The following is a 54533-nucleotide window of genomic DNA, read 5'->3' as shown; positions in this document are numbered from 1 at the left end:
GCCTCGAGTGTCTCGCCGTCGAGTCGCTCCTGAAACGTCGTCGTCCGATCGTGGAGCGTCAGGGTCGGCGTCGTGACGTTCGCCGAGATCGTCCTGTACCGGGTGTCGACGACCGTCCCATCACGGGTAACTTCGATCGGTACGTCGGTCACCTCGACGGCGACGATCCCCCGACTGGTCGCCTCGACGGACACCGTCTCCATCGCCGCCTCGGCGCTGTCCGCGTCGTTGATAGCGGCCAGATCGACGCTCGCACGGGCGTCGCCCACCCGCTGGCCGTCGCCCCGTAGCGCCTCGCGGAACTGGAGTGCGACGAGCAACTCGAGGTAGGATCGGTAGGGGCGGTCCTCGTCGAGTAGCTCCCCGAACTCCGTATCTGCGGGCGCCACGACAGGGTTCGCAGCAGCCGTGGCGCCGGCCTCTCGCATCGCATCGCGAAGCGCGGTCTCGGCGACCGACTCTGCACGATCGCCGGCGAGCGCCGCGTCGCGGTCGATTCGCCCGCCATCGAAGGAAACCGTCGCGATCGCGACCGATCCGAGCAACAGGAGGACGCCGATCAGCGCGAACGGAACGCGACCGCGCTCGTCGTCTGCCAGCCTCACGAGGACCACGTCCTGATGGACACCGTGACGGTGGTCGGTGACGCTGCGCTCGCAGCCTGCGCTGTTTTATCATACCCCTCACAGGCGACCGGCTCCAGCCGATCGGTCAGCGTCTGTGCGAGCAGCGAGTTTCTCGTTCGCGCGCCGGCGTCGTCTGGGACGACGTCGCTGTTCAGGTCGACGGCCGAGGAAGCCGTGGCGTACCGCTGCTTCGTCGCGGTGGTCACGGCACCGCCGGCGATGAGCGCGGTGTGCGTCCGTTCCGGTGGGAACACCGCCCCAACGGTGCGGACGGCGATCGAGCGGGCGAGATCGTCACAGCCGCCCTCCGCAGCGATGGTTGCCAGCGTTCCGCGTGGTTCGCCGGTGATCGACGCCGCATCCGCGTCTGCACCATCTCCAGCGTCGTCATCGTCTGCCTCGTCGTTCGTCGCGTCCGCGACGGGGAGCGTCCAGTTCGGCGTCGCTGGTGCGGTTCCTGTGGCGGCGTCGACCGGCACGGCGACGGTCGCAGCGTGAACGTCGACGTCGTCGGGCGGCGATGGGCCGACGACGAGCCCGGCCTGCAGCCCGGAGCCCTGAAGCGGTCGCCAGCGCGTCCGCACCTGGATCTCCACGTCGCCGTCGAAACGCGCGATCGCTCGACGGGTCGCGTTCCGTACGGCAGTCTCGTGAGTGGGTGCCCGCGAAAACGGCTCGTCGTCGAAGCGAGCGTTCGCGACTGTCGTCTCCGCGAGGAGTTCCGCGATCGTGCCGCGGTCCGTACGGATCGCACCGGCGTCGGCCGCGTCGCCGTCGGGAGCTGGCGTGTACTCGATCGTCGCCGTCGATGTCGCGAGCGTCGTCGTCGCTTCGGCGGCGACGTCCGGATCGTTCTCGGGGCCGTCGCCGGACTGGGGAACGGTGTAGAGTAGTCCGATCGCGGCGCTGACCAGCAGGAGGAAGACAGCCGCGTCGAGGACGGTGCTGACCGCGCGATCCGGAGCGCCAGCGGGAAGTGGAGAGCGAGTCACGACTCCCACACCCACACGGTGAGATTGCCAGCGACCTGCACACTCGGTGCGATCTGGACGGTCACGGGCCTGCTGGTGACGGCAGCGTCCGGCGGCGGCGTGGAGCCGTGAGAGTCGGTCGTATTCCGATAAGAGAGTTCGAGTCGGACGGCTTCGCCCGGCCGCGTGAACTGCTCGGGATCCAGCGAGGCGGACGCGTCGAGGACACCGTCGGCGGCGATCTCTGCGGTGATCTGCGCCATCGTTGCCTCCGCGTCGGTGGACTCGGCGGTCGGCGAGCGATCCGCCGCGACGCCAGCATAGAGCGTGATTCCCACGCCGATCGCGAGCACGGCGACCACTGCCGCGATCGGCTCGGTCTGTCCGCGCCGATCCCGCCACCACGCGGCCACCTCAGGCGGTAACGAGCGTGACATCCGTTCCTCCGTAGCTGAGTTTCCGGACGATCAGCCGATCGCCAGCCGGTTCGATGCGTCGCCGTTCGTCTCGAGCCGTCTCGATGGCCTCGGCGAACGTCGCCGTGGACTCGAAGAGTTCGTTCGGCGACGCGCCGAGAGCCACGCGGCGCAGATCCGTGCCGCGCTCGGCGGGCGTCATGCGACCGTGATCGATCGTGACCGCCTCCCTATCCTCGCCCTCGATCACGAGCCGGTACTCGCTCACGAGAACGCGGTCGGCGTCGATCGGATAGGTCGCACTCGCGGGAGCGCGACTCGCCGCGACTTCCTCGATCGTCTCGGCTGCGGGCGTCGCTCGCGATGGTGGCTCCGGCGTCACGGCGACGGCCACGCCCAGCACCGCAAGCGAGACCATCGAGACGCCGATCCAGACGTACCACGCGTCGATCGGGGGACCAAGCATGCCAGCAGGTCGCCGCCCCATCCCACCTTAAACTGTGGAGCACTCTGCGTGTCGCGAACCGACGACCACCTGCTACTGGTGAATGGACTGGTCGAGCGGACAGCGTAACCGAACGAAGCGGCGAGTCACGACAGCTGCAGTGGCTGTCGACGCCTCAGAACAGCAGTCCTGCACCGAGGAACCCGCCGAGGAAGACGGCGGTCGCACTCGCAGTTGCGATCCCGACGCGGTAGCCCGTCAACGGCCGGTCGAGCCCGTGGTCGATGCCTGTCGCGAGCGTGGTCAGGACGACCGCGAGACCGAGCACGTACGCGCCGACTGCCATCCCGAGTCCGGCGGTGGGCATCGTCCCGATCGCCTCCGTCTCGCCACCGAAGTCCGCCATGCCGTCGGCGAGCGCGACGGTGGCCCCAGCGACGAGCGGGCCGAAGATGGCTGCCGTGTTTCGCAGGGTACCGGTCAGCCGTGCCAGCGAGTGGCGAGCCTCGCGCTCGACGGACTGCAGGTCTTCGAGATGGCCCGCCATCGCGACGATGGCCTGTCCGGCTGGCTGGCCCTCCTGGGTCGCGAGCGTCAAAAGCTGCGCCGTCGAGTGGACGCGACGACTCGGGACCGTCGCGAGCGCGCCGTGCTGCCCGCGGAGCGCGTCGTCCGGGCCAACGCCGAGTACGCGACTCCGCCGCGCAGCGTCGGCCAGCACCTCGCCGGTCGCGTCCGGAAGCTCCTCGGCGGCAAGCTCCATCGCACGCTCGACGGCGTACCCGTCGTCGACCCGTCGGCCGAGCAGGTAGAGCGCGTCCGGAAGCCCGTCCTCGATCTCCTTGATCCGGTCGCGAACGACGACGGTCGGCCGGTAGTGAACCACGAGCCCCACGCCGCCACCGAGCCCGATCAGTGCGATCGGGACTGCCCACCGACCGATCAGAACGTCTGCGGCGAGCGCACTCGAAGCGCCGCTACCAACTCCGGCCAGCGGTGCGGCCCACCATCGATTCGACACGTCGGGGTGTGATCGGTCGAGATCGGGCGCCGGAAACGCGACCGGCCGACGAACGAGCAGCCAGCCCGCCGCGCCGAGCAAGATTGCCGGCAACGCCAGGTCGTAGATGACGATCACGACCGGGAGCGTAATGGGAACGCCGGCGGCACGTGCGCCGGGAAGCACCGCGACGAGCGCGAGCGGCAGCAGGACGCCGAACGCGTAAAGCCCGGTAATCGGACCACCCATGTTCGTGACGAAGGATTGGAGCCGTGTGTGGGTCCCCTCGAGGACGGCCTCGAGCGACCGCTCGAGTGCGCGCTCGCGACGCGCCGCACTCGCAGAGCCGGCGGCGGCGAGCAGGTGGCTCGCGCGAGCGAGCGCGGGGAACCACTCGCGCCACTCCGCTGCAAACCCGTCGAGCCCCGTTCCGGCAGCCCCCGCACTGGCCCGGACGTGGCGCCGGAGGCTGGCCGCGAGCGGACCGTCTCCCGAGTCCGCTGCGAAGGCGACCGCGGCCTCCGTCGCCGGATCGACGCGCATCCGGAGGATCGCGCGGCCGACCAGATCCGGTGCCGCGCCGAGCGCCCGGGAGCGGCCGAGCGCCGCGACCGCGATCGGCCCGCGGTGGACGGCGTGGACCACACCGAGTGCGAGTCCGATCGAGAGGGCGAGGGCGAGCGGACGGTAGGTCGCGGGGGCGAACAGGGCGAGTGGCAGGCAGGCGAGCCCCACGACGCCGCCCGCACCGTAGCCAGCGCGAACGAGTGTCGCCGGCGAAACGTCGGTCTGGAGGAAGGCGAGCGCACGCGAAAGTTCGTCGCTCGCCTCGACCTCGGCCGGATAGAGCCGTGCGAGGCCGGTGATCGTCCGCGTCAGCACGGTCGATCACCGCGCCGAGCGTAGGCGGTCGTGACGGCCTCGGGCGCCGTCGTTCCCCGATTCGCGAGCGATCCGAGAAACGCGCCGCGATCGTCGATCCGATCGCGGAGCGTGGCGTAGGACTCACCGGGGCGAGTGAGTTCCTGGAGCAATCGGCTGTTGCCGCGCTCGATCCGACCAGTCGGTGCGAGACGAGCCTCGGTAGCCGAGGCCTCTTGGTCCGCTCTGCGTGAGGGCTCTGCTTCACCTCCAACCTCCTGGGCACGTCCGCCATCGAGCGCGAACAGCGACTCGAACCGGACGCCGTCGTCGGACGCGATCACCTCCTCGATTCCCGCGACGCGACGGGCCTGCTCGCCGTCGGCCGTGCGATACTGCTCGCACGTGACCACGAAATCCGTCGCGCCGAAGGAGGCCTCTGGGACGCCGATGTCGCCGACGACGCGTTCACGGACGTCCTCGCCGCCGTCGCCGTGGATGGTCCCGAGGACGGTTTCTCCGCTGGCTCCGACGCGCATCGCCTCGTAAAGCACTGCGGCCTCCTCGCCGCGGACCTCCCCGAGGACGATCGCGCTCTCGCCGAGCCGGAGCGCGGTTCGTAGCGCTTCGGTCGGCGTCACGCCGGGACCCTCCTCGAGGGTCGTGTGCAAGGGCTGGACGTCTCGGCCCCGATTCTGATAGGTTGCGACCGGGAGCTCCGGCGTGTCCTCGATGACGATCGATCTGGTCGTCGCGGGCAGCTCCCAGAGCGCGGCGCCGAGTGCAGTCGTCTTACCCGCGCCACGCGTTCCAGCGAAGAGGCCGGCGGCGCTCCGGCGGACGGCAACGGAGAGCAACCCGGCTGCAGCGGGCGGAAGCGTCCCGTTATCGACGAGTGCAGGTAGCGTGAACGCGGATTCACCGCCGGATCGGAAGGCGAAGGCGTGTCCCTCCGTCGCGGGGTCGAGCACGCCCGCGACCCGGACCGTCTGGTCGGCGATCGTCGCCGTCGCGTCGAGCGTCGGGCTCGCACGCGAGAAGGATCGGCCACTCCGTCGACGGAGCGTCGACGCGATCGCACCGACCCCGTCCTCGCCGAGCCGGACGTTCGTCCGGCACTGCTCGCCGTCGACGACGACCCACAGCGGCGTCCCCGCTGCCGGACCGCTGGCGTACACGTCCGAGACGGCAGGATCGGCGAAACAGTCCTCGAGAACCCCGAATCCCCGAGTGTGCTTCCGGAGGACTGCTGCGAGCGTGCGAACGTCGGCGTCGTCGATGGCGTGGGGCTGATCAGCACCCAACTCGGCCGAACGACCCACCGTACCAGCAGTCGTAGCGGCGTGATCATCGTCGGTCGCACTGGGGTCCGTAGCCTCGACCGCACCGCCTGACGAATCGGTAGACTCGCGGTCGTCGAGGACGGCTCGAACGGCGGTCACTGGTGCGGGCTCGTCGCGTCGCTCTGCGAGTTCGTCGTAGGCGTCGGCGAGGACGGCGTGCGCGGCGGGACCGAGCTCGGTCTCGACGGGATCGAGGTGATAGCGTGCGGCGCCCGCGCCCGGCGCGTCGTAAATTCGCGCAGTGGCACCCGTCGGAAGCTCTCTGGCGGTCCGGAGGCGAGCGTCGGATGGGAGTGCAGTCTCGAGCCGTGCGTCGGCGACGGTCGGGGCGATTGCAGGCTGGAACGGCTCCGCACCATCCGTCGACGCTGCATCGAGCAACCCGACGTCGGCTGCGATCGTCGAGATCGGCGCCGCGCGGGCACCGGCGTCGGCCGCCGCGGCGAGTGGCTCCGTTCGCGCACGATCAGCGAGCGTGGGATCGGCATCGCGGGCGAGCGCGGCGAACCGCCCGGCTGCGTCGAGCAACGCGACGGCCTCGCGATCGTAGTAGCGATCGACGCCGGCGGACCGGACGCGGATCCGCTCGACGTCGCGGGTACAGAGCTCGTCAGCGACGGTAGCGCGACACGCCGGCGCACTGCCGAGGCGGCCGTCACAGTCCGTCGCGTCGACGGCGAGCGTGCTCCCGGCCGTCTCGATGAGGCACCCACACGCGGGGTCGTCAGTGCCGAGGACGCGTTCGAGTAGTGCGTGCATGACGGGCGGTCGCCGCGTTATTGGACTTGAACCTGCGCACCCGGGCCGCCGAAGGCGCCGTCGTGAACCCGCTCCAGCCTGGTAATGACGACGCGTCGATCACCACCGACCTCGACCAGGGCGAGCACGAGCTCGTGGGTGCCGGGATCGCGGAGGACGAGCGGTTCACCGTCGATCGTGTGGACCGGAACCGTCCCGTGAATCTCTGTCTCGTCCCTGCCCTCGACGCGGAATTCGTAGCCGCGATCCGACCCCGAGATGGCGAGTCGCTCGACGCCTGCCGCCCCGACGTCCGCCGCAGGGATTCGCACCTCGACGGTTCTGCGCGCGCCGACGGTACCGGGGACGGCCTCCTCGGACTCCACGAGGTCGACCGCGGCCGCGTCGATCGACTCGACTCCGGACCGGAGCTGTGCCTCGCTACGGTCGGCAGCCGCGTGCTCGACGGCCGGCATCGCTGCCGCGAGGATGGCGATGGCGAGCAGGACGGTGACGACGACGCGAATCACAGCATCGAACGCAGCCGATCGAGCAGCGTCTCGCTGTTCGCGTCCGTCTGCGGATTGCTCTTCGCCGCCGGGCTGCGATCCGGCCGCGCCGAATCATCGGTCGGCGGCTCCGTCCCCGGACGCGCCTCACGCTCGGCTGGCGCTGCGCCACCGGAACCGCTCCACCCCGAAACGGCAGGGCGATCGCCGCCACCTGCGCGAGATCGGTCACCGCCCCCGGAGGTGAGTCCGACCCCGGCTGCGTCGGAACGGCCCTGTTCGGGATCCGACCCACCGAGGGGAACCGACCCGTTCGCCGCCCGCTCGACACCGCCGTCAGGTGCGGACCGGCCACGAGAGGTCGGTTCGTGGGAATGATCGGCATGATTCGAGGTCGCTGCTGGCCCGTCGCCGAACCGATCCGGCTCCGTTCCGTGTGCTCCCGTGGACCCGCTCTGCGTCGGGTCGGACTCCTCGCACGTACACCAGTCGTCGTCCCGATGCGGTTCCTCGAACTCGCCCGGTTCCTCGCCAACTGACCCGGGACCGTCGTCGAACTCGAAACGGGTGGGATTCCCCTCACGCGTGGTGGCCCCGGAAGGATCGGTGATCCCCGAACGACCGAGTCCCTCCGAAGGGTCGGTGCCATCCGAATGAGCGCCGTCCCGGGGAGAACCATCCGCGTGGGTGTGACGTCCGCCTGGGCCGCCGACTCGCCCCGGTTCGGAACTACCCGCTTCTGCGATGCGTTCGTCGAGGCGATCGAGATCAGTGTGGAGCGCCTCCAACGCTGCGGACTGGTCGTCGAGGCGATCCTCGAGGTCCGCCGAGTGCTGACGGTCCGCAGCCAGCCGCTCGTCGATCGCGTCGACGCGGGTCTCGACGGCGTCGATGGACTCCTCGAGCCCGTCGGCGGTCGCGAGCGCCGCGTCGGCGCGGCGTTCCAGCTCCTCGTCGACGCGCTCGATCTCGCCGACGTACCCCTCTACTGCCTCGACGGCGGCCTCGAGATCCGCCAGTCGGTCGGCGAACGACTCCACCCGATCGGTGATCTGCTCGTCCGCCGCCGCAGCCGCGTTCCCTTCGGGATAGGCGGCGTCGAGCCGACGTTCCACGGCGTCGAGTCGCTCCGCGAGGTCGTCCTGGGACATGGACAGGCGTCGCCTCGGTATCCGGCATAAACGTGTGGCGCACTGGCGTCTGGCGCGAGGGATGCACTCTGGCCGTCGATCCGCGACCACCCCCGAACTTTTCCCGATTCGAATCGCCAGTGGACGTATGGAGCCCGGAGACGTCGCACGCGTCGAGATCGGGGAGTGTGAGTCGATTCACTACGTCGACACGGGGATGTACGGCGTTGCAGGCTACGGCTCGGTCTACGTCATCGACGGCCCGACGCCCGCCGTCGTTGACACCGGCCTCGGCGCGGACTACGACGCGGTTCGCGGCGCGCTCGACGCCGTCGGCATCGGCCTGGACGACCTCGAGGTGATTGCGCTCACGCACGTCCACCTCGATCACGCCGGCGGTGCCGGCAGGCTCGTTCGCGATTATCCGAACGCGACGGTGTTCGTCCACGAGATCGGCGCGCCACATCTCGCCGATCCCGGCCGGCTCGTCGAGGGGACGAAACGTGCGGTCGGCGACCAGTGGCGCCACTACGCCGAGCCGCTGGCGATTCCGGAGGAGCGAATCACCGAACTGACGGACGGCGATCGAATCGATCTCGGCGACAGAGCGCTCGTTGCCCACCACGCTCCGGGCCACGCGCCACACCAGGTCGTCTTCCACTCCGCTGCCGACGACGCGGTGTTCACCGCTGACGCCGCGGGGATCTACGTCCCCGAGCGGGACGCCGTGGAGCCGACCTCGCCCCCGCCGAACTTCGATCCCGAACAGGCGCTCGCGGACGTCGAGACGATCCGGGCGCTGGAGCCGTCGGTGCTGTGTTACGCTCACTTCGGCCCGGCGCGAACGGGCGATCGGCTCGAGGAGTACGAGCGGGTGCTCGGCGAGTGGGTCGACGCCGTCACAGAGACGCGGGAGGCCGTCGGCGGCCCGGACGGCGACGACGAGGCCGTGATCGAACAGTTCGTCGACGCGGTCGACACCGAGGACGTCTGGAACGAGGAGAAGGCCGCTGCGGAGACGCGGATGAACGTTCGGGGCGTGTTGCGCGCGTTGGACCGATCGTCGTAAGCGATCGCAGTGTGGCGCTTGGTGGAGCCGGTCACTCGATCGTCGGCGGCTCGTCTTTGCCGATCCAGAGCTCGTGGCTCTCGATGTCCTCCAGCGTCGCGACCTGGCCACCGATGGTGACCGTTCCGGAGTCGGTCTCGATGGTCAGCCCCGCGACCTCCTCGGTGTGCTCGAAGGTGATCTCGATGACCCGGCCCTTGACGACCCGAGGTTCGCCGGTCAGCACGTCACGGCCGCGGACGGTCGCGTACAGCGGCCCTTCGACGGTCTGGAGGTCCTTCACGCACCGGCGGATCGACGCGTAGATTCGGGGGAACGATCGGTCCGTTCCGGCGCTGACGAGGTCGTCGCTTGTGGTCCAGAGAACGGTGCCGTAGAACCCCGAGAGCAGGAATCCCAGCGCCGAGCGGTTGAAGATCACGCCGTAGCGCTCGCTGTCGTCCCGGATCGCGTCCTGGGTGGCGTAGACGGAGTACTCGCCGTCGGAGACGGCGATCACCGGCGTCGTGATTCCGCGGCGCGTCCTGGCGTTCGTACAGACCGTTTCGTACTCGTAGTCGTCGGGGTCCGGCGCCTCGCTGCCGGGCGTGACGATGAGATCGACGCTGACACCGTGATCGACGGCGCGGCCCAGCTGCGTCTCGAACCGCTCTAAGAGCGCCGGGGTCAGGGAGAGTGCGAGCTCGTAGTCGGCAGACTCGATGACGTCCTCGACGTAGCGGAGGATCGTCGCCCGCGAGCGGACGAGCGAGACCGCCTCCGTCTCGCGAGTCGGCGCCGTGTAGCGGGCTTCGAGCTCGTCGATCATGCGGTCGAGCGAGCTCTCGAGCTCCTCGAACGCCTCTGCGGGATCGATCGCCACGACCTTCATCGGCCGTGACTCACGTAGCTCGACGAGCCCGCGATCGCTGAGACTCCGGACTGTGTCGTAGACGCGTGGCTGTGGAATGTCCGTGCGCTCGGAGATCTCACTCGCAGTCAGCTCGCCGTGTTCGAGGACGGCGAGATACGCGTCCGTGCCGTACTCTCCGAGGTTGAACCGCTCACCCACCTGTTCGAGGGTTGCGCGGAGGTCGTCTGAGGCCATTGCGGATATGCGGCGTTCTCACTACCGGTACGTATTTATTGCGGATCGAGTACAACACAGTTCCGTAAGACCGTTAGTTTCTACTCCGGTGGAGATGGCGGCCGCCCCTCTGCCGCACCGAACAGACAGGAACCAGGCCTACATGTACATCCTGTCGTCGGGGAGGTCGCTCTCGGCGGCGTCCTCGAGTCTGGCCGCAAGTTCGCCGTAGTAGTTGCTGACCTCTCCCGCGAACGTCTCGAGTGGCCCGGTGTCGACGTCGAGGTCGTACACGTCGACGAGCCCCTCGAGGAGCCGGAGCGCCGCTTCGGCGTCGGGCGCTTGCGGGTGAACCGGCGTCACGAGTACGCCCACTGCGAGGTCGGTGTCGATGCCGCGCTCCAGCAGCGTTGCGTTGACGCCGTCGAGGAACCCGTTGCCCATCGGCGAAAGGTCGGTGTCTGCGAGTCGGCGCTCCCGGAAGTCCTCCGTGGCGATCCAGAAGGTGCGGTGATCTTCCGGGCCGTGTGGGACGGGAACGCCGGAGACCATGCAGAGTTCGTCGACCGCCGACGTGTCGATCCAGGAGAGGAGCGACTCACCGAAGGACTCTGCCGCCCACGCCGGAACGAACTGCTCGGAGACGAGCGCCGTCAGCGGAACGTCGGCGTCGGCGTGCAGCCGCGTCGGATGGCGCGGCCGTCCCTCCGTGAACGGCGTGATCGACGGCAGACCGCCGGTGCTGACGTGTCCGACCGACTCCATTTCGAACTGATCGACCAGGTAATCGACCGCCGTGAGGCCGGCGAGACCGAACGCCGAGAACCCCGCGACGACCGGCTCTGTGATCGGTTGGTCCTCGTGGACGGAGACGCTCGGATCGCGACCGGTGGGTCTGGCCATGTATGAGAGTCTGGCGGCGAGGCCTTGAACGTCGGGCCCAGTTCACTCCAGTGTCGACGATCGGTCTGCCGACTCACTCAAGCGACGAACGCCGATCGTCGTCCTCCGTCGCCGAAACCATGAGGTGACGGGCGAAAGAAGGCGAGGTATGTCTTCGCCTGCCGACGTGCTCGTTCTCAGCACGGGGACACACGGGGAACCGGTCGCGGAGTACGGGGCAGCGATTCGCGAGCGGCTCCCGAACCACGACGTCGCCGTAGCGAGCACGCCGACGGAAGAGCGGGAGCTGATCGAGGGGGTGCGCTACGTCACCGGCCGGTCGATCGACGGTGACCTGCTGGAGCGCGCGGACGCGATGGAGCTGTTCGCCTGCGGCTACGCTGGCACGGACCACCTGCCGATGGACGAGCTGCGCGCTGCGGACGTCACGGTGACGAACGCCGCCGGCGTGCACGGGCCGAACATGGCCGAGCAGGTCATCGGCGCGATCCTCGCCGCAGTACGGCGGTTCGAGACCGGCCAGCGCCGGCAAGAGCGCCACGAGTGGCGCCACTACCAGACCCACGAGCTGCAGGGGGATACCGTGACGATCGTCGGTCTGGGCGCGATCGGCACGGCGATCGCCGACCGGCTCGGCGGGTTCGGCGTCGACACGATCAGCGTGCGCTACTCACCGGAGAAGGGTGGTCCGACCGACGAGGTGCTCGGATTCGACGACGAGGCAGCGTTCGAGGACGCGCTCGCTCGAACCGACCAGCTCGTTCTCGCCTGCCCGCTGACCGACGTGACTAGGGGGCTGATCGGCAAAGACGAGCTTGGCACGATGCCGCCGTCGGCGTTCGTCGTGAACGTCGCGCGTGGACCGGTGCTCGACACCGACGCGCTGGTCTGGGCACTTCGCTCGAACCGGCTTCGCGGCGCCCATCTGGACGTCACCGACCCCGAACCACTGCCGAACGACAACCCGCTCTGGGACTTCGAGAACGTCCGCATCACACCCCACAACGCGGGCTACACGCCGAACTACTACGACCGACTAGCTGACATCGTGGCGGGTAACGTCCGGCGTACCGAGGCCGGCGAGGACCTCGAGAACGTCGTCGAGTGAGCGGCGCGCTCCATCGATTACTGCGACTCAATCGCCGAATGCGGTGGCCCAGGCAAACCACTGGGCAGAGCCGCGAGCGCTGCAGCGATCGGTCAACCGAAGTAGGTCAACAACAGCCCGACCGCGAACAGCCCGACGAGGATCGCAAAAAAGGCCGCGCCCAGCCCGAGCATCGCCGGGTTCGAGAGGTTTTCCGTCGCCGCACGGTCGTAGACCGTCTTGCCGACGAACGCCGGGACCCCGACGGCTGCGGCCACCGCCACGACCGCCACCAGGAGGTAGAACAGGACGAACAGCGCGCTCCAGAGCAGATCGACGAGGGAGACCGCCATGGCTGTCCGCTCGACCGCACCTGTAAAAAACGGTTCGTCACCGGACCGCGCTCGAGACGGTGGAGTTCGCAGCTCGCGCTAGAACTGCGAGGCGATCGCCACGACGATCCCCAGCGATCCGCCGTACACCAGATGGCCGATTCCGCTCTTGGTGCCCCAGTTCGGGAGGTCAGCGGCGGGCAGCGCCATCGCGTCGAGCCAGACCGGCATGATCAGACCCGCTGCCGCCATCCAGAGCGCGACGCCCCACGCCAGCCCGAGCAGTGCGATGGCGAGCGGCCCGAACCCGTACTTCGCGAACGGTCGCCAGTGCAACGCGGCGACGAACACGAGGCCGAACAACACGGCGTGAATCAGGTGGAAGGTCCACCCGGCGGTCACGGAATCCAGCGCGTAGAGGCCGCCGACGACCTCCATGATCCCCATCCGATAGTGCATCAACAGTCCCATCAGTACGCCCGCGATCAGTCCGCCGACGCCACCCCCGACGAACAGCCGCTCGTCGAGCCCAGTCCGGCGCTGTACGTGTCGATCCTCGGTCTCCGTTGCTCCCATAACGAGCGAACGCTACGCCGGCGGTCCCTTAGCCGTATCTCGGCGATGTTTCGACCGCGCACAGCCACGGTAGACTCTTGAAGGCAAAAATGAGGAGCGCCCGCGACGCGGCGGCAGTTGAGTCGATCGCTGGTTGAGCGCTCAAAGACGACGGCGAGCGGAGAGCGGACGAAAAGCGAGCAACAAGCGGACGAAAAACGAATCGGCAGCGCGGACGGTGGAGTGCCGAGGATCGACGTTAGAGGTAGCCGCGTTCGAGGAGGAGCTCGCCGTTCAGCACGCTGGCGCCGGCTGCACCGCGAATAGTGTTGTGCGCGAGCGTGTCGAACTGGAGCCCGCGGGGCGTCTCCTGAACCGGACCGACGGAGATCGCCTGGCCGCCGTCGGCGTTGCGATCGAGACGGGGCTGTGGCCGGTTCGGATCGTCGTGGACGTGGATGAGCTGCTCGGGAGCGCTCGGGAGGTCGACGGTCGGCATCTCCGCGAAGGCCCGTTCGGCCGCCGCGGGATCGGCCGTCTCCTCGGTCTCCGCCCAGACGTTCTCGAGGTGACCGTCGAGCGTCGGAACGCGGTTGCACGACGCCGAGACCTCGAAATCGTTCCAGGAGAGCTCCGCGCCGTCGAAGCTACCCAGCAGTTTGCGGCTCTCCGTCTCCATCTTCTCCTCCTCGCCGCCGATGTGGGGCAGGACGTTGTCGATGATCTCCATCGAGGTGACGCCGTCGTAGCCCGCGCCGGAGACCGCCTGGAGCGTCGAGACTGTGACAGCCTCGAGCCCGAACGCGTCGTCCAGCGCCGCCAGCGGCGGGACCATCGTGATCGTCGAGCAGTTCGGGTTCTTGAGCAGCGCGCCGTCCCAGCCGCGCTCCTCGCGCTGGACCTCGAGCAGATCGACGTGGTCGGCGTTGACCTCCGGAATCACGAGGGGCACGTCGTCGTCGAGTCGCCCGTTCGAGGAGTTCGAAGAGACGACGTAGCCGGCCTCGGCGAACTCGGGCTCGAGCTGCTCGCCGACGCTCGATGGCAGCGACGAGAAGAGAAGGTCGACGTCGTCGGGGACCGCTGCAGGGTCGGTCGCCGAGACCGTGATATCTGCGACGTCAGCCGGGATCGGGCCTGATGCCCGCCACTTCGCCGCGTCGCTGTAGGCCTTGCCCGCGCTCGAGTCGCTCGCGGTGAGCGCGCCGATTTCGAATTCCTCGTGCGGTGCGAGTAGCTGGATGAGGCGCTGTCCGACGGCGCCGGTGGCACCGATAACGCCAACGCGTACTGACATTGGCCGCAGTGGGTGGTGCGCAGTCAAAACGGTTTGGAAGTGATTTGCATGGTCGTCGATGATCGACGGCCGATTTCACCGATTCGCTGCAAGATCCGACTCACGGGATGCTGTTTTAGACTGATTGCACAGCACAGCAGACTGCCACGGAAGCCCCCTCCCCGCTCGACGGTCTACGCTCACTGCGCTCCTCGCCTCCCTTCGGTCGGCTGCGGTGGCCGGAGGTTTCCTCCGGCACTTGACGAGCTCCGCTCGTCATCGCTTGCGTCGCCTATACCGACGAGCGGTCGGCCCCTTCCGGAGTCCCGTCCGATGATACGCTCGATTTGAGCGAAGCAACGGTGGTGAGCGGTGGCGCGCGTTTCGGTGAGGCGCAGCCGAACCGTAGCGTGCGAGGGACGACCGAGCGTACGCGAGGGAGGAGGTTGGGGAGGACGAGGTTGCGGTAGCTGTGGGTGGGACTGAGCGAAATCTTCGATTTCGCGAGGTACGGAAGATCTCCGATCTTCCGGCACATCGAAAGGGGCCGGTCACTCGGCTGTCCCCGGGCGACGGTGAGCCGAGTGAAACGAGGCGAACGCCGAAAGGTGAGCGAAGCGAGCCTTTCGGAATAAGCACTGGACTGAGCGAACGGACGTGAGCGAAGGAAGCGCACAGCGAGCCCCGGGAGTCACGCGAGCGAAGCGAGTGTGACCTCGTCGGAGCTTGCTCCGACGGTGCATCGAGAGGCCGGGCTTTCGGAGGTCACAGAACGTAGAATGTCCCAACCGCCACCGTGCACCCCTCAGTAGTCCACTATTGCACGCGCCCGAAAACGCATGCAAAGCTAGCAGCTACGAACGCGAGAACGACGGACCGAAAAACGTCAGATCAGGCGGGCTGGGCGGCCTGCTTCCGCGCGATGTAGCCGGCGATCCGGTTACGAACGCCCTTGGATTCGATGTTGGTCAGCTCGGTCACTGCGTCCTTGTTGTGCTCGAAATCCGTCGAGAGCGCCTCGGGATAGCGCTCCATGAGGATCTCGCCCGTCTTTTTGACGTAGGCGGGTTTGATGGCCATACCGGCGGATACCGGCGTGGGCGTCTAAAAGGGTTCGATTCGTGCGTTCGCTGGGCGCTCGTGGGCATCGAAAGCACGAGGACAGCAGACACCGGTGAATCGACGGCCGCAATCTATCGGTAGAGCGAGACCCAGAGCATCCCGAACCCGATGATGAAGGGGATGGTCTCTGCGATCGAGAACAGCAGCTCCAGCTGATCGATCTGGCCGCCGAGCGACGTCATCGCGACGCCCATGCTGATGAACGCGAAGCCGATGAACGCGGACTCGAGGCGTTTCCCGCCGTTCTCCTGATAGGCCTGGAAGCTGATGATCGTCAGCCCCATCGCCAGCGCGAACAACGCGAGGCGCAACAACAGGAGGAGGGCCTCGCCGACTTCAGTGTAAACGGACATGTCCGCTCCGACGAAGGGGAGGGCCAAAAACGCTCGCCTGCGCGTCGGCGACGAGAGCAGTGGTGCGGCTGCTGGCCACGGCGGCGTCGGGGCCGAGCAGCTCGCGATCGAGGCGGGTGCGGTCGACCAGCGACGAATGTCGCCCGTCGAAAGTGGTCGATCGCCGCCGGCCGACGGTTACCGCGAGAGCTCGTCCCAGAGACTCGAGAAGCGATCGGGGATATTCTCCTTGCGGTAGATTCGGACGTCGTACTCGTCGTCGCGCAGTCGGATCACCGTGCCGTCGAAGTTCGACTTGAACACGTCGTAGTGGTTGCCGTCGTCGGCGACGGCAGTTTCCGCGACGACGAGGTCGTGCTCTTTGAGCATCTCGATGCGCCGGTAGACGGTCGGCAGGGAGAGGTCGGCGGCCTCCGCGACCTCGCTGGCAGCGCGCGGTTCCTCGCTGATCGCTGCCAGCACGTCCCGTGCGTGGTCGTCTCCGATCGTATCGAGTATATCCTCGATCGGCCGTTCGTCTGCCACGTCATGGGGTTGGTTTCGCCTGGAGCATAACGTTTTCCACGAATCGGCGAAGGGGGCGGAGCCGGCAAATCCGTTTGTCGGCGGGAACAGGTCGGAAGTTGGCTTCAGTTCCTCCGACAAATTTCGACCATGGGGAAGGCAATGCATAACGAGCTGCGAGCACAGTTTCGATTGTTCGATTTGAGCACCCGATCGACGCCAGCCAATCACGCTGCAGTCGGGGTGTTTTCCCGCAATGAAAACGCTCGTGTCGTGTTATAGTGGTAGCCTACTAAGGAGGTAGTATGGCGACGACTGATGACTCGGTAAACGGCATGACCGAATCCTGTGATAGCTGCGGAATCGAAACGCTCCACGAAGTCTCGGTGCAGATCATGACCGAGGCAGAGGATTCCGACAACGCGCACTACTCGCGCGAACCCTACCGGGTTCGGGAGTGCCAGCGCTGTGGGGAGCGCTCCAGTCAGCGGATGAACAACGCGTAAGCGGATCGAACTACGCGTTTTTCGTCGCCTGTGGTGCGGGGCCACCTCCGGGAGAGGGGTGGGCGACGCTGGCGACGATCGCTCCGAGAGTCCCGTCTTCGGGGCGATCTTCCTTTTGTCGACGCGACGATCGAGGAGCGGCGCGCACCACCCGCCGATACAGCGATTCCTGTAGAGATCTGCTCCGCTGGTCGCGTAGATAGCGTCGTATTCCAAATAGAGAATTGGACGAAAACCCCGACTCTATGCCGAGGAACTCCGCCGGACGATCGCTACTCCTCCTCGTCGACCTGCTCTTTGATCGCCTGGACGACCTCGGGATTCCGGAGCGTCGAGGTGTCACCGAGCTCCTCGCCGTCGGCGATCTCCTCGAGGAGCCGGCGCATGATCTTGCCCGACCGGGTCTTCGGGAGTTCGGGAGTGAACACGACGCGCTCGGGGCGGGCGATCGGCCCGATGGCGTCCTCGACGCCCTCCACGATCCGCTCGCGCAGCGCGTCGTCCTCGTCCTGGTCGTCCTCCGTGATGACGAACGCGTAGACGGCCTCGCCCTTCACGTCGTGGCTGCCGCCCACGACAGCGGCTTCCGCGACGCCGGAGACGTCGACGATCGCCGACTCGATCTCCATCGTACCGAGCCGGTGGCCGGAAACGTTGAGCACGTCGTCGACGCGCCCCAGCACGGTGATGTAGCCGTCCTCGTCGATCGAGGCGCCGTCCTCCGGGAAGTAGACCCAGCGATCCTCGCCCTGGTCGGAGTACTCCGTCCAGTACTCCTCGATGAACCGCTCGTCGTTGTTGTACAACGTCCGGAGCATTCCCGGCCACGGGTTGTTCACCGTCAGATAGCCGGCGTCGCCGGGCGAGACCTCCTCGCCGTCGACGTCGACGACGCGGCCGTCGATTCCGGGCAGTGGTGGCCCAGCGGAGCCGGGTTTCATCTCGCCGACGCCAGGTAACGTCGTCACCATCATGCCGCCGGTCTCGGTCTGCCACCAGGTGTCGACGACGGCGCAGTCCTCGTTGCCGATGTGTTTGTAGTACCACTTCCAGGCGCGGGGGTTGATCGGCTCGCCGACGGTTCCCAGCAGGCGCAGCGTCGAGAGGTCGTAGGAATCGGGATAATCCTGACCCCACTTCATGAACGCGCGGATCGCCGTCGGCGCGGTGTAGAAGATGTCCACGCCGTACTTCTCGACGAGCTCCCACATGCGATCCTTCTCGGGATAGTCCGGGGTTCCCTCGTACATCACCGTCGTCGTCCCGAGCGCGAGCGGCCCGTAGACGATGTAGGAGTGACCGGTGATCCAGCCGATGTCGGCGGCACACCAGTAGGTGTCCTCGGGCTTCACGTCGAGCACCGAGTGCGTCGTCCAGGCTGCGTAGGAGAGGTAGCCGCCGGTGGTGTGTTTGACGCCCTTCGGGGTCCCGGTCGTGCCAGAAGTGTACATGAGGAAGAGCATATCCTCGGCGTCGCGGGTGACCGGCTCGACCGTCGCGCCCTCGTGCTCGTCGACGATTTCCTGATAGTCGTGGGCGTTGTTGCCGAGGAAATGCGTGAGTTCGTCGCCGAGCCGATCGACGACGATGACGCTCTCTACGGTATGGTCGACCTTGTTGAGCCCCTCGTCGGCCTTCTGTTTGTGGTTGAGCGCCTCGCCGCGCCGGTAGTAGCCGTCGCAGGTGACGAGGTGCTCCGAGTCGGCGCTGTTCATGCGCTCGGCGAGCGCCTCCGCGGAGAAGCCTGCGAAGACGACGGAGTGGGGCGCGCCGATGCGGGCACAGGCCAGCATCGCGATCGGAAGCTGTGGCAACATCGGGAGGTAGAGCGTGACGACGTCGTCCTCCTCGACGCCCTGCTCGCGGAGCCCGGCCGCAAACGCCTCGACCTCGCGCTGGAGCTCCTGATAGGTGATCGTCCGCTCCTCGCCGAGTTCGCCCTCCCACTGAATCGCCGCACGGTTCTTCGCGCCGGACTCGACGTGGCGATCGATGCAGTTGTAGGAGGCGTTCAGCTCGCCACCCGTGAACCACTCGTAGAACGGCTCGTCGGAGTCGTCGAGCACCTGATCGTACTCAGATTCCCAGCTCAGATGGTCGGCGGCGCTCTCCCAGCACTCCGGCCAGTTCTCCTCGAACTCGTCGTAGATCCCGGGGTCGGAGACGTTGGCCTGCTCGACGAACCACTCGGGTGGTTCGAAGGACTCCTGCTCCTCGAGCCGTGCCTCGAGCTCGCCCTCGTCAGCGTCTGACATACAGCGAAATTAATCGTACATCACCGGGTTAAGTGTTCTCATGCCGGATACCGTCTCCCCCACGTCGCCGTGTGAATTCGGGCGCGAGTGAATCTTCGTGGGGCAGTGGGCGAGTGGAGAGGATGCCCGTAGCACGGAGCCACTAAAGTGAGGTCGGTAGGACCGCCAACAGCCCAGGTCACTCTGCAAGATTCGTCACGGGAATCGCGTCCTCGAGTACGTCCGTCTGAAAATCCGCGTCGTTGACGACGAGATGATCTCCCGTCGATCGTGCGGTCGCAGCGATCATCAGGTCACGCGGTGCCATCGGCTCGCCGTCAGCCAGCAACGACTCCTGCAACCGAGCCGCCTCGACCGCGATGTCTTCGTTGAACTCCAGAGTACGGACGCCACCGAACTGCTGTCGTGCCGCCATCACATCGGTCGTTCCGCTACCGAGGACGCCTTCGAGCACTTCGAACACGCAGATCGAGGACGTGAGATACGGCGTTCCGTGGGCCTCGATGCACTCGACGGTCCGGTCGACGCCGGCGAGCATGTCGATGATAGCGGAGGAGTCGAGAAACGTCATCGCCCGAAGCTCTCACGTGAACGGTCGACGGCATCCCGTGCCCTCTCCGCTGTTTCGTCGTCCCAGGCACCGATCTCGATCGGCTCCGTTTCGCCCGCGAGCCGACGGAGCAGTTCGTCGAACGTCTCGTCGTCGCGTTTGAGATGGTCGAGCTTCTCCTTCGTCTCCTCGGACACCCGGATGCTCGTGCTCATATGTATGCAGAGCGCATACAGGATGAAAGTCGTTTCGTCGGGGCGGCAGGGTAGCGTTCGAACGGAAGGACGGATCTTCATCTCACGCTGGCCCGACCTCGCCCTGGTACTCGCCGTAGACGTCCTCGAAGATCTGCATGATCTCGCCCATCGTGGCGTACGCCTTCACCGCCTCGACGATCGCCGGAATGGTGTTCTCGTCGGCTTCGGCGGCCGCCCGGACCGACGCGAGCGCGTCCTCCACGGCAGCCTCATCGCGCTCGCCCCGGACGGACTCGATGCGGTCGAGCTGTGTCTCGCGGGCCTGCTCCTCGTCGACGTGGAGCGTGTCGGCGGCGGACTCCTCCTCGATCGCGTACTTGTTCACGCCCACGACGATCTCCTCTTCGTCCTCGACGCGCTCCTGATACTCGAAGGCAGAATCCTGAATCTCGCGCTGGAAGTAGCCGTCCTGGATGCCCGAGAGGACGCCCTCGCGCATCGAGCCGTCGCCACGGTCGCGGATTTCGTCGATGTACCCCATCGCCTCCTGTTCGACCCGATCGGTGAGCGCTTCCACGGCGTAGCTGCCGCCGAGGGGATCGACGGTGTCCGCGACGCCCGACTCCTCCGCGATGATCTGCTGGGTCCGCAGCGCCACCCGCACCGCCTTCTCGCTCGGCAGCGCGAGCGCCTCGTCGAAGCTGTTGGTGTGGAGACTCTGGGTGCCGCCCATCACGCCCGCGAGCGCCTGGATCGTTACCCGGACGACGTTGTTGAGCGGCTGTTGTGCGGTCAGGGACTGGCCGGCGGTCTGCGTGTGGAACTTGAGCCGTCGAGAGTCCGGATCCTCGGCGTCGTACCACTCGGCCATTTTCTCCCCCCAGATTCGCCGGGCTGCGCGGAACTTCGCGACCTCCTCGAGCAGGCTGTTGTGGCAGTTGAAGAAAAAGGAGAGTCTGGGAGCGAACGCGTCCACGTCCAGCCCGCGGTCCAGTGCGTCTTCGACGTAGGCGAACCCGTCCGCGAGCGTGAAGGCCAGCTCCTCGACCGCCGTCGAGCCGGCCTCTCGGATGTGGTAGCCGGAGATCGAGACCGGGTGGAATCGCGGCGTCTCCTCCGTCGCGAACTCCACGACGTCGGTGACGAGTTTCAGAGAGGGCTCCGGGGGAACGACCCACTCCTTCTGCGCGATGAACTCTTTGAACATGTCGTTTTGCAGGGTGCCCCGGATCTCCTCTCGCGGCACGCCCTGCTGGTCGGCGAGTGCGACGTACATCGCGTAGATCACCGGTGCGGAGGGGTTGATCGTGAACGACGTGGAGACCTCCCCGAGGTCGATACCGTCGAACAGCACCTCGACGTCGCGCAGCGAGTCCACGGCGACGCCCTCCTTGCCGACCTCGCCAAGCGCCATCGGATCGTCCGAGTCGATTCCCATCAGCGAGGGCATGTCGAACGCCGTCGAGAGCCCGGTCTGACCCTCGTCGATCAGGTAGTGAAACCGCTCGTTGGTCTCTTCGGCGGTGCCAAAGCCAGCGAACTGACGCATCGTCCACGTGCGCCCGCGGTGCATCGTCGGGTAGGGCCCGCGAGTGTAGGGTTCCTCGCCGGGGAACCCGAGATCCGCCTCGTAGTCGAGGTCGGCGACGTCGGTCGGGTCGTACAGGCGATCGACGCCGAGATTCGACACCGTGGCGAACCGATCTTTGCGCTCGCCGTGTCGCTCGAGTGCGGGGTCGAGCGTGGACGACTCCCACTCCTCCCGGGACTCACGAAGAGACTGCAGTTCCTCATCATCGAACATGGCCGATACGTTCGTCGGCGTCGTCCTAAGCGTTCGGGTGGGCCCGCGAATACTGGACGAATGCGGTGCCGTCGTGAGGATCGAACAGTCCGCAGATCGTACAATGAACGACGGCGCGGTCGCTCGAACGCCGGAGAATCGCCGTCGATCCGTCAGTTGTTTCGCGGCGAGCGCGCCTCGCGAACGTCGCTACCGTCCCGGATCTTGTCCTCACAGTCCGGGCAGACGCGAGGTTCCTCGACGCCGCGTGGCGTGAACACACGCGCGTAGGCCTCGGTGACGAACGATCCGCAATTCTGACATTCCGGCATTCGTATCTCCCAATCTTTGCAATGAAATAACGTACTATAATCGTTCCGGAACAGTAATGTTTTCTGATATTTATTGGCCCGCGAACTGGCCGCTGTCCCGGTAATCGTCGTCGGCAGTGTCCCGGCATCACCTTCTGTCAGGGGCGAATCGGGGCCGGAAACCGCGGGGTAGCGAGTGGGCCGCGTCTCGCAACTGGGCGCTCCGTTCAGTGGCCCGGTTGCCACCCACACACCGAGCAGTCTGTCGCCTCGACGTCGTGAATTCCGCCACACTCCGGACAGCGCTTCTTGTTGTATTCGGACTCCCAGGCGGAGTGATCGTGGCCACGAGCAGTGAGAAACTCGTCGAACATGTCGTCGCCCGCGCTGTCGGGTGCTGACGCCATACATGGTATGGTAAGTCGTGGCAGGACATAAATGCTCGCGTTGAGGCGGCAGTCGTCCGGAGTTGTGTTCGCGACAGCGCTGGCGAGGTACCGAATAGCGAGCGCATCGAACAACCGACCGCACGACGGTGCCGACACACCGAGTACCCGGCTGACTATCCGCAGCTACGCTACGCGAAGCGGTACAGGCGGTTGCCGAAGTGCTGGAAGTTGTGCAGACGCAGCGTATACGGCAGGTGTAGAAAGCGATGAGGCAGCGACGAAGAGTACCGCAGAACAGCGTCGGATCGTCCGGACGTCCCCGCTTCACTCGCCAGCAGCGAGATACCCCTTCCGGCACTCCGGGCAGATGTCGCCTTCGCGGAGGGACCCGTCGTGGCTGGGGTCCCGGTAGCCACACGCGGGGCAGTAGAGTTCTGTGCCGCCCGTTGCCGGAGCGCTGGGGGAACTCGACTCGCGTGCGCGCTCGAACTCCGCGCCGTCGTCGGCCGGCTGGGAGTCCGTTCCCGCGGCCTGCCGGTGGGTCGGCTCGTCGGACTCGCCGAGCAGTTCGGCGTCGTCCGTCGGCTCCTCTGCCGTGGATTCGGCGCCGGCAGCGTCCGAATCGTCGGCCGGCTCCGCGTCGCCCGTCGGTTCGGCGTCGGCAGCGCCGGGATACTCGACGTCCGCCGCCGGCTCGCCGTCGGGCACCGTTGCGTCGTACCCTTCGTCGGCATCGTCGTCGCTGTCGGGCCAGGGATCTGGCTCCTCGGCATCGGCAGCTGCGGGGTCGGCCTCGGCGCTGGCGTGGTCCTCGTCGGCGTCCGGCCACTCGCCGTACTCCCGTTCCTCGGGTTCGTCGTCATCGGCGTCGTCATCGAGAATGACGCCGTCGTCCGTCTCGGGATCGTGCTCGGGGCCCTCGGGCGAGTCCGCAGCAGATGCGTCGGAAGAGTCGTCCGCAGAGCCGTCGGCCGCGTCGCTTCCCTCCGGTCCAGCGTCGAGATCCGCTTCGTCGACGATTTCGGCGGCGCTCTCCTCGGCGACGGGGTCACCGCTGTCGGTCTCCGTCGGCCGCGGCTCGCTCGTCGGCGCAGCGTCGGCATCGTCGGGGGTCGCGACGGTGGCGGCGCTCCCAGCCGTCGTCACTTCCTTGTTCTCGCTGACGATCGATCGGTCCCCGCATCGCGAGCAGGTCTCGACCTCCCGAATCGTCACGACCGCTTCCTCGCCGCGCTCCTCGCGCTCGCGCTCGATCTCCGCCTCGCCGTACCTGTGCCCGAGCAACGTGCACCTGACGCCCATAGCCGCGGGGTACCCGAGGCTCGTGCATAAGGATACTGCTTGTGGCGGTCGGATCGACCGGTGGCGCGGACCCATCGACGATCGGCACCCCACCACGGCACCCCGCGCCCACCAGTCCGCTCCACACGTTTATGACCGATTCCGCGGCGACCATCGGCGTGTTCAGACGAGACGTACTCGCGACGCTCCTGTCGATGTTCTCCGTATCCAGCGTCCAGGCCCTGATCGACGAGATCGAGGCCGCGATGGGCGGGCACCATGCCGACGGCGGCGACGCCCCGGATCCGAACGCGGACGACAGTGAGCCCAACGACAACGACGCGGAGGACGACGGAACGGACGCCGAGGAAACAGAGAGCAACGATCCCGGCACGCGCACTGCCGTGGTCGACCGTATCGAGAACGAGACGGCCGTGGTCATCTTCGACGACGGCTCCGGCACCGAAACGGTCCCCGCCGCGGTCCTTCCCGAGGCCGCACGCAAGGAAGGGATGGTACTCGACGTCCCCGAAGGCACCTCGCTCGCGCTAGCGACCGTCGATCGCGCCGAGACGGCGAAACGGCGGCAAGAGGCACAGGACAGGTTCGACGAGCTGTCCGAGCAGCCGCCCGAATCCGACGCAGGCGGCAACGAGACGGCGTCGCCGTAGGGACGGTGGATGGGTGAACGGGTGGAAGGATGGATGGGTGAGGGGAGGGTGGTGGCTGGCTGGCCGCCGTCCCGCGCGGCGACCGACGCTCACTCGCCGAAGGCCGACAGCGCCACGTCGCGATCGCGCTGGAGGTGGGACCGGATCCGACCCTCCTCCCACCCCAGCGGCGCGATCAGGCTCTCGCAGGCCCGAACGAGCCGATCGGCGTAGAACGTGGCGTCGTAGCGCCGGCCAGCAGGCCACGCGTCGTCGGACTCGAAGGCCAGACGCACCCGTTCGGGCCCCGAGCAATCGTCGTCGACCACGACGTACTCGACGGACTGTCCGGGCGAGCGCGGGACACCGACGGCTGCAGCGCGCTCGAGAGCGGCCTTCGCCCGCGTGGACTGCTCGTACGCCTCGGCAGTCTTCGTCACGCGCTGGGTGATCGCCAGGTCGGCGGGATCGACCGCGCCCGCGCGGAGCTCCCGGAGGTGGCGTTCGAGCCGATCGCAGACCGCCTCGGAGGCGCGCTCGCGGTGGACGGTCGCCAGGAGGTCGCGCTGGGCGTCGGCGACGAACTCGCACGTCGACCGCTGGCGCGCCTCGATCCCGCGGAGTTTGTAGCGGTCGTCGAAGTCGACGGCGGCTGCCGGGTCTGCCGCCGTCGAGTCCGGCACATCCACCGTCTCGTCGGCCCAGCGCCCGAAGTAACGCATGAGCGCCGCCCCGCTGGCGCGCTTGCGCGGACAGAAGGCGACCCAGTCGAAGCAGCCCTCGTACTCGAGACGGATCTCGACCTCGTCGGTGATCTCGTCGGCGACCTCGCGAACCGGTCGCTGTTCGCGATCCGATGCGGCCGTCACCCAGACGCTGTCGACGATGCCGTGGACGATGCGCCAGCCAGCGTCCTCGAGGCGCCGTTTCGCGGTGAGCATGATCTCGCGAGCGACGGCGTTGATCGCCTCGTGAGTCTCGATGCGGCCGAACTTCGCGTGGCGGTAGCCCTGGTAGCCGAAACAGGAGACGAGCACCCACTTGATCGCCTCGACGACGGCCTCGTCGTCGGTAGTGTCCTCGCCCGAACCGGCCTCGCGGAGCCGGGCCTTCGCGTCGCTTCGGTCGTCGAGGAGGGGCCCGAGCACCCGCGCGAGGAAGGCGTCACGGTTCTCACAGAGGCTGTACTCCAGCTCCGGAACCGCCGCGCTGTCACAGCAATCACAGCAGACGGTGTCCGGCGAGACGCCGTAGTTGCGGATGATGTTGGGGTAGAGCGACGCGAAGTCCAGCTCGTGGACGTCCTCGTGAACGGCTGCCTCGGGCTGGAAGGTGAACCCCCCGCGGTCGGCGGTGTGCAGCGTTTCGAGGGACTTCCAGTCCTCAGTCTGGCGTTTCTGCCAGGGAGCGGGCACGCCGTCCTCGCGTTCCTCGTCGGCGACGTGGTGGCCGTCCCACCGGCGCGCCGCGCGAATCTCGATCGCGGTGAGCACCCCGCCGATCGAGTCCGTCGCGAGCTCCTGGAGTGGCTTCCCAGCCCGCTCCACGAAGTAGAGGAGGCCGGCGAGGTTCGAGTGGCCGTACAGGAAGCTGTTCGATCGATCGATCAGCGCGCGGCCCGGAACGTCGTAGCGCGCCGGCGAGTGGCCGACCTGGCCGTAGCTGACGTAGGTGCTTTCGCCAGCGAGCCGGCTGAACCCCGGCCGGCGGCCGAGATCGACGCCGGCCGCGGCGAGCAGCGGGACGATCTCGCCGGAGGAGAGCAGGAGGACGTCGGGATCGCGAGAATCGAGTTCGGTCTCGACGGCGTCGGCGACGGCCGCAGCCGGTGAGGCCGCGTCCGCGCCCGCGGACCCGTCCCCCACCGCCGGATCGCCGTCGATCCGCAGCGGCCCGACGTCGCCGTCGGCGACCGCCGGCTCCGGCAGCGCCAGGTCGAGCACCGCCAGCTCGCGCTCGGGCGTCGGATCGAACCCGCGATCGGCGACGTACCGGAACCCCGGATCGAGATCGACGTCGTAGAGCGAGAACGTACCGGGCAGGAACGCCTCCTGCTCGCGCTGGCGAATCTCGCGGGCGACCTGTCGCACCTCGTCGAGACGGTCGAGGCGGATCGCGAGCATCGGCGAGGGGCCCTCTGCCCGCAGCGAGCGGTGTTTCCGGACGCGTTCGACGGCGACGACTTTCGGATCGTCGGCGAGCGCGTCGGCGAGCCACGCGAGCGGCCGGTCGCGGTCGTCCCGCGCCGCCGCGTAGATCGTCGGCTGGTAGTCGGGATCGGCAGTCGGCGTGGCGCCGCCGTCGGCGTCGAGCGCCCACCGAACCGGCGTGCCGTCCTCCCGGACGTCGATGGTGAAGGCCATTCACTCCGGGCGGTCGCCGGGCGATTCAGCCTCGAGGGCGTCCACGCGCTCCCCGAGCGCATCGAGTGCCTGGCGTTGCTGAGCGATGGTCTCCTCCCGCTCCGCGATCGCGCGCTCCTGAGCGAGCAGGACGCAGAAGACGAAGGCCCGCCAGCGATCGGGGGCGTTCTGCTGGCCGGCGGCGTCGGCGTGGCTCCGCGCGCGGTCGAACAGCCGGTCGAAGGCGGGCTGGTGGTGCCGGCGAAGCGACCGGCGGAACGGCGTCCACTCCCGCTCGATGGCGTCGAACTGGTCGCGGAGGGTGCGGCGCGTCCGACCCATCTCAGACACCCAGCGGCGTCGGTTCCGGCGCGCCCAGCGGCGCCGAACGTGCCGTGGTCGCCTCGCCGAGCAGATCGACCCAGTAGGGGATCGTCGTCTGGTAGCCCCAGTCGTCCAGATAGAGATCGGTCTGGAAGTCGGCCCCCTCGACGCGGAGCCCGGCCCGGGTGCGCTCGGCGGTGAGCGTGTGATCCGCGACGGCCCGGATCTGCTCGCGGTAGGTCGGCGCCGGCGCGGTGATCAGTACCGGCACGTCGAAGCCGTTCGCGACCGCCGCCAGCAGCGAGCAGGTCACGTCGACCATCGCGTCGGCCTCGGATTCGGGGACGTCGTCCTCGGCGTAGAGCGCGCCGACGTTCGGCACGACGATCAGCGACGCGCCCGGAGCGACTCGCCCCGGCAGCGCGCGGACGAACTCGTAGTGCTGGTAGCCGGTGAACGCCCGGGCAACGCGGATCGACCGCGTCGCGCTCCCCGGTGCGTGCTCGCGAATCGTCGCTGGCGAGGCGGTGTTGCGCGCGTCGAGCCAGTAGGCAGGACCATCCGTATCGGTAGTGGCGTCAGCGAGATGGCGGCCGACGAGACGGTAGAGCGCCGTCGGCGCGTCGTCCGTTTCGAGAAGCGTCACGCCCGGGTCGAGCGTGGGCAGCTGTCTGTCCATACCCACGGAGAGGGCAGCCGCGAGGGTAATGGAATTCCTGAAGCCCGGTGAAAGTGAAGGTGGGCGACGGAGGATCGGTGGGACTAGGTGCGACGACGGACCGCACAGTTCGTTGCCAACTCGGAAGCCCCCTCCAGTCCCCCTGGGTGGAGTTGAGCGAGCGAAGAACGAGAGGGGATGTCAACCGAGCGTCGCTCCGACGGTCAGCGGCCCGCGGAGTTCCGTGGGTCATCCACGATTCGTCGCTCCTGGGACACCCCATCCGGGCGGTTTGCAGTCGCAAGACAGCCAGTTGCGGAGAGCGCACCTCCGCTCAAAACACGACGTACAGGAACAGATACACGACGACGCCCAGCCCGAAGGAGACGAGCCAGAGCGTGGCCGCGACGCGACCCACTTTCGCGTGCGGGCTCGCCCGGATCTCCGGGATCGACCGCGTCGCGGCGAGCAGCCCGACGTAGTACAACAACGGCACGCAGACCATCGCGAGCAGGATGTGGATCGCCAGCAGCGGGAGGTAGAGGTACAGGTAGATCGCGTCGGGGCCGGGGAACCCGTGAGGGCCGAGCAGCGCGACGCGGTAACAGTAGAGCGCGAGGAAGGCCCCGAACAGTCCAGCAGCGCTCACCATCAGCTTCCGGTGACGGTCGACGTCACCGCGCCGGATCGCCCGCCAGCCCAGCGCGATCGCGGCGATCGCGAGGAGGCTGATCCCGGCGTTGAGGTGGGGAATCAGGTCCAGAAATGCGTCCGGCGCGCTGGGGAGGAGCGCGGTCGGGATCCGCTGGCCGGCGGCGGCGAAGACGAGCGCGAGCGAGACCGTACCGAGGACGGCCGTCGCCGCGCGGACGCGATCGCGGAGAAATGCTCGCAGCATGCGAACGGATTTAGCGGCGAGATAGTTGGGCGTGCCGGTCGCGGACACCCGACCCGGCGAACGGTCAACCGATCGCCGAGTTCCGTCGGGCCTTCTCAGAGGTAGGCGGCGTCCCAGCGCGTCGGCGTCCGGGTGTTGCCACACTCGCCGCACTCCACGCGACCCATCGAGTCCATCGCGGTCGCGAGCGCCTCGCAGTGCCCACATTGGAAGCCGTAGCGCTCGGTGCGATCGGGGTCGCTGAAGACGGTGAAGAAGGGGCCGAGCGAGCCCCGGCTCGTGTCCTCGAGGTCGACGTAGACCTCTCGGCCGTCGTCTTCTAGAACGGTTACGCGCTCGCGGCCCTCGTCGTGGTAGACGTGCTCGGTGTAAGGCGTGCCGTCGATGTCGACCTCGCGCTCGCCGACGTGCTCGAACCCCAGTTCCCGATAGAAGGCGTTGCCGTCGGCGTTGTTCGCGAGGACGAGCCCGCGGACGAGATCGGCACCGTGGTCGGCGAGTCGGTCGGTCACGCGCTCGAAGAGCGTGCGACCGGTGCCGTCGCCGCGAAAGTCCGGGTCGACGTGGATCCAGAGTACGTCGCCGGTGCCGGTTTTGGCCACGAACGCAGCGTCAGCGACGCCGACGACCGTCCCGTCGCGCTCGGCGAGGAGCAGCGTGCGGTGGTCGTCCGCGAACTTGGTTTCGAGCGCGTCGTCGCCGAACCACTCGTCGACGGCGGCCTCGATGGTGCCGGGCCCGAGCGAGTAGGAGGACAGCATGGATCGCTGGACGACGTCGCGGATCGCGTCACCCTCCGCCACCGTGGCCTGGCGTACCTGCATGATCGGCTCGTAGGGCGGGCGGCGGCAAAAAGCCGGGTGTCGGTTCGACGTCGTAGACGACCGTCTACACCTGGAAGGCGCCGGCTACCGGCGAGGGGGAGGGCAGTGAGGAGAGGCAGGCCCGACGGAGCGGAGCGAAACGCCTTCGGACGCTCGCTGTGTTCGTCTGGTCGATGTCTGCCCTCGATCGCATTCGCCGCCCGGAGTACACCGGCGAGAATCGGTGTATGGCGTGTACGTACGTCAATGCGCTCCTGACGGTGTTGTTCACCGCAGCGCTCGTGGCGATCGGGGCACAGCTACTCGGACTCGTCCCCGCGCTCGCGGTGGGCGCAGCGTTCGCCGTGCTGGCCAGCGCGAGCATCTGGCTTCGAGGGTATCTCGTCCCGAAGACGCCGACGCTGACGAAGCGCTACATGCCGGATCGAATGTTGCGCGCGTTCGGCAAGGCGCCACCCGTCGGACCCGGAGGGAGTGCAGCGGCGGAGAACCCCTTCGAGGACAGCGTCGGCGATCCGGATGGAGCCGCAGAGACCGAACAGGAGCGACTACTGCTCGACGCCGGCGCGGTGGAGCCCTGCGAGGACGGCACTGACCTCTGCCTCACCGAAGCGTTCGGCGAGGCCTGGTCGGCCGCACTGACCGACGTCCCGGAGGATCCCGATCCGAGCGTGGCAGCCGTCGAGGTCGGATTCGACGCCGAGGCCATCGGCGTTCGACAGTACGGCGAGGGGACGGTCGTCACCGAGAACTCGCGGCGAATCTTCGAGTGGCCCTCGACCCCGGCGAAGCGCCTGGACGTCGCCGGTGCCCGGATCCTCGCCGACGAGCTGCCGGCGTGGGCGGGGCTGACGCCGCCACAGCGGGCCGCTCTCGTCAACGGACTTCGGGTGTTCGCCGAGGAGTGTCCGGACGGGAGCGAGGCGACGCTGTCGGAGGAGGTCGTCGAGTCGTGTTGCACCAGCCACACCGTCGTGGTGCTGGAGTGTGCGGACTCCGGCGATCGGCTCTTCGAGTGGCGAACGGACTGAGAGTGCGAGTGTGCGAGGGGAGCTGTAGAAAGAAGGACACGAGTGAGAGCAGCAGCGACGGGCGCCGGGTAGAATCGACGACGAGGGGTGACGAGCGAGAGCAACGACGACGGGTAGCGAAGGAGAGCCGCCGGCTACTCGACGTCCCCGCGCTGGTAGCGCGCCTCCCACCGTGGCCCGGCCCGCCGGCCGAGCACGGTTCCGATCGCACCGAGGGCGAGCGCAGTCACGGCGACCGCGCCGAGCAGCACCGCCCCCGGCGACGGAACGACGAGCCCGACGACCAGCAGCGGTGCGACCGGCACGAGCACCGCTGCGCCGAAGGCCGTGAACAGCAGTGTGTCGAAGAGGAACTCGTTGGGCTGGAGCCCAGCGAGGAAAGCGGTCAGCCCGCCGACGTACTGGTGGACTCCGACGAACAGCAGGACGCCGAACGCGGCGTCGGTGGGCGTCGTGCCGAGCCAGGCGAGCGCGACGAGTAGTGCGGCGACGCCGGTGGGCAGCCCGACGAGCGCCAGCGCGCGGCGCTTGGCTGCGATCACGTCGCCGATCGAGAGCGGGAACCGCCGATAGGACGGCGCGTCGGCGGCGGTCGTCAGCCAGTTGTAGCTCGTGAACGCCGAGAGTCCGAGCAGTGGGCCGAAGGTCAGCCCGGCCTGGGGATCGACGCCGGCGATCTGGCTGACGAGCGCGACGACGCCACCGGCGACGGCGAGCAGGACGGTTGCGGAGAACGCGATCGTTCCGAGCCCGCCCGCCGAGCGGGACAGTTCGAGCAGCGAGCGCGCGACGAGTCCGCGCTCGTCGCCGACGCGATCGGCCAGGGCGTCGAGCGCCGGCTCGCGCGTTCGAGCGGGGCGGGGCTCGCTGCGACCGAGTCCGGCGAAACCGACCGTCGCGGTGATCGCGATCCCGACGACCGTCCCGGCGACCGCCAGGAGCGAGGGGTCGGCGTAGAGCCCGTAGGGGGACGCAGCGGCGATCGGGAGGCCCATCCAGATTCCGGCGCCGACCGCAGCGAGCACGCCGGTCGCGAGGAGCTTCCCAGAGACGCCTCGCTGGACGAGCGCGATGATCGCGGTCGTCGTCGCGAGGCCGAGTGCGAACGTCGCAGGCAGCGAGACGACCAGCTTCGGGGCCGCGGCGAGCAGCGCGTCTTCATAGAGCAGTCCCGCGGGAACGAACGCCACCGCGAGCGGCAGGAAGATCAAGAGCGTGTAGAAGACGAGGTCTCGCAGCAGGAACGCCGCGATCATCCGGCTCCGCGAGAGCGGCAGGTGGTGCCACGTCGACATGAGGAGCGAAATCTCGCCGAGCACCCGCTCCAGCGCGTCCTGTGCGACGAGACCCATCGAGCCAGTCTGGAGGCCGAAGGCGAAGACCAGCGCGTGGAGCCCCGCGATCGCGACGGCGACCTCGACGCCGGCCCAGGCGAGCGCGGCGACCGCAGAGGCCGCCAGCGAGGCGACGACGACCGGGAACGCGGCGAATCGCCAGCCGCCGAAGAGACGGGCGTGGAGGCGCCACTCCTCGCGGAGCATCGCCCCGAACAGAGCGCGGTTCGCCGACATGTTATCGACCGTCGTCGCCGTCGGGTGCGTCGGCGTTCGAGCTGCTGGCCTGGGGCGCCGCGGCAGCGGCGCCGCCCGCGCCGTCGGCAGCGGCATCCGGTTCGGCGTCGGCAACAGCGGCCCCGGCATCCACGGCAGCGTGGTCCCCTTCCACGGCTTCGAGGAACTCGTCGAGGAGGGTTCGGTCCGGTGCGAGATCGGTAGGGGTGCGTTCCGCGACCAGCCGGCCGTTGTGGACGATCCCGACGGTCGTGCAGACCTCGGCGGCGACCTCGACGTGGTGAGTCGAGAGCACGACGGCGTTCTCCGCGGCGTAGTCGACGAGCGCCTCCTTCACGCGCTCCTGCACGATGGGGTCGAGGTTCGCGAGCGGCTCGTCGATGAACACCGCGTCGGGCTCGTGGAGGAAGGCGGCGGCTATCATCACCTTCTGCTGGTTCCCCCGCGAGCAGTCGGACGCGATCGTGTCGAGGTGCTCGGTCAGCCCGAGCCGGCCCGCCCACTCCCCGACGCGGCGATCGAGCACCGCGTCGTCGATCCCGCGGACGCGCCCGACGAAATCGAAGAACTCCCGCGGCGTGAGAAAGGAGGGCGGGGACTCCTTCTCCGGCAGGACGCCGACGCGCTCGCGGACGCCGATCGGATCCTCGCTGGGATCGACGTCGAGCACGCTCGCGCTCCCGCCGTCGGCCTCGAGCTGGCCGGTCAGGAGTTCGATGGCGGTGGTTTTGCCGGCGCCGTTTGGCCCGAGCAGTCCGTAGAGTTCGCCGGCCTCGACGGTAATCGAGAGGCCGTCGACCGCGGCGAGATCGCCGAAGGACTTCTGCAGGTCCTCTGCCTGGATTGCACTCATGGAGTGTGGTGGGCACTGACAACCGAAGAAACTCCCGGCCGCGGAGATCGGCACGACTCGGTCGAGAGCTCCGCGACCCACACGTCGCCATCTACTCGCGGAGTGCGTACGTCCACTGGGAGTCGGTCACGTAGGCGGTGCCCCCGGTGACAGTCGGTGCGGAGGCGATCCCAAACTCCGTCTGGGAGCGCCACAGTTTCGAACCGTCTCCGGCGTCGAGCGCATAGAGGCGAGCGTCCTCACAGCCGACGTAAACGATGCCGTCGGCGACGGTCGGTGAGGAGTTCACGTAGTCAGGTGCCTCGTAGGACCAGGTCGTGGAGCCGTCGGCAGCGTCGATCGCGAACACGTTAGGCTCGTTCCGGGCGCTGATCGCGATGTACACGGTGCCGTCCGCGACGGCGGGGGCGGCCCCGATACCGACGCCGAACTCGACGTCCCACACTGTCGATCCGTCGGCAGCGTCCAGCGCACGAAGGAACCCGCCGCCCGCGACGTAGACCGTCCCGTCGACCACTGCGGGCGCGTTCTGGAGAATGCCAGTGAACTCGCGCCACCACTCGCGGCTGCCGTCCGCGACCGCGAGGGCGTAGCAGTTCCCCGCCCCCGTCGGAACGTAGACGGTTCCGTCGACGACTGCTGGAGAGGCCTTGACGGCTGACTCCGTCTCGTACTCCCACTCGAGGCTTCCATCCGAACGATTCACGGCGTAGACGCGCCGGGCCATCGAGCCGTACACGATCACGTCCCCGGCTGGCGTCGGGGCGCCGACACCTGCGGTGCCGAGGTCGGTCTCGGGCTCGTGAACCCACAGCTCGCTGCCGTCCTCGGCGTCGAGGGCGTACAGACCGCGGCGGCTGCCGACGTACACCGTGCCGTCCGAGACGACGGGTGTGGTCGTGATATCGCCCGTCTGGTACCCCCAGAGCTTGGACCCGTCTCCCCGGGACCGAGCGTGCACGTTCGCCGCCCCGCCGACGTAGACGGCGTCGCCGACGACAGTCGCGGAGGCCGTCGACGGGCTCCCCTGCTGGAACCGCCACTGCTCTGAGGGTGTCTCGGTCGGCCCCGTCGCGTCTGGGTGGGTTCCCGTCTGTGCCCGGTCGTAGCGATAGAGCGGGACGTCCGGGCCAGACGACCCCGCGACCGGTCCCGAGTCGTCACCGTCGTCGGCGTCGTCGCTGCCATCGCTTCCGTCGGCGCCCTGATCGCCAGTCCCGTCGTCGGATCCACTGCCAGCCGAGTCGTCTCCGTCGCCGGAGCCGTCGTTCAGACAGCCAGCGAGGCCGCTCGCCAGGATCCCGGTGGCCGCGAGCAACCGTCGTCGGGTGACGACACCATCGCGTCGTGATCCCCCGCCCTCCGATCGGTCCGCGTCGGTCATGGTTCGATCTCCGATCGTCAGCGGGGGTGCATATACGTGCAGCCTAGGTACTTGGTGACCCGCCGGGCGATCGCGGGTGACAGGGCGGGAATCGTCGATTCGAGGAGTGTATCGCCGAGCGACCCGCTCTTCGGAAAACGGTGTAGTGTGGGAGCGGATTTGAACCGGAGCAAGACGGTCCCGGGCATGCGGCGCGCGAGGCGCGTCGGTCCGAGCCGCGACTACAGGGCTCAAACCGGCCGCCCATACCTGCCGCTCGCGAACGTAGCTCGCGGCAGGAATGCGTGGGACCGGATTTGAACCGGCGGACCCCTACGGGACAGCGCCCTCAACGCTGCGCCGTTGGCCTGGCTTGGCTACCCACGCGCAAGTGAATCGACGCATCCGAACCTTGCCCACCGGTTGGTAAAAGCACTTTCGTTTGGACCCACGCCGGGATCACAGGAGGGAGTGCCATCACTAGCGCGGCTTGACGGCGTACCCTTAAATAGGGCGAGCCGATAGCGGTGGTCATGGCCAAGTACTCGACGGGTAGCTCCGGGGGTTCGGGCGACGGCGACGCCTGCGAACTCTGCGGAGCGGAGACCGACTCGCTCCGGGAAGCGACGGTGGCCGGCGCCCAGCTGCTCGTCTGTCGGGACTGCGCGCCACACGACGACGCGGCGAAGACGCAGTCCAGATCGAGCAACGAACAGGACGACAGCGGCGGCCGCGAGGACACCGAGTCCGACCGGAAGCGCAAGGCGGCCCAGAACGCCGCGAAAGCGAGCAACGTCTGGGACGGCGACTCGTCCCACTGGGAAGAGGAAGGCACCGCCTACGACGACGACCCGCTTCCCTACCTCGTCACGGGCTACGGCGAGGCGCTGACCGAGGCGCGCCAGGACGCCGGACTCCAGCGTGAGGAGCTCGCCGAGGAGATGGAGTTCGAGGAGTCCGTACTGCTCGCGATCGAGCAGGGGCGGGCGACCCAGGCCGGCGTGCCCGGATCGATCGTGCGCGCGCTGGAAGAGCGACTCGGCGTCGACCTCGTCGAGGAGTAGCTACGAACGGCGGACCGAGTTCGATCGCGTCGGTGCTACTGGTGTTCCAAATGGAGGCGTGGATCAACCGCGAAAAGCGGAGCGAATCTGCAGCCGGTGGACCACGGTAGCGACTGGAGGGCCAACGGTCAGCGGGCAGGGGACGGTGGGCGTCAGCGACCCACCGGAGGGATCCCGTTGCTGCAGTTCACTACTAGACCACGGACACCATAGTATTTATCATTCCACTTACCATAGTCTTCTCCAGAGCGGCTGGAACGTTCCAGTCAGCCGGGAGTGGCGGTCGATCGGCCGATGGACGCACCGGAGAGATTGACCCATTTTCTGACGTATCGTACACGAACAACCGTCACCAATCTCCATAGCGGCCATCCACCATAGCTATGTGCGACGGGGCGAAACCGGCGGGCATGACAGGTGCAGTCGCCTTCGTGCTGGGATCGACAGCACGACGCGAAGTGTTGCTGCGACTCGCCGACGGCGACGACAGCGGCCGGGACGTCGTCGTCGCCTGTGACGCGAGCGAGTCCGCCGTCTACGACGCGCTCGGGCGGCTGGCGGATCGGGGGTTCGTCGCGGAGACCGACGAGGGCGACTGGGGACTGACGGGTGCCGGGCGGCTCGTGGCCGACACGGTGCAACGGTGTGAGCGCCTCGACGGCGTGATCGGCGGAGACACCGAGTACTGGGCGAACCACGATCCGACCGGACTGCCGGCGTCCTTTCGCCGGTCGATCGACCGGCTCGAGTGCTGTGACGTCGTCCGTTCGCCGGACACCGATCCCTATCGTGCGGCACGCCGCGTCGAGCGAGCGATCGAGGAGGCACGCACCGTCGCCATCGTCGCGCCCGTCTACAGCGATCGCCACGCCGAAGCGCTCCTCGGGAGCGACGCGGAGCGTAGCCGTCTCGTGATGACGCCCCAGATGGCGAGCCGCGTGGTCGAAGACGAGCCCGCGGGCCCGGACGCCGACCTCGGCGACCTCTCGATACGCGTCCAGAGCGCCGGGATCTCGATGACGGTGACCGACGAGCGCCTCCTCTTCTCGCTCCCGACGCCGGCGGGTAGCTTCGACGCGACGTCCGAGGTCGTCGCCGATGGCGACGCCGCCATCGAGTGGGGCCGCAGTCTCTTCGAACAGTACTGGGAGCGCGGCACACCCGTCGGTCAGTGGCTCGCCACCGAGCATCCCCACGCCGCGACGCCGGGCCAGATACAGGACACGGCCGAGATCGACGATGCGGGTCCGAGCAGTTCCGACGATGGGGGCGTCCTCGGACGCACCGGGGACGTGGAGACGAGTGGGCCAGTGGACGACGAGTAGCGACACCACGCACCGGATCGGTGCACGCCCCGCCGGGATCGGCCACGACGATCGCCTCAACGATTATCCCGTCGTCGGCGCAAGGGGCAGTATGCAGCTGACCGAGGAGCAGCGTGCGATGCGTGACGTCGTCCGGGAGTTCGCTGTCGAGGAGCTACGGCCCGCCGACCGCGAGGCCGACGAGACCGAATCGTTCCCGGAGGACGTCTGGGACGACCTCTCAGATCTCGATCTGACCGGGCTCGCCGTCCCCGAGGAGTTCGGCGGCGTCGACGCGGACCGTGTGACCTACGCCGTCTGCAACGAGGCCGTCGCCTACGGCTCGCTCTCGATCGCGACAGCACTCTCCGTCCACGGCCTGGCGTGTAGCTGTATCGACGCGTTCGCCAGCGACGACCAGCGCGAGCGCTGGCTTCCCGAGATGGCGACTGGCCGCCCCGTCGGGGCGTTCGCGCTCTCCGAACCCGGCGCGGGCTCGAACCCCGCCCAGATGAGCACCGTCGCCCGCCGAAATGGCGATACGTACGTGCTCGACGGCGAGAAGCAGTGGATCACCAACGCGACCCGCGCGGGCGTGGCGATCGTCTTCGCGAAGGCCATCCCGGAGGGCGCCCCCGAGGGCGCCGGACCCGACGACGTCGACGGCGAGACCGTCACGCAGTTTCTCGTCCCGACGGACGCGGATGGGTTCGACGTCGGCAAGCCGGAGTCGAAGCTGGGACTCCGGGGGTCCGACACCGCACCGATCACCCTCGACGGCGTCGAGATTCCGGCAGAGAATCGACTCACGGAGGAGGGCCGCGGGCTCGCCGCAGCGTTCGAGATCCTCACCGGTGGCCGGGTCGCCATCGCTGCCCAGGCGGTGGGACTCGCGGACGCAGCGCTCGACGACGCTACCGCGTACGCCCAGGAACGCGAGCAGTTCGACGGCGCGATCGCAGACATCCAGACGATCCGGCACAAGCTCGCAGAGATGCGCACCCAGCTCGAGGCGGCGCGGCTTCTGACGCGAGAGGCCGCCCGGAAGCTCGAAGCCGGGACCGAGGACGCGGCGATGGCTGCGAGCATGGCGAAATACTTCGCCAGCGAGGCGGCGATGACGGTCACGAACGAGGCCGTCCAGATCCACGGCGGCTACGGCTACGTCCAGGAGTTCGACGTCGAACGCTACTACCGCGACGCGAAAGTCACCGAGATCTACGAGGGAACGACCCAGATTCAAAAGGAGATCGTCGCCCGACACGTGCTCGACGAACAGTGAGGTTCCGGCGACGACCGACCCGATCGGCGTCGAAACCGAATCACGACCGCCTGCAACGCGGCGGTGATCGATCGTCGCGATCCTCCCCAGTCGGCGCCGCGGGCACTCCGACGACGGTCTCGTCGGGAGGGACGTCGTCGACGACGACTGCACCCGCTCCGATGGCCGCGCCGTCGCCGACCTCGATCGGGCCGAGGAGGGTCGCACGCGCGCCGAGCGTGACGCCATCGCCGACGGTCGGATGGCGCCGGACGGCTGAGTGGCGACCCGCCCGATCATCGACGTTCGGCGGGGCACCGTGGCCACCCGATCGTGACCCGAGCGTCACGCCGTGGTAGCAGACGACATCGTCGCCGATTGTCGCGGTCTCGCCCACGACGACGCCGTGGCCGTGATCGATCACGACGCGCTCGCCGATATCCGCGCCGGGATGGAGTTCGACGCCGGTGAGGAGGCTCGCGAGCGTGCCGAGCACGCGGGCGAGTAGCCGGTGCTGCCGAGCCCACAGCCAGCTCGTGAAGCGATGCGTCCAGCGAGCCCACAGCCCGGGCGAGGTGAAGACGGCTTCGAGCGGCCGCTCCGTGGCGGGATCGCGCTCGACGATCGCCCGGACGTCGGCTCGCAGCCGGTCACGGCGCGCCATCGCTCGAAGGGCTCGCGTCCTGGCTCCGGGAGGGGACCTCGAGGCACCGGGACGTGGCCTCGCGGCGTCGGGGGCCGTCGCGGCTCCGGGGCTGGACCGTCGAGGAGCACCGGCAACAACAGGTGACCCCACGCTCGCGGGATCCCTGACTCGCGGTGCGCCCAGCGGTGACGGTCCGGGGCATGATCCGAGGTAGGCCGAGCCGCCCCTAAAGCGTTACTTCGGGCCTGCAGTCATCGGACCGCAACGAACCACCGCCCGCGATCGACAACGATTAGACGGCACTGGCGAGTACGAGTGCACGTGAGCCACGAGTTCGAGGCCAGAGTGTTCGACCTCGACGGCACGCTGGTCCGCCTCGACGTGGACTGGGACGCCGCCGTGAGCGACGTTCTGGCCGTCTACGAGAACGCCGGCGTCGACGTCGATCCCGACCGCGGCCTCTGGGATCTCGTCGAGACGGCCGGCCGGCACGCCATCCGCGAGGACGTCGAGGCGGTGCTCTCCGAGCGCGAGATCGCAGGCGCCGAGGAGTCCGAGCGGCTGCCCCTCGCCGACGAAGTCGACTCGACGCGGGATCCGATCGGCGTCTGTTCGCTGAACTGCGAGGCCGCCGTCGAGGCGGCGCTCGAGAAACACGGACTCGCACGCTACGTCAACACGATCGTCGCTCGCGACAGCATTCACGAGCAAAAGCCTGAGCCAGAGCCACTGCTGGAGATTCTCGAACGCATGGGCGCGACCCCCGTGTCGACGGTGTTCATCGGCGATTCCGACAGCGACGAGCAGGCGGCCCACCGCGCCGGCATTCCGTTCCAGTGGGTCGAGGACCGCCTCGACAGTCGCCGGTAGCGGCCCTCTGTCGTCGGATGACCGCGGACGGCCGGATTACTCTGCCTCGATTCGCCGACGCTCCAGGAGAAAGACCGCGATCGCCGTCAGGAACCACACGATCGCACCGATACGAATCGCGAACGCGACGCGCTCGTTCCACGTCGGAAGCGCGAACGGAATCGAGAGCAGCGCCACGAGCGGGGCGCCGACCACGATCGTGTAGACGAACGTGAGCTGCATCACGCGCCCGTAGTCGACCCCCTCCGGATCCGTGGTTTCGACGGGCTCGGGCACGTGGGGTCGTCGTTCGTGCAGGTATAAGGGCGGTGCGTTTCGCGTGCGGACGGCCGCCGCGAGCGCTGGGTGACGTCGCTCGTCGACACCTGGCCGCCCGTCGACGGACACGGCGACGCCCCCGCTGACGGTGGGTTTTTGCGAGGGGAGCGCGACTCCCGCCACATGAGCGAGTTCGACCTCGATCTGCGGGCCGTCGAGGAACACATCGACGAGGCCGAAGACGGCGAGGACGACAGCGGCGGCGGGCGCATCGTGCTCGACGTGCTCGATGGCACGACCGCGGACGACGAGTGGATCGAGCTGATCCAGACGGGGAACGTCCTCGTCTTGAACGTCGAGGGCGACGTGAACAAGCTCGCGTCCGGGTTCGCCCGTGAGATCCGGGACGCCGGGGGCGATCTCGTTCACTTCCGCGGATTCCTGATCGTCGCGCCCCCAGGGATCGACGTCGATCGCGAACGGCTGCAGTCCGACTGAGCGCGAGCGACTGTTGGGAGGCCTGCGCTCCGAGTGCCCATCAAAGTCCGAGTATCCGCAGACCGAACCTACAGACAGAGACCCAGCAGCGACGGCATCCTGAAGTATCGAGCCCGCGCAGTGACCGGTATGACGGCGACGCCGTATCTCGCGGACCCCTACCGGCGAACGATCGAGGCCACAGTCGAGCGCAGTCTCGACGACCGCGTCGTGCTGGATCGAACCATCTGCTACCCCGAGGGCGGCGGGCAGCCAGCCGACCGCGGAACGCTGACTCTCGCGGAGGACGGAGAGGGAGACGGACAAACGGACAGGGAAGGCCGAGGAGCAGGCGACGGCGCGGAATCGGCGGGCTGGCGGATCGTCGACGTCCAGAAGCGGGACACGATCTACCACCACCTCGAACCGGTCCACACCGACGATCGTGCCGACGCCAGCGACGGCTCGGTATCGGCACCGCCCGAAGGCGCGACCGTCGCAATCGAACTCGACTGGGACCGCCGATACGCCCACATGCGCTATCACACTGCCCAGCACCTGCTCTCGCGAGTGCTGATCGACGATAATGCCACGACGGAAGGGAACCAGCTCTACGCGGACGGCGCGCGCATCGACTGTGCGAAGGATCGGTTCTCGGATGCCGAACTTGCAGAGGTCGAGGACCGGGTAAACGCGCTGATCGAGGACGATCGACCCGTCGAGTGGTACGAACTCGATCGCGCGGTCGCCGAGGAGCGCCTCGATCCCGAACGGACGCGGATCGAGCTCCTCCCGGACTCCATCACGGAGATCCGCATCGTCGAGATCGAGGAGTTCGACCGGACGGCGTGTGCGGGGACGCACGTCGAAGCCACCGGGGAGTGCGGCCGCTTCGAGCTGACGGGCCGCGAGAGCAAAGGTGGCGACGTCGAGCGGCTCCGGTTCGAGCTGTCGTAGCCGCGGCGGCAACGGGAGTACATCCGCCGATCGGTTCGGTTACTGGAAGGGCGTGCGGTCGAGGGCCGATCGCGCGTCGTAGTCGAGGGCGAACTCGACGCGGCGTGCCGGCCCCGCCGAAGACTGCTGATCGTAAACCACGGTGTCGACGGCGACGTCCTCGGGTAGTTCGCGGCTCAAGAGGAACGATCGAGCGGTCTCGCCGGGATCGAGCTCCACGTCGTCTCCGCGCCAGCGATCGGGGAGTCGGCGCTGTTTGGGACGGTAGACCGAGGGAAGGTACCGATCGCCGTGCGATCCCACGAAGCGAACCCGGCGTGCCTGCCAGGTGACGGGCTCGCCGGTCTCGTTGGTGATCCGGAAGGAGGCGCCGACGCGCCGCCCGGGATCGACGACGTGCGTGGGGAGAAGCTCCTCCGTGGCCAGCCGGTCGGTCAGCGCGGTGAGTCGCACGACGAGACCGTCGGCCTCCGCGACGAGTTCGAGCCCGTCGTCCCCGCGGACAGCCTCGCCAGAAACCTCGACGCGCTGGCGCGTCGCGCTGACGGTCTGCCCGCCGTCGGAGAGTGCGTCGGTGATCGAGCCGCCGTCGACGATGCGCTCGTAGGCGTTCTTGATCCGGAGGAACTGCTCGGTGGAGCCACCCTGATCGGGGTGGTGCTCCATCAAGAGCTCCCGGTACGCCGAGCGGACTGTCGCCTCGTCCGCGTCGGGCTGCACGCCGAGCACGCGGTGGGGCTCCGCCATCTACTAACACGTGCTACCACAGCCGCATATAATTTTCCGTTAGAATACAATGTATAATGCCCCCTAGAAACTTATTCAGCGACTATTTAAGCGGTAGAAACGTTCGATGCCAGAGGTGCTCCAGAGGACGCGGCCGGACCAGAACGACGTCAGCGACCGCTGATCCGGGCGGTGGTTCGAAACGACGGAAGACGTCGAACGGAAGAGGTGGTGACGGAAAGTGAGAGGGAGAGAGAACGCTATCGAGGAGTGACCTTCCAGGTCGTCGAGCGCGCACGGCCCCACTTCTCGATGTCGATGTCCTCTGTCTTCTCGTCCAGTTCGGGGAGGCGTACGCCGACCTCTTTGGAGGAGAGCCCGAGCGCCTCGGCGATGTTGCGCGAGCGGAAGTAACGCTCCCCGCGTGCGGCGCTATCGTGGAGATACGCGACGATGCGCCGCTCGGCTTCCGTAAACTGTGCCATCGTGGAGTATCTAGCAGCGGGATCGGCTTAACGCTTCCTTCCGCGGTGACTCTCGAACGGCCACAGAGCGGCTCTCGGGCCGTCGGTAGCGGTTCGGTGGCCGAAAGGGAGCTACTCGGCGTAGGCGTGGATCGCGACGACCGCGAGACAGCCCGCGGCGACAGCGCCGGCAAAGCCCGCGGCCGCGAGGTTCGTCGACGCCTCGGCGCCGAGCATCGCTCCGGCGCCCGCCATGGCGATGAGAACGAAGAAGATCCCCAGGCCCACGCTCCGGTCCGTACTCGTCGTCTCCATGGGAACCGCTTCCGGTGGCGCCAACTTAGGTCTTGTCAGTGGGCGATCGTGGCGAGACGTCGACGCCGAGCCACGGTGCTCGACCGTCAGAAGCGCAAAAAGAGTCCGCAGAACGATCCGATCCCGCCCATCGCGGCGTCAGTTCAGGACCGTCTGGGCCGCGGCAGCGACCTGGTCCGGTTCGGCGTCGCGGAGGCGCTCATCAGAGAGCGTCAGGCGGAGTCGCGGGCGGCCGACCTCGATCGGGACCTTCTCGGTCTCGATGAGTCCGGCGTCCTCGAGCGTCGACTTCGTCCGGGAGAACGTCGCCTTGCTGGCGACGCCGGTGTCCTCGCCCCACCGACTGATGTCGTAGAGCAGCGCCTCGTTCTTCGCGGCGGCGAGGAGACTCACCGTCACCTCGTCGAGATCGTCGTCGTCACCGCGGGCGGTCTCGAGGGAGTCGAGCATCCCCGAGAAGTCCTTCTGGACGCCCGCGCCGAGATCGCCTTCGAGCTCCTCGCGGACCGAGGACATCGGCGGTGTGCGAAGCGAGTACTCGTCGGCCCGCTCCCAGCGGTCCTCGACGGTTGCGCGGGCCGCTTCGACCAGATCGGCCTCGTCGGAGCGGAGTCCGCCGACGCGCGTGCCGGCGTCGACGAGCGACGTCACGCAGCCGTTCGCGATCACGGTCGGTGTCGCGTCGGGATCGGCCGCGACGTGGAGCGTGAGGCGACCCGACGCGACGTGGTCGGCGGCCTCGCTCGCGACGAGGAAATCCTCGAAGACCGTCTTGAACGCGTTCTCGTCGGCGAGGAGCCGTATTTCGGGGGTTTCCTCGCTCGCGGAGAGGGCGTCGACGACCGCACTGACGACGCTCGCTGACGCGTCGGCGACGTAGAGCGGCCCGTCGTCCTCGCCGAAGACGCGTTGCAGTACACCGTCGATCCGGTCGTCGTAGACGTTCCGTACCATCACGTGCTTTTGTTATTTATCCACATATTTAATTTTTGTTGCTAAAGTGCGATTGTTGGATTCAATCCATCCTGAATTAACCTCTATTCGCACGTACCGAACACGCAACGATTTCGAACGATCGAATCCGGCCCAGTGAGCGCGCCTTGGATTTCGGGCTGCTGCCAACAACGGCTCCCGGACAGAGATCCGGGCTGGCAATCCCGATCTGGCGTCACTGCTCTACTTGAATACCGGCGCGATAGGGATTAATATTTGTGGCCAGATTATCGTTCGTGAGAGCGCACTGGCGCAGTCGGGCGGCGTGGCGGACCGCATTTGAAGACGACGCTGGGGCTGGCGAGTATCAGAGCGGTCGGTTCGTCGCTAGTGGGTCGGCACGGCCAAACCGTCGATCACCGGCGTATCGAGTCAGTCCGCTGCCTGCGCGCTCTCGGTGGCGTACTCCCGCGTCACGTCCACCAGCGCCTGTCGGTACTCGCGCTGGTCCGGATCCGGCGCCAGCTCCCGGAACTGTCGCTTGAACTGGTCCAGCGCGACGTTCGGTGCGTCCTTCGCCGCCGCGTGCGCGAGGTCGTAGAGTCGGTGGTTCGCGTCGACGAGATCGTGGCGCTCGACGATCGCCAGCCCGAACGCCGCGTGGACGGCCGTCAGGTCGGGATCCGCACCGACGTCGTCGGGCCGTGCCCCGTCTCGCGGCGGATTCGGTCGGTCGGCAACGCCTGCGGCAAGCCGGGACTCGAGGAAGGAAACCAGCCGGTCCGGCGGCCCGACGGAGAGGGTCACGTCGTCGGCGTAGATGTCCTTCATGTGGTTGGCGATCTGGTAGCAGTGGGCGACCTTCCGGCGCTCGACGGAGTGGCCCGAGAGCGCGAGGAAGAGCGCCTCGTCCGTCGACTGCGTGTGCGATACGTGCCCCTCCTCGTTGCGCACCATGTGTGCGTACTCGTGGAGAGCGAGCGGCCGCGCCATCGCACTCGTCGCCGCCTGACGCGAGATGTTGAGCACGTGCCGCTCCTCGTCGTGGGCGGTCCACGTGCGCTCGTCGGGACTCTCTCGAACCCTGACCTCGACGGGCAAGTCGAGATCGTGCTCGGTCTCGAGGAGGTCCCGCGCCGAGAGGAACGGACCCGGGGACGCCGGACCGCGAACGCGCACGTCCATCAGACACAGGCACGGGATCGAGCGACTTGACGGTGTTGGCGGTTCCGAACACTGAGAGGATTGCGAACGACGGCGGAGATGGCTGAGAGGAGGTGCCTCATTGCGGGTTGCTGGTAACGGAACTCCTCGCATCTGCAACGACAAACCGCCTGGAAGCCCCCTCCCGCTCGACGCAGCTACCTCGCTGTGCTCCTCGGCTCGCTCCGCTCGCCTGCGGTGCTTGCGTCGGTACCTGCGACGAGCGGTCGGCCCCTTCCAGTCCCACCCGGAGCGGTGTCGCGGTTATATGCCGGTGGATAGGTTCGGGTCGCGAAACCCCGGTGGTCGGTGGCCCGGAGCGTCGCGGTGGGCGGGGGATCGCTGAGGTGGCAGCCGCCACGGTTGCGCAACCGCGGTCGCTGCCGTCGATCGCACGCCTTTTGGAGGGAAGCGCCCTACCGATGTCCCATGAGCAACTCGGGAGCGTTCTGCCCGCGGTGTGGCGACGCGGTCGAGCTCCCGCGGGAGCGCCGAATGGAGCGCGGGGAGCCGTCGCTGTGTGACGCCTGTTACTTCGACGACTTCGAGCTCGTCGACGCACCCGAACGGATCCAGGTGCTGTACTGCAGTGACTGCGGCGCCGTCAAGCGCGGCAAACACTGGGAGGACGTCGGTGCGAAGGACTACACCGACATCGCAATCGACGCGGTCACCGAAGAGCTGACGGTCCACGTCGGGGCCGAGTCGATCTCCTGGGCCGTCGAGCCCGAGCAGGTCGACGAGACGACGGTTAGACTCACCTGCCACTTCTCCGGCGTCGTCAGGGACACGCCGATCGAGGCGACCGTCGTCGTGCCGGCGAAGCTCGCCTCTGGGACCTGCGATCGCTGCGGCCTCATCGCCGGAGACTTCTACGCTGCGACGGTCCAGGTCCGGGCGGCGACCCGCAACCCCACGGACAGCGAGATCGCGGACGCTCGCGAGATCGCCAACGAGTACGTCGCCGAGAAGGAGGCCGGCGGCGACCGGGACGCCTTCGTCTCCTCCATCGCGGAGGTCGAAGGGGGCCTCGACGTCAAAGTCTCGACCACGCAGCTCGCCCGCGAGATCTCGAACCGGATCGTCGACGCCCACGGCGGCTCCGTCGACTCGTCGGAGCGACTCATCACCGAGGACGGCGACGGCAACCGCGTCTATCGCACCGCCCACGTCGTCCGGCTGCCGCCCGTCGCGAAAGGGGATCTGATCGACCCCGGCGACGACGAAGGGCCGGTGCTCGTGACCGCGGCGCACCAGACGCTCTCGGGCATCCGGCTGACCTCCGGCGAGGAGTTCGGCGCCGACTTCGAGGACCTCCCCGAGCGGGCGGTCCTGGGCGAGCGACGCGACGCCGAGGAGACGACCCTCGTCGCCGTCGAAGACGAGCACGCGATCCAGGTGCTAGATCCCGAGACGTACGAGGCCACGACGATCTCGCGACCGTCCTTCGTCGATCCCGACGCCGAGACGATACAGGTGTTCAAACACCGCGAAGGGCTCCACGCGGTCCCCGCCGACGAATGAGCGAGGACGACGCCGGCGAGAACGTACAGGAGTCCACCGAGCAGACGACACCACTCGCCGCAGTCGTTCCGAAGTCGCGGGGCGAGGCACCGCTCGAAGCGCTCCGCGAGAGTGGCGAATACGACGACAGCCGCCGAATCTGCGAGTACGACGACGGAACGATAGCGATCCCGGTCAGCGACCCGGTGTCACCGGGCCGGCAGGCCGCGCTCGGAATCGTCGAGATCGTCCGGCAGGAGGATCCCGAACCCAGAGCCACCGGGCTCGACGGCCTCCTCGCGGAACGGGGCTGGACCGACGAGCACCTCGATTCCGCTCCGGGCTCCTGGGCCGTCGTCGGGACGGTCGTTCTCGTCGACGTCCCCGAGGACTGCCACGACGAGACCGCCGTCGGCGAGGCGCTACTCGAACTCCATCGCGAGGCCGACACCGTGCTCGCTCGCGAGGGGATCGACGGGCAGACTCGCGATCCCGATCTGCGCGTGATCGCCGGCATCGGCACCACCGAGACGATCCACACCGAACACGGCGTTCGCTACGCGCTCGACCTCGCCGACGTGATGTTCTCGCCCGGCAACGAGGCCGAGCGCGGGCGGATGGCCGCCCTCGTCGCGGCAGGGAGAGACAAACTGGATCCAGTCGCGACGATCGACTCCCCAGCGGAGCAATCGACAGCGGCGACTCCCGACCAGATCCCTCAGCACATCCCCGATCTCGATCCCGCTGCGGACGCCGAGCCAGACGACAGCGTGACCCTCGACGACGTCGGGGGCCCCACCGAGCACGTCTTCGACATGTTCGCGGGCGCGGGCTACTTCACGTTGCCCGCGGCGATCGCCGGTGCGGAGGTCTCCGCGGCGGAGATCGATCCCGACGCGTTCCAGTATCTAATCGAGAACGCACAGCTCAACGGCGTCGGCGATCGCGTGGCCGCGTACCTCTCGGACTGTCGCGAGGTCGCCGAGGTCGTCACCGCCGATCGCGTGATCATGGGCCACTACGACGCCGTGGAGTACCTCGACGCAGCGTTCGAGGCTGTACGGGACGGTGGCGTCCTCCACGTCCACGCGGTCGTGCCCGAGCCAGAGCTGTGGGATCGGGCGTTGGACCGGATCCACACTGCTGCGGCCGAGGCTGGTCGGTCGGTCGAGATCGAAGACACGCGCCGAATCAAGAGCTACGGCGAAGGCGTCTGGCACGTGGTGGTGGACGTGCGCGTGGCTGCGACGTAGCAGTCATCCGGTGAACGACGCTGATTCAATCACCTACCAGGTTCTCGGGCGCCCTATTCGTGACTGTCGTATGGAGTTCGCTCCATAGATTTATGCCTACGGAACTAGTACCATAGGTGAACGGATGGGCGGCTACACGACGGTCGAAGACTGGACGCACGTCGAGGCGGGCTACGTCGTCGCCGTCACCATCCGAACAACGGAAGACGATCAGTACCCGAGTGGGTGGGATTACAGCCTCCACCTCGGTCGAGTCGGGGGTGAAACCGTCGTTCGATACGATAACGCCCACGAGCGAACGAAGGGTCACGAACGCCACACCCGGGACGGCCTCGAGACCATCGAGTTCCCCGGGATGCTGGAACTGTACGACCGATTCCAGCGAGAGGTCGAGAATCGGTCTCCGGTGACACTGGACCGAGTGCCGTAGGTCGCCATCGAGAGGAACACCATGCCAACGCTCAAAGTTACCGTCGGCGAGCACGAGACGCTCGACGACAGAACGCGGCGGCGAATCGAGGCAGCACAGACGGGAACTGACCTCGAAGACGTACAGCCGACGCTGAACTTCGACTCGTTTGCCGATCTCAGTCGGCTCCTCAGTCCGAAGAACCTGGAGCTGCTCGAAGCGATCGCCCAGACGGAGCCGGAGAGCATCCGAGCCGTCGCCGACGCAGTGGATCGCGATTACAAACAGGTCCACCAGAACTGCTCGGAACTAGCGGATATCGGCGTCATCGAGTTCGAAGGCGGTGGGGCCGGACGAGCGAAGAAACCGATTCTCGCCTACGACGGCCTCGAAATCGATATCCCGTTCGTGGACTCGGACCGAACGGTCGGAACGGCTGCGCCCTGATCGGGCAGCGCAGGCGGCTCCTCTCAGTCGTCCGAACTCGCTCGCTTGTACGGCCCCGGCGGCAACAGGAGATCCTCGACGCCGGGGAGATGTTTCACGTTGTAGACCACCCGGAGATCGTCGGTCACGGGCTGGCCGACGCAGGAGAGGCGGATCCCCTCGTCGGTCAGCTCCTCGGGGAGGATGTGGCTGACGGGCTGGGAGAGCGAGCCGTCGACGACCGCGACTGCGCAGTTCGCACAGGCGCCGCCGCGACACGAAAAGGGCCAGGTGAAGCCGACCTCCTCGGCGCCTTCGAGTAGCGAGTCGCCGGGATCGATCTGGAACCGTCCGTAGTCGCCCGGATCCAGGCCGGCCTCGCTGGCCTTCTCGAAGAGATCGTCGTCCGTAATCGCCCAGCCGTGATCGGAGAGCACCTCGTAGTCGACGTACTCCACCGTGTGCGGATCGCGACGCTGGGGCTCGGGCGGGGAGTGGTCGTCCTCGTCGGTCGTCCACTGGATGGAGGGATCCCAGGGGGAGCGCGGACCCTGTTCGTCCGCGGTGGATTCGGCGTCGGGCGCTGGCGAGCGGCCCTCGCCAGCGAGCGACTCGTAGGCAGTCCTGACGCGTCGAAACTCGGCGGGCGAGCCACCGTGATCGGGATGACTCTCGAGGACTCGGTCGCGGTAGGCGGATCGGATACGCTCCTCGTCCGCGTCGCGGGCGACCCCCAGGACCTCGTGCGGGGCGGGCACGGCAGTTCGTTGGCGTGCAGGACAGATGAGCGTTGTCCCATCAGAACCGGGCGACTGCGACGTGATGCCGAATATATTCGCCGGACGGCTCTTCGTTCCTGCCAGATGCTGGCGGCGTCCTCACCAGCAGTTCTGGCCGCGGCGCGCACCGTCGACGAACCATCGACTCGCGTTCTTCTAAGCGCCGGTCCGGTGAACCTGTCCAGCAGGAACAAGGTACTTGTATCCGAATGCACTCAGTTTTGAGCATGGACAGCGACATGCAGGCGGTCGTCATCGCCGCGGGCGAAGGGACCCGCCTCCGCCCACTGACGGAGGACAAGCCCAAGGGGATGGTCGAGGTCGCGGGCAAGCCGATCCTCACCCACTGCTTCGAGAAGCTGGTCGAGCTCGGCGCCTCCGAGCTGCTCGTCGTCGTCGGTTACCGAAAGCAGGACATCATCGAGCATTACGGCGACGAGTTCCAGGGCGTGCCGATCACCTACTCACACCAGCGCGAGCCACTCGGGATCGCCCACGCGCTGCTCACCGTCGAGGAGCACGTCGACGACGATTTCATGATGATGCTCGGGGATAACGTCTTCCGGGCGAATCTCGCGGACGTCGTCCGTCGCCAGATGGAGGATCGCGCCGACGCGGCGTTCCTCGTCGAGGAGGTACCCTGGGAGGACGCCACCCGCTACGGCGTCTGTGATACCAACAAGTACGGCGAGATCACGCAGGTCGTCGAGAAGCCCGACGAGCCGCCGAGCAACCTCGTGATGACCGGCTTTTACACGTTCACGCCGGCGATCTTCCACGCCGCGCATCTCACGCAGCCCTCCGACCGCGGCGAGTACGAAATCTCGGAGGCGATCGACCTGCTGCTCCAGTCCGGTCGGACCATCGACGCGGTCGAACTCGACGGCTGGCGGATGGACATCGGCTATCCAGAGGACCGCGAGAACGCCGAGGAGCGCATCCTCGAGGAGGACGGCGAGCTGGCAGAAGAAGCTGCAGAGTAACGGTCGTCGCTCACCCATCCACTCGCCGGCTCACCCGCTGAACTACGCAGCTACTCACCCGCAGGTTCGCGTCTCCTCGACGAACTCAGTAGACGTAGGCGTCGTCGAACCGACCGTCGTAGAGGTCGTCGTGGGGATGGGTGTCCTCCATGCCCGGGAAGCCGATCCGGTCGATCTTCTTCCAGGTGTTCTCCCAGGCGAGGTGGCCGATCTCGCTGGCCGAGCGAAGCCGCTGGCCGACGCCGGAGCGCCGCGAGACCCGGTTGCCAGCGTCGGTCAGCGCGTGCGCGATCGTCGTGGCGTGTTCTGAGCAGTCCGGATCCTGGTCGTCCTCGGGGCGCCGGTCGGCAGCGACCGGCTGGGCGGTCTCGGTCCAGACGTCGCCGACGGTCCACCCGAGATGCGCGTACGAGGAGCCGAAAGCGGGGAGATCCAGCTCGGTGGCGATCGAGCGCGAGCGCGGGCCGTGGCCCGGGAGGTACTTCGGGTTGTACACCTCGATGGCGTCGATGCGATCCGCGTACTTCCAGAGGTCCGCTTCGCTGAGACCGACGGTCAGATACTCGGGGTGGGGCGCGAGGACGGTCGCGTCCTGGCGCTCGAACTCAGCCATCGCGGCCTCCAGCGAGATGAAGTCGGGGACGGGCTCGTCGAGACCGAGCGCGAGCACGTGTTTCCGATTCTGGTAGGTGCCGGTGAACACCTCTCGGGCGGGCGCGACGAGCACGTCCTCCGTCGAGAGCGCTCGCGCGCGTCGCTCGATCTCGGGCAGTCGCGTGAAGTGTGGAGCGTAGACGACGGCGTCGATTCCGCGATCCGCCGCTCGCTCGACGATCGACTCGTCGAGCACTTTCACGTGCGGATCGATCCGGCTGGTCGACACGGTCGAACTGGTTACAGCCGAAGGTTTCAGTCTCCCGGTATCCCGCTCGGGCTACTCCTCGAATCGCTTGCGGACGCTCTCGGCGTGTGCGTCGAGCCCCTCCGCCTCCGCGAGCGTCTCGATGGTCTCGCGGATGCTCCCGAGCGACTCGCGATCGAGTCGCTGGACGGTGGAGGCCCGGAGGAAGGTGTCGACGGAGAGACCGCCAGTCACGCGGGCCAGCCCGTTCGTCGGGAGGACGTGGTTCGTCCCGGAGGCGTAATCGCCCGCAGCGACGGGGGTGTACTCGCCGAGGAAGACGCTGCCCGCGGAGGGGATTCGATCGGCGACCGCCTCGGGATCCGCGGCGTAAATCGCGAGGTGTTCGGGGGCGAACTCCTCGGCGAGGGCGACCGCCTCGGGTTCGGATCGGGCGAGGAAGACGCCGCTCGCGTCGTTGTCGAGTGCGGGCTCGATCGTCTCGGTGCGATCGCGCTCGGCGACCTGAGCCTCGACTGCCTCGGCGGTCGCGTTCGCGAGCGCCTCGTCGGCGGTGACGGCGACGACCGCGGCGTTCGGGTCGTGCTCGGCCTGGGCGACGAGCTCGGCGGCGACCAACTCGGGGTTTGCATCCGCGTCAGCGAGCACGAGCACCTCGCTGGGGCCGGCGACGAAGTCGATTTCGACGTCGCCCTGGACCTCCGCTTTGGCCGCGCTGACCCAGCGGTTTCCGGGGCCGACGATCTTCTGGACGCGATCGACGGTCTCGGTGCCGTAGGCCAGCGCGCCGATCGCCTGCGCGCCGCCCGCGGCGTAGACGCGATCCGCACCGGCCGCGTGAATCGCACCGAGCGTCGCGTCGGCGGGCTCCTCGGCGGGTGGCGTCGCGACCGCGATCTGCTCGACGCCGGCGACGTCGGCGGGGACGACGCCCATGATGGCGCTCGAGGGGTAGGCAGCGGTGCCGCCGGGGACGTAGACGCCCGCGCGCTCGATCGGCCGGAATCGGCGGCCGAGCTCCCGCCCGTCGAACGACTCTGTCCAGTCCTCGGGGAGCTGGCGCTCGTGGAAGGCGCGAACGTTCTCGATGGCGTCCTCGATCGCGGCGCGGACGTCCGAGTCGAGGCGCTCCCAGGCGCGCTCGGCTTCGTCGGCGAGGTCGACGTTGCCGACGGCGACGCCGTCGAACTCCTCGGCGTACTCTCGCAACGCGACGTCGCCCTCGGTGCGAACGCGCTCGACGATCTCCCGGGCGTCCGACCGCGCGTCGGCGATCCCGGCGTCGCGCTCGAAGAGGGCCGTCCGCTCGTCCGGTGACAGGTCGGCGATGGCCCGTACGTTCATGAAAGCGAGTTGGCCGGGGGCGCACAAACCCGTTGCCCTTCCGCGACAGGACGGTGCAGGGTCGTGCACCTCGGACTTCGTCACGGGCGGTGGCAGTTGGACTGGGAACGGCTGGTGGCAGTGGGGCTGGGAACCGTCGGTGGCAGTGGACCGCGTCGCGACCGCTAACAGTGGGGCGAGGAGCTGCTACGAGACCACCAGTAGTAACCCATTTACGGGCACGCCGTGCAATCCCGGGCAATGAACGAGGACGTGACGGTGCTGATTCCGACGCTCGACGAGGCCGCCACCATCGGCGAGGTGGTCGCAGGGTTCGTCGAGCGAGGATACGAGACAGTCCTCGTAATCGACGGCGGGTCGACCGACGGAACGCAGGAAATCGCCGAAGAGGAGGGGGCAAACGTGGTCGAGCAGACCGGCTCCGGCAAAGGGCAGGCGATGATGCAGGGGTTCGCGCGCGTCGAAACGGAGTACGTCCTCGTGCTCGACGGCGATGGCACGTACCTGCCCGAGGACGCCGACGCGTTGCTCGAACCGCTTCGCGACGGCGAGGCCGACCACGTCGTCGGCAACCGCTTTGCGGACATCCGCTCGGGGGCGATGCCGCGGCTCAACCGCGTCGGGAACCGCATCATCAACTGGTCGTTCCGGGCGATCCACCGGCGGGACCACCGCGACATCCTCTCGGGCTACCGGGCGATGACGATGGACTCGCTCGGCCGGATGAATCTCACCGCCGAGGGGTTCGGTATCGAGACCGAGATGTGCGTCGAGTGCGTGCGCCACGGGATCGATTCCATGGAGGTCCCGATCACCTACGAGACCCGGCCTGCGGGCTCGGAGACGAACCTCCACCCGATCAAGGACGGCGGGACGATCATCGTCACGCTCTACCGGCTCGCGAAGACGAACAACCCCCTCTTCTACTTCGGGAGCCTCGGCGGACTATCCCTCCTCGCCGGGCTCGGAATCGCGAGCTACGTCGGCTACGACTGGTTCGTCAACGACATTCCCCACGAGGTTCTCGCGATCGTCGCCGCCGCGGGGATTCTCGTCGGCATCCAGCTGTTCATGATCGGCTTCCTCTCCGACATGATCGTCGCATTGCACCGCGACCAGCGGCGGCGAATCGAACGGCTGGAGCGACGAATCGAGGAAGACGACTGAGGGCCGCGAATCGAATAGCTCGAGCGGCGATTCGAGGGGCTGGAGCGACGACCCTGCCGACCGAAGTGGCAATCGCATCCGGGCCCCCGCCCACCAGTGCGACGCACAACGCACTTGTGTCCAACCGCCAGAGACACGCACATGACCGACTACACGACGGTCTCGATCCCACAGGACCTCGCCGACCGCGTCGAGGAGACCATCGAGGGGACGAGCTTCTCCTCGACGAGCGACCTCGTCCGATTTCTGCTTCGGTCGATCGTGATTCAACACGAGCAGCGCGGCGAGCTGACGGAGGCCGAGTTCGCCGAGATCGCCGAGCAGCTGCAGGATCTGGGCTACCTGAACGACTGAGCGGTGCAGGAACCAAGTTGCGAGGAGTGTCTTTAGCTGTACGACCGTCCATCAGACCGTAATAGTACTCCGCGTCGTCATACCACCACGTGGTCAGCGGAAAGCCTGATCGGTCCGAGGAAATGTTGGCAAGTCGTTCGCGTACATCACCGCCCTCGAGCCTCGAACCGCCTGAGGGTCGCCGACGTGAGGCCGAACTCGTCGCTGAGAACCGGAGGAACGTCCGATTCAGACGGGACGACACCAATCAGCGCCCGGACCAGTGCGTAGGGAGTTCCCGCCCCCCACGCCTGCGGTTCACACGACGCGGGATACCGTACGGGACTCGTCTGGTCGGAAAAGCCGCAGAATACCTCGGGCATGCGATTATCGGTAAAATTGCTCGCGGCGTCGAGCACGTCTTTCGATAGCTGTTCTACGCGGTCGGCGTATCCATACTGTGCGAGACCGAGCGCAATGAGAGAGTTATCGTGTGGCCAGACGCTGCCGATGTGGTAGGAGACGGGACTGTACCCGGCGTCGGCGGTCGACATCGACCGGACGCCCCACCCCGAATACAGCTCCTCGGAGAAGAGCCGGTCGACGACTGCGTCGGCCCGGTCGGGGTCGACGATGCCCGACCAGAGACACTGCCCGACGTTGGACGTGTACGCGTCGACTCGCTGGCCGTCGCCGGTCACCGCCGCCGCGTAGTAGGACCGTTCGGGAAGCCAGAACGTCTCGTTGAACCGGTCGTGGAGTGTGGCCGCTCGGTTCTCGAGGGTGTCGGCCCTATCGGGGTCGTCTCGGACAGTCCGGAGCATGCGGGCGCCCCGCTGGAGTGCGTCGTAAACGTACCCCTGGACTTCGGCGCTGGCGAGTGGCGGAGTGGCTTCCGTTCCAT

General features: G+C 67.7%; 60 protein-coding genes and 1 tRNA gene (2 of these 61 running past the window's edge). 18 read left to right on the top strand and 43 right to left on the bottom strand.

The window, feature by feature from the left end; translation table 11 throughout:
* From MXF70_RS06520 to MXF70_RS06485, 8 genes are all read right to left on the bottom strand, one after another.
* Positions 1–605, bottom strand: the 5' portion of a protein-coding gene (locus MXF70_RS06520) for a DUF7286 family protein (RefSeq protein ID WP_248518192.1). It extends 2443 nt beyond the left edge of the window; only the first 605 of its 3048 coding nucleotides appear in the window; it begins with the start codon at positions 603–605; its stop codon lies off the left edge, out of view.
* Positions 602–1618 carry a DUF7284 family protein gene (locus MXF70_RS06515; protein WP_248518191.1) on the bottom strand — a complete coding sequence of 339 codons (1017 nt, stop codon included), beginning with the start codon at positions 1616–1618 and terminating at the stop codon, positions 602–604. The genes MXF70_RS06520 and MXF70_RS06515 overlap by 4 nt, the downstream gene beginning before the upstream one ends.
* On the bottom strand, positions 1615–2034 hold the full coding sequence (locus MXF70_RS06510) for a DUF7285 family protein (RefSeq protein ID WP_248518190.1): 420 nt from the start codon (positions 2032–2034) through the stop codon (positions 1615–1617). Before MXF70_RS06510 ends, MXF70_RS06515 begins: the two co-directional genes overlap by 4 nt.
* Positions 2012–2479, bottom strand: a complete 468-nt coding sequence (locus tag MXF70_RS06505) for a DUF7283 family protein (RefSeq protein ID WP_248518189.1) — start codon at positions 2477–2479, stop codon at positions 2012–2014. Before MXF70_RS06505 ends, MXF70_RS06510 begins: the two co-directional genes overlap by 23 nt.
* A gap of 154 nt (positions 2480–2633) precedes the next feature.
* On the bottom strand, positions 2634–4340 hold the full coding sequence (locus MXF70_RS06500; RefSeq protein WP_248518188.1) for a type II secretion system F family protein: 1707 nt from the start codon (positions 4338–4340) through the stop codon (positions 2634–2636).
* Positions 4334–6421 (bottom strand): ATPase, T2SS/T4P/T4SS family, encoded by a 2088-nt coding sequence (locus MXF70_RS06495; protein ID WP_248518187.1) that lies wholly within the window; start codon positions 6419–6421, stop codon positions 4334–4336. The genes MXF70_RS06500 and MXF70_RS06495 overlap by 7 nt, the downstream gene beginning before the upstream one ends.
* 17 nt (positions 6422–6438) lie before the next feature.
* The gene (locus MXF70_RS06490; protein WP_248518186.1) at positions 6439–6930 is read right to left on the bottom strand and encodes a DUF7311 family protein; all 492 of its coding nucleotides are present in this window, start codon (positions 6928–6930) and stop codon (positions 6439–6441) included.
* Positions 6927–8060, bottom strand: coding sequence for a DUF7310 family coiled-coil domain-containing protein (locus tag MXF70_RS06485; RefSeq protein WP_248518185.1), 1134 nt, complete (start codon positions 8058–8060; stop codon positions 6927–6929). Before MXF70_RS06485 ends, MXF70_RS06490 begins: the two co-directional genes overlap by 4 nt.
* 127 nt (positions 8061–8187) lie before the next feature.
* On the opposite strand from MXF70_RS06485, the gene MXF70_RS06480 reads away from it, so the two are divergent.
* Complete coding sequence (locus MXF70_RS06480) at positions 8188–9108, top strand: MBL fold metallo-hydrolase (RefSeq protein ID WP_248518184.1); 921 nt, start codon at positions 8188–8190, stop codon at positions 9106–9108.
* Positions 9109–9139: 31 nt separating this feature from the next.
* On the opposite strand, the gene trmB is transcribed toward MXF70_RS06480, so the two are convergent.
* Both trmB and MXF70_RS06470 read right to left on the bottom strand, forming a co-directional pair.
* On the bottom strand, positions 9140–10195 hold the full coding sequence (trmB, locus tag MXF70_RS06475) for an HTH-type sugar sensing transcriptional regulator TrmB (protein WP_248518183.1): 1056 nt from the start codon (positions 10193–10195) through the stop codon (positions 9140–9142).
* Positions 10196–10333: 138 nt separating this feature from the next.
* On the bottom strand, positions 10334–11077 hold the full coding sequence (locus MXF70_RS06470) for a proteasome assembly chaperone family protein (RefSeq protein WP_248518182.1): 744 nt from the start codon (positions 11075–11077) through the stop codon (positions 10334–10336).
* 148 nt (positions 11078–11225) lie between these two features.
* Between MXF70_RS06470 and MXF70_RS06465 the strand changes: the two genes are divergently transcribed.
* Positions 11226–12185, top strand: a complete 960-nt coding sequence (locus tag MXF70_RS06465) for a D-2-hydroxyacid dehydrogenase (RefSeq protein ID WP_248518181.1) — start codon at positions 11226–11228, stop codon at positions 12183–12185.
* A gap of 92 nt (positions 12186–12277) precedes the next feature.
* On the opposite strand, the gene MXF70_RS06460 is transcribed toward MXF70_RS06465, so the two are convergent.
* The 6 genes from MXF70_RS06460 to MXF70_RS06435 form a co-directional block, all read right to left on the bottom strand.
* On the bottom strand, positions 12278–12517 hold the full coding sequence (locus MXF70_RS06460) for a hypothetical protein (protein WP_248518180.1): 240 nt from the start codon (positions 12515–12517) through the stop codon (positions 12278–12280).
* Positions 12518–12595: 78 nt separating this feature from the next.
* Entirely contained in the window at positions 12596–13072 is a 477-nt protein-coding gene (locus MXF70_RS06455) for a hypothetical protein (protein ID WP_248518179.1), read from the bottom strand.
* Positions 13073–13310: 238 nt separating this feature from the next.
* Positions 13311–14348, bottom strand: coding sequence for an aspartate-semialdehyde dehydrogenase (asd, locus tag MXF70_RS06450; RefSeq protein WP_248518178.1), 1038 nt, complete (start codon positions 14346–14348; stop codon positions 13311–13313).
* 870 nt (positions 14349–15218) lie between these two features.
* A complete protein-coding gene (locus MXF70_RS06445; protein WP_248518177.1) occupies positions 15219–15407 on the bottom strand; it encodes a 30S ribosomal protein S17e in 189 nt (62 codons plus the stop codon).
* A 113-nt stretch (positions 15408–15520) separates the two neighbouring features.
* Positions 15521–15802 (bottom strand): DUF7521 family protein, encoded by a 282-nt coding sequence (locus MXF70_RS06440; RefSeq protein WP_248518176.1) that lies wholly within the window; start codon positions 15800–15802, stop codon positions 15521–15523.
* A 177-nt stretch (positions 15803–15979) separates the two neighbouring features.
* Positions 15980–16327: an ArsR/SmtB family transcription factor gene (locus MXF70_RS06435; RefSeq protein WP_248518175.1), complete on the bottom strand. Its 348-nt coding sequence runs from the start codon at positions 16325–16327 to the stop codon at positions 15980–15982.
* A 284-nt stretch (positions 16328–16611) separates the two neighbouring features.
* Here MXF70_RS06435 and MXF70_RS06430 point away from each other — a divergent pair, with 284 nt between their 5' ends.
* Positions 16612–16812, top strand: a complete 201-nt coding sequence (locus tag MXF70_RS06430) for a DUF7835 family putative zinc beta-ribbon protein (protein ID WP_248518174.1) — start codon at positions 16612–16614, stop codon at positions 16810–16812.
* Positions 16813–17084: 272 nt separating this feature from the next.
* Here MXF70_RS06430 and acs read toward each other — a convergent pair whose 3' ends face one another.
* The 7 genes from acs to MXF70_RS06395 all read right to left on the bottom strand — a co-directional run bounded on the left by acs (position 17085) and on the right by MXF70_RS06395 (position 23599).
* Positions 17085–19067, bottom strand: coding sequence for an acetate--CoA ligase (gene acs / locus MXF70_RS06425; protein ID WP_248518173.1), 1983 nt, complete (start codon positions 19065–19067; stop codon positions 17085–17087).
* 178 nt (positions 19068–19245) lie between these two features.
* Positions 19246–19638: a PIN domain-containing protein gene (locus MXF70_RS06420; protein ID WP_248518172.1), complete on the bottom strand. Its 393-nt coding sequence runs from the start codon at positions 19636–19638 to the stop codon at positions 19246–19248.
* Positions 19635–19832 (bottom strand): DUF7557 family protein, encoded by a 198-nt coding sequence (locus MXF70_RS06415; RefSeq protein ID WP_248518171.1) that lies wholly within the window; start codon positions 19830–19832, stop codon positions 19635–19637. Before MXF70_RS06415 ends, MXF70_RS06420 begins: the two co-directional genes overlap by 4 nt.
* Before the next feature lie 82 nt (positions 19833–19914).
* On the bottom strand, positions 19915–21618 hold the full coding sequence (locus MXF70_RS06410; RefSeq protein ID WP_248518170.1) for an acyl-CoA mutase large subunit family protein: 1704 nt from the start codon (positions 21616–21618) through the stop codon (positions 19915–19917).
* A 152-nt stretch (positions 21619–21770) separates the two neighbouring features.
* Positions 21771–21929 carry a DUF7563 family protein gene (locus MXF70_RS06405; RefSeq protein WP_248518169.1) on the bottom strand — a complete coding sequence of 53 codons (159 nt, stop codon included), beginning with the start codon at positions 21927–21929 and terminating at the stop codon, positions 21771–21773.
* 206 nt (positions 21930–22135) lie between these two features.
* Positions 22136–22315 carry an HVO_0416 family zinc finger protein gene (locus MXF70_RS06400; RefSeq protein WP_248518168.1) on the bottom strand — a complete coding sequence of 60 codons (180 nt, stop codon included), beginning with the start codon at positions 22313–22315 and terminating at the stop codon, positions 22136–22138.
* A 306-nt stretch (positions 22316–22621) separates the two neighbouring features.
* Positions 22622–23599, bottom strand: a complete 978-nt coding sequence (locus MXF70_RS06395; RefSeq protein WP_248518167.1) for a DUF7093 family protein — start codon at positions 23597–23599, stop codon at positions 22622–22624.
* Between the two features lie 158 nt (positions 23600–23757).
* Between MXF70_RS06395 and MXF70_RS06390 the strand changes: the two genes are divergently transcribed.
* Positions 23758–24249 carry a DUF3006 domain-containing protein gene (locus MXF70_RS06390; protein ID WP_248518166.1) on the top strand — a complete coding sequence of 164 codons (492 nt, stop codon included), beginning with the start codon at positions 23758–23760 and terminating at the stop codon, positions 24247–24249.
* Positions 24250–24338: 89 nt separating this feature from the next.
* Here the strand turns inward: MXF70_RS06390 and MXF70_RS06385 are convergent, their stop codons facing one another.
* From MXF70_RS06385 to MXF70_RS06365, 5 genes are all read right to left on the bottom strand, one after another.
* Positions 24339–26591: a type B DNA-directed DNA polymerase gene (locus tag MXF70_RS06385; protein ID WP_248518165.1), complete on the bottom strand. Its 2253-nt coding sequence runs from the start codon at positions 26589–26591 to the stop codon at positions 24339–24341.
* Positions 26592–26912, bottom strand: a complete 321-nt coding sequence (locus tag MXF70_RS06380; RefSeq protein ID WP_248518164.1) for a DUF8156 family protein — start codon at positions 26910–26912, stop codon at positions 26592–26594.
* A gap of 1 nt (position 26913) precedes the next feature.
* Positions 26914–27573 (bottom strand): P-loop NTPase family protein, encoded by a 660-nt coding sequence (locus MXF70_RS06375; protein ID WP_248518163.1) that lies wholly within the window; start codon positions 27571–27573, stop codon positions 26914–26916.
* Between the two features lie 313 nt (positions 27574–27886).
* Positions 27887–28450, bottom strand: a complete 564-nt coding sequence (locus tag MXF70_RS06370) for a DUF420 domain-containing protein (protein ID WP_248518162.1) — start codon at positions 28448–28450, stop codon at positions 27887–27889.
* A gap of 95 nt (positions 28451–28545) precedes the next feature.
* Entirely contained in the window at positions 28546–29274 is a 729-nt protein-coding gene (locus MXF70_RS06365) for a GNAT family N-acetyltransferase (protein ID WP_248518161.1), read from the bottom strand.
* Between the two features lie 173 nt (positions 29275–29447).
* Here MXF70_RS06365 and MXF70_RS06360 point away from each other — a divergent pair, with 173 nt between their 5' ends.
* Positions 29448–30305, top strand: a complete 858-nt coding sequence (locus tag MXF70_RS06360) for a DUF8054 domain-containing protein (protein WP_248518160.1) — start codon at positions 29448–29450, stop codon at positions 30303–30305.
* A gap of 134 nt (positions 30306–30439) precedes the next feature.
* Here the strand turns inward: MXF70_RS06360 and MXF70_RS06355 are convergent, their stop codons facing one another.
* The 4 genes from MXF70_RS06355 to MXF70_RS06340 form a co-directional block, all read right to left on the bottom strand.
* On the bottom strand, positions 30440–31876 hold the full coding sequence (locus MXF70_RS06355; RefSeq protein WP_248518159.1) for a phosphatidylglycerol lysyltransferase domain-containing protein: 1437 nt from the start codon (positions 31874–31876) through the stop codon (positions 30440–30442).
* Position 31877: 1 nt separating this feature from the next.
* Positions 31878–32729 carry an ABC transporter ATP-binding protein gene (locus MXF70_RS06350; RefSeq protein WP_248518158.1) on the bottom strand — a complete coding sequence of 284 codons (852 nt, stop codon included), beginning with the start codon at positions 32727–32729 and terminating at the stop codon, positions 31878–31880.
* 91 nt (positions 32730–32820) lie between these two features.
* Positions 32821–34113 carry an outer membrane protein assembly factor BamB family protein gene (locus MXF70_RS06345; RefSeq protein WP_248518157.1) on the bottom strand — a complete coding sequence of 431 codons (1293 nt, stop codon included), beginning with the start codon at positions 34111–34113 and terminating at the stop codon, positions 32821–32823.
* Positions 34114–34394: 281 nt separating this feature from the next.
* Positions 34395–34479: transfer RNA gene (locus MXF70_RS06340), tRNA-Leu, on the bottom strand.
* A gap of 146 nt (positions 34480–34625) precedes the next feature.
* Between MXF70_RS06340 and MXF70_RS06335 the strand changes: the two genes are divergently transcribed.
* From MXF70_RS06335 to MXF70_RS06325, 3 genes are all read left to right on the top strand, one after another.
* Entirely contained in the window at positions 34626–35156 is a 531-nt protein-coding gene (locus tag MXF70_RS06335) for a helix-turn-helix domain-containing protein (protein WP_248518156.1), read from the top strand.
* 410 nt (positions 35157–35566) lie between these two features.
* Positions 35567–36481: a helix-turn-helix transcriptional regulator gene (locus MXF70_RS06330; RefSeq protein WP_248518155.1), complete on the top strand. Its 915-nt coding sequence runs from the start codon at positions 35567–35569 to the stop codon at positions 36479–36481.
* 91 nt (positions 36482–36572) lie between these two features.
* Positions 36573–37742, top strand: coding sequence for an acyl-CoA dehydrogenase family protein (locus MXF70_RS06325; protein ID WP_248518154.1), 1170 nt, complete (start codon positions 36573–36575; stop codon positions 37740–37742).
* A gap of 40 nt (positions 37743–37782) precedes the next feature.
* On the opposite strand, the gene epsC is transcribed toward MXF70_RS06325, so the two are convergent.
* Positions 37783–38385, bottom strand: a complete 603-nt coding sequence (epsC, locus tag MXF70_RS06320) for a serine O-acetyltransferase EpsC (protein ID WP_248518153.1) — start codon at positions 38383–38385, stop codon at positions 37783–37785.
* A gap of 303 nt (positions 38386–38688) precedes the next feature.
* On the opposite strand from epsC, the gene MXF70_RS06315 reads away from it, so the two are divergent.
* On the top strand, positions 38689–39237 hold the full coding sequence (locus tag MXF70_RS06315) for an HAD family hydrolase (protein WP_248518152.1): 549 nt from the start codon (positions 38689–38691) through the stop codon (positions 39235–39237).
* Between the two features lie 36 nt (positions 39238–39273).
* On the opposite strand, the gene MXF70_RS06310 is transcribed toward MXF70_RS06315, so the two are convergent.
* Positions 39274–39513 (bottom strand): DUF5822 domain-containing protein, encoded by a 240-nt coding sequence (locus tag MXF70_RS06310; protein WP_248518151.1) that lies wholly within the window; start codon positions 39511–39513, stop codon positions 39274–39276.
* 165 nt (positions 39514–39678) lie between these two features.
* On the opposite strand from MXF70_RS06310, the gene MXF70_RS06305 reads away from it, so the two are divergent.
* Together MXF70_RS06305 and MXF70_RS06300 are read left to right on the top strand one after the other, a co-directional pair.
* Positions 39679–39993, top strand: a complete 315-nt coding sequence (locus MXF70_RS06305) for a DUF5779 family protein (protein WP_248518150.1) — start codon at positions 39679–39681, stop codon at positions 39991–39993.
* 129 nt (positions 39994–40122) lie between these two features.
* A complete protein-coding gene (locus tag MXF70_RS06300) occupies positions 40123–40929 on the top strand; it encodes an alanyl-tRNA editing protein (protein WP_248518149.1) in 807 nt (268 codons plus the stop codon).
* 39 nt (positions 40930–40968) lie between these two features.
* On the opposite strand, the gene MXF70_RS06295 is transcribed toward MXF70_RS06300, so the two are convergent.
* From MXF70_RS06295 to MXF70_RS06275, 5 genes are all read right to left on the bottom strand, one after another.
* Complete coding sequence (locus tag MXF70_RS06295) at positions 40969–41676, bottom strand: J domain-containing protein (RefSeq protein WP_248518148.1); 708 nt, start codon at positions 41674–41676, stop codon at positions 40969–40971.
* Between the two features lie 239 nt (positions 41677–41915).
* Positions 41916–42140, bottom strand: a complete 225-nt coding sequence (locus tag MXF70_RS06290; protein ID WP_248518147.1) for a DUF7123 family protein — start codon at positions 42138–42140, stop codon at positions 41916–41918.
* Positions 42141–42251: 111 nt separating this feature from the next.
* Positions 42252–42434 carry a DUF7525 family protein gene (locus MXF70_RS06285; RefSeq protein WP_248518146.1) on the bottom strand — a complete coding sequence of 61 codons (183 nt, stop codon included), beginning with the start codon at positions 42432–42434 and terminating at the stop codon, positions 42252–42254.
* Positions 42435–42572: 138 nt separating this feature from the next.
* Positions 42573–43388, bottom strand: a complete 816-nt coding sequence (gene tbsP, locus MXF70_RS06280) for a transcriptional regulator TbsP (RefSeq protein ID WP_248518145.1) — start codon at positions 43386–43388, stop codon at positions 42573–42575.
* Between the two features lie 411 nt (positions 43389–43799).
* Positions 43800–44552, bottom strand: coding sequence for a DUF5781 family protein (locus MXF70_RS06275; protein ID WP_248518144.1), 753 nt, complete (start codon positions 44550–44552; stop codon positions 43800–43802).
* Positions 44553–44999: 447 nt separating this feature from the next.
* Between MXF70_RS06275 and MXF70_RS06270 the strand changes: the two genes are divergently transcribed.
* The 4 genes from MXF70_RS06270 to MXF70_RS06255 all read left to right on the top strand — a co-directional run bounded on the left by MXF70_RS06270 (position 45000) and on the right by MXF70_RS06255 (position 48182).
* Positions 45000–46094, top strand: a complete 1095-nt coding sequence (locus MXF70_RS06270; protein WP_248518143.1) for a 60S ribosomal export protein NMD3 — start codon at positions 45000–45002, stop codon at positions 46092–46094.
* A complete protein-coding gene (locus MXF70_RS06265) occupies positions 46091–47326 on the top strand; it encodes a class I SAM-dependent methyltransferase (RefSeq protein ID WP_248518142.1) in 1236 nt (411 codons plus the stop codon). Before MXF70_RS06270 ends, MXF70_RS06265 begins: the two co-directional genes overlap by 4 nt.
* Positions 47327–47450: 124 nt before the next feature.
* On the top strand, positions 47451–47756 hold the full coding sequence (locus MXF70_RS06260) for a toxin-antitoxin system TumE family protein (protein WP_248518141.1): 306 nt from the start codon (positions 47451–47453) through the stop codon (positions 47754–47756).
* Positions 47757–47777: 21 nt separating this feature from the next.
* On the top strand, positions 47778–48182 hold the full coding sequence (locus MXF70_RS06255) for an HVO_A0114 family putative DNA-binding protein (RefSeq protein WP_248518140.1): 405 nt from the start codon (positions 47778–47780) through the stop codon (positions 48180–48182).
* A 23-nt stretch (positions 48183–48205) separates the two neighbouring features.
* On the opposite strand, the gene fer is transcribed toward MXF70_RS06255, so the two are convergent.
* Complete coding sequence (gene fer / locus MXF70_RS06250) at positions 48206–48919, bottom strand: ferredoxin Fer (RefSeq protein WP_248518139.1); 714 nt, start codon at positions 48917–48919, stop codon at positions 48206–48208.
* A 260-nt stretch (positions 48920–49179) separates the two neighbouring features.
* Here fer and aglF point away from each other — a divergent pair, with 260 nt between their 5' ends.
* Positions 49180–49923 carry a UTP--glucose-1-phosphate uridylyltransferase AglF gene (gene aglF / locus MXF70_RS06245; RefSeq protein WP_248518366.1) on the top strand — a complete coding sequence of 248 codons (744 nt, stop codon included), beginning with the start codon at positions 49180–49182 and terminating at the stop codon, positions 49921–49923.
* An 85-nt stretch (positions 49924–50008) separates the two neighbouring features.
* Here aglF and MXF70_RS06240 read toward each other — a convergent pair whose 3' ends face one another.
* Positions 50009–50806 (bottom strand): PHP domain-containing protein, encoded by a 798-nt coding sequence (locus MXF70_RS06240; protein WP_248518138.1) that lies wholly within the window; start codon positions 50804–50806, stop codon positions 50009–50011.
* A gap of 51 nt (positions 50807–50857) precedes the next feature.
* On the bottom strand, positions 50858–52129 hold the full coding sequence (hisD, locus tag MXF70_RS06235) for a histidinol dehydrogenase (protein WP_248518137.1): 1272 nt from the start codon (positions 52127–52129) through the stop codon (positions 50858–50860).
* Between the two features lie 240 nt (positions 52130–52369).
* Here hisD and aglJ point away from each other — a divergent pair, with 240 nt between their 5' ends.
* Positions 52370–53296 carry an S-layer glycoprotein N-glycosyltransferase AglJ gene (aglJ, locus tag MXF70_RS06230; RefSeq protein ID WP_248518136.1) on the top strand — a complete coding sequence of 309 codons (927 nt, stop codon included), beginning with the start codon at positions 52370–52372 and terminating at the stop codon, positions 53294–53296.
* 141 nt (positions 53297–53437) lie between these two features.
* Positions 53438–53650 carry a ribbon-helix-helix domain-containing protein gene (locus MXF70_RS06225; RefSeq protein WP_248518135.1) on the top strand — a complete coding sequence of 71 codons (213 nt, stop codon included), beginning with the start codon at positions 53438–53440 and terminating at the stop codon, positions 53648–53650.
* Between the two features lie 146 nt (positions 53651–53796).
* On the opposite strand, the gene MXF70_RS06220 is transcribed toward MXF70_RS06225, so the two are convergent.
* On the bottom strand, positions 53797–54533 hold the 3' portion of the coding sequence (locus tag MXF70_RS06220) for an amylo-alpha-1,6-glucosidase (RefSeq protein WP_248518134.1). 1240 nt of this gene lie beyond the right edge of the window; the window shows 737 of its 1977 coding nt (coding positions 1241–1977); the start codon falls outside the window, past its right edge; it ends in the stop codon at positions 53797–53799.

It is taken from the genome of Salinarchaeum laminariae, assembly GCF_023204835.1.
GTDB lineage: Archaea > Halobacteriota > Halobacteria > Halobacteriales > Salinarchaeaceae > Salinarchaeum > Salinarchaeum laminariae.
The sequence above is the reverse complement of the archived record's forward strand: the minus strand, read 5'-3'. Positions and strand labels throughout refer to the sequence as shown.

Excerpts from the sequence above, each read along its gene's own strand:
- MXF70_RS06510 (WP_248518190.1), bottom strand. The coding sequence starts at position 2,034 with ATGTCACGCTCGTTACCGCCTGAGGTGGCCGCGTGGTGGCGGGATCGG.
- MXF70_RS06505 (WP_248518189.1), bottom strand. The coding sequence starts at position 2,479 with ATGCTTGGTCCCCCGATCGACGCGTGGTACGTCTGGATCGGCGTCTCG.
- MXF70_RS06495 (WP_248518187.1), bottom strand. The coding sequence starts at position 6,421 with ATGCACGCACTACTCGAACGCGTCCTCGGCACTGACGACCCCGCGTGT.
- MXF70_RS06485 (WP_248518185.1), bottom strand. The coding sequence starts at position 8,060 with ATGTCCCAGGACGACCTCGCGGAGCGACTCGACGCCGTGGAACGTCGG.
- MXF70_RS06480 (WP_248518184.1), top strand. The coding sequence starts at position 8,188 with ATGGAGCCCGGAGACGTCGCACGCGTCGAGATCGGGGAGTGTGAGTCG.
- trmB (WP_248518183.1), bottom strand. The coding sequence starts at position 10,195 with ATGGCCTCAGACGACCTCCGCGCAACCCTCGAACAGGTGGGTGAGCGG.
- MXF70_RS06470 (WP_248518182.1), bottom strand. The coding sequence starts at position 11,077 with ATGGCCAGACCCACCGGTCGCGATCCGAGCGTCTCCGTCCACGAGGAC.
- MXF70_RS06465 (WP_248518181.1), top strand. The coding sequence starts at position 11,226 with ATGTCTTCGCCTGCCGACGTGCTCGTTCTCAGCACGGGGACACACGGG.
- MXF70_RS06460 (WP_248518180.1), bottom strand. The coding sequence starts at position 12,517 with ATGGCGGTCTCCCTCGTCGATCTGCTCTGGAGCGCGCTGTTCGTCCTG.
- MXF70_RS06455 (WP_248518179.1), bottom strand. The coding sequence starts at position 13,072 with ATGGGAGCAACGGAGACCGAGGATCGACACGTACAGCGCCGGACTGGG.
- asd (WP_248518178.1), bottom strand. The coding sequence starts at position 14,348 with ATGTCAGTACGCGTTGGCGTTATCGGTGCCACCGGCGCCGTCGGACAG.
- MXF70_RS06445 (WP_248518177.1), bottom strand. The coding sequence starts at position 15,407 with ATGGCCATCAAACCCGCCTACGTCAAAAAGACGGGCGAGATCCTCATG.
- MXF70_RS06440 (WP_248518176.1), bottom strand. The coding sequence starts at position 15,802 with ATGTCCGTTTACACTGAAGTCGGCGAGGCCCTCCTCCTGTTGTTGCGC.
- MXF70_RS06430 (WP_248518174.1), top strand. The coding sequence starts at position 16,612 with ATGGCGACGACTGATGACTCGGTAAACGGCATGACCGAATCCTGTGAT.
- acs (WP_248518173.1), bottom strand. The coding sequence starts at position 19,067 with ATGTCAGACGCTGACGAGGGCGAGCTCGAGGCACGGCTCGAGGAGCAG.
- MXF70_RS06420 (WP_248518172.1), bottom strand. The coding sequence starts at position 19,638 with ATGACGTTTCTCGACTCCTCCGCTATCATCGACATGCTCGCCGGCGTC.
- MXF70_RS06415 (WP_248518171.1), bottom strand. The coding sequence starts at position 19,832 with ATGAGCACGAGCATCCGGGTGTCCGAGGAGACGAAGGAGAAGCTCGAC.
- MXF70_RS06410 (WP_248518170.1), bottom strand. The coding sequence starts at position 21,618 with ATGTTCGATGATGAGGAACTGCAGTCTCTTCGTGAGTCCCGGGAGGAG.
- MXF70_RS06405 (WP_248518169.1), bottom strand. The coding sequence starts at position 21,929 with ATGCCGGAATGTCAGAATTGCGGATCGTTCGTCACCGAGGCCTACGCG.
- MXF70_RS06400 (WP_248518168.1), bottom strand. The coding sequence starts at position 22,315 with ATGGCGTCAGCACCCGACAGCGCGGGCGACGACATGTTCGACGAGTTT.
- MXF70_RS06395 (WP_248518167.1), bottom strand. The coding sequence starts at position 23,599 with ATGGGCGTCAGGTGCACGTTGCTCGGGCACAGGTACGGCGAGGCGGAG.
- MXF70_RS06385 (WP_248518165.1), bottom strand. The coding sequence starts at position 26,591 with ATGGCCTTCACCATCGACGTCCGGGAGGACGGCACGCCGGTTCGGTGG.
- MXF70_RS06380 (WP_248518164.1), bottom strand. The coding sequence starts at position 26,912 with ATGGGTCGGACGCGCCGCACCCTCCGCGACCAGTTCGACGCCATCGAG.
- MXF70_RS06375 (WP_248518163.1), bottom strand. The coding sequence starts at position 27,573 with ATGGACAGACAGCTGCCCACGCTCGACCCGGGCGTGACGCTTCTCGAA.
- MXF70_RS06370 (WP_248518162.1), bottom strand. The coding sequence starts at position 28,450 with ATGCTGCGAGCATTTCTCCGCGATCGCGTCCGCGCGGCGACGGCCGTC.
- MXF70_RS06365 (WP_248518161.1), bottom strand. The coding sequence starts at position 29,274 with ATGCAGGTACGCCAGGCCACGGTGGCGGAGGGTGACGCGATCCGCGAC.
- MXF70_RS06360 (WP_248518160.1), top strand. The coding sequence starts at position 29,448 with ATGTCTGCCCTCGATCGCATTCGCCGCCCGGAGTACACCGGCGAGAAT.
- MXF70_RS06355 (WP_248518159.1), bottom strand. The coding sequence starts at position 31,876 with ATGTCGGCGAACCGCGCTCTGTTCGGGGCGATGCTCCGCGAGGAGTGG.
- MXF70_RS06350 (WP_248518158.1), bottom strand. The coding sequence starts at position 32,729 with ATGAGTGCAATCCAGGCAGAGGACCTGCAGAAGTCCTTCGGCGATCTC.
- MXF70_RS06345 (WP_248518157.1), bottom strand. The coding sequence starts at position 34,113 with ATGACCGACGCGGACCGATCGGAGGGCGGGGGATCACGACGCGATGGT.
- MXF70_RS06335 (WP_248518156.1), top strand. The coding sequence starts at position 34,626 with ATGGCCAAGTACTCGACGGGTAGCTCCGGGGGTTCGGGCGACGGCGAC.
- MXF70_RS06330 (WP_248518155.1), top strand. The coding sequence starts at position 35,567 with ATGACAGGTGCAGTCGCCTTCGTGCTGGGATCGACAGCACGACGCGAA.
- MXF70_RS06325 (WP_248518154.1), top strand. The coding sequence starts at position 36,573 with ATGCAGCTGACCGAGGAGCAGCGTGCGATGCGTGACGTCGTCCGGGAG.
- epsC (WP_248518153.1), bottom strand. The coding sequence starts at position 38,385 with ATGGCGCGCCGTGACCGGCTGCGAGCCGACGTCCGGGCGATCGTCGAG.
- MXF70_RS06305 (WP_248518150.1), top strand. The coding sequence starts at position 39,679 with ATGAGCGAGTTCGACCTCGATCTGCGGGCCGTCGAGGAACACATCGAC.
- MXF70_RS06300 (WP_248518149.1), top strand. The coding sequence starts at position 40,123 with ATGACGGCGACGCCGTATCTCGCGGACCCCTACCGGCGAACGATCGAG.
- MXF70_RS06295 (WP_248518148.1), bottom strand. The coding sequence starts at position 41,676 with ATGGCGGAGCCCCACCGCGTGCTCGGCGTGCAGCCCGACGCGGACGAG.
- MXF70_RS06290 (WP_248518147.1), bottom strand. The coding sequence starts at position 42,140 with ATGGCACAGTTTACGGAAGCCGAGCGGCGCATCGTCGCGTATCTCCAC.
- MXF70_RS06285 (WP_248518146.1), bottom strand. The coding sequence starts at position 42,434 with ATGGAGACGACGAGTACGGACCGGAGCGTGGGCCTGGGGATCTTCTTC.
- tbsP (WP_248518145.1), bottom strand. The coding sequence starts at position 43,388 with ATGGTACGGAACGTCTACGACGACCGGATCGACGGTGTACTGCAACGC.
- MXF70_RS06275 (WP_248518144.1), bottom strand. The coding sequence starts at position 44,552 with ATGGACGTGCGCGTTCGCGGTCCGGCGTCCCCGGGTCCGTTCCTCTCG.
- MXF70_RS06270 (WP_248518143.1), top strand. The coding sequence starts at position 45,000 with ATGAGCAACTCGGGAGCGTTCTGCCCGCGGTGTGGCGACGCGGTCGAG.
- MXF70_RS06265 (WP_248518142.1), top strand. The coding sequence starts at position 46,091 with ATGAGCGAGGACGACGCCGGCGAGAACGTACAGGAGTCCACCGAGCAG.
- MXF70_RS06260 (WP_248518141.1), top strand. The coding sequence starts at position 47,451 with ATGGGCGGCTACACGACGGTCGAAGACTGGACGCACGTCGAGGCGGGC.
- MXF70_RS06255 (WP_248518140.1), top strand. The coding sequence starts at position 47,778 with ATGCCAACGCTCAAAGTTACCGTCGGCGAGCACGAGACGCTCGACGAC.
- aglF (WP_248518366.1), top strand. The coding sequence starts at position 49,180 with ATGCAGGCGGTCGTCATCGCCGCGGGCGAAGGGACCCGCCTCCGCCCA.
- hisD (WP_248518137.1), bottom strand. The coding sequence starts at position 52,129 with ATGAACGTACGGGCCATCGCCGACCTGTCACCGGACGAGCGGACGGCC.
- aglJ (WP_248518136.1), top strand. The coding sequence starts at position 52,370 with ATGAACGAGGACGTGACGGTGCTGATTCCGACGCTCGACGAGGCCGCC.
- MXF70_RS06225 (WP_248518135.1), top strand. The coding sequence starts at position 53,438 with ATGACCGACTACACGACGGTCTCGATCCCACAGGACCTCGCCGACCGC.